This window comes from Brevibacterium sp. NPDC049920 (assembly GCF_040656435.1).
Taxonomy (GTDB): domain Bacteria; phylum Actinomycetota; class Actinomycetes; order Actinomycetales; family Brevibacteriaceae; genus Brevibacterium; species Brevibacterium pityocampae.
The window spans coordinates 1-55576 of record NZ_JBFAMF010000007.1; the positions used below are offsets into that span (position 1 = coordinate 1).

The window sequence follows — 55576 nt, forward strand, 5'->3', positions numbered from 1 at the left end:
CAATCCTGGAACACAACACCCGCAAGCGCTACCGACTCCACCCGCCAGTGCTACCGGACCGTCCCACGCACGCTACCGAACCCCGCGGCTAAACAAAGTCGAGATTTGCTCGTTTTCTGCACTCAATGGCGAAGGTTAGTCAAGATGCGTCGAGGCGCACCTACCGCTTCGTGCCGCAGGTGGACGTGTCCTCGGGCTCCAAGATCGACTGGTCGCGATCGTCGGACGAAGTCGACGAGCAGTTGTTTGATCTCTATGAATTGACTGCGGACGAGCGTGAACACATTAGATCCTCGATCAAGGAGATGTAACGCGATTCTGCGTTAGTGACGATGGCCGCATCGCCCAGTTTCGGCGCGGACCACTGTCTGCGGATATCCTCGTGCACGTGGACAACTCGACATCGGTTCCGCGACGAGCAGCCATCTACCTCCGGATCTCGCTGGACCGGGACAACAACCGGAGAGGCGTTACGCGGCATCGCGAGGATGCAGAGCAGCTGATCGAACACCGTGGCTGGACCCAGGTCGACGTCTACGAGGACAACGACACGACGGGCTCTGGGCGCAAGAGCCGCCCGGCATTCGAGCGGCTGCTCACGGACATCGATAAGGGCCTTGTCGATGTCGTCGTCGCGCAGGAATGGCCACGACTCGAGCGCAACCGGATAGACGGCGTGCGGATCATCGAGGCGGCGCAGCGCCACCACGTGCTGTTGACCTTCGCCAAGGGGAACGACATCGACTGCTCGACGTCGATGGGTCGACTTGCAGCTGATCTGTTCTCGGCGGTGGCCCGCAATGAGATCGAGGCCAAGGCCGAGCGGCAGTCTCGTGCTCAGCTCCAGCGGGCGCAACAGGGCCGAGCACCCAAGGGCGTCCGCCCTCTGGGTTATGCGACGAACGGCGACCTCATCGAAGACGAGGCCGCTGTCGTCCATGAGATGTTCCGGCTCTTCGCCATCGACGATGGGCCCTCGGTGGCGGCAATCGCCCGTGGCCTTTCCGGGGAGGTCTCCGACGTGGTCCCAAAGACGCTGCCTCACCTGCCGAAGCGCAGCCGCACATTGGCGATCGAGCGCAACGAGCGTCGGAAGGCAGAGGGCCTCCCATTGAGCCCTGTGCCCGCGGACGGGCCGTGGGACTCGTCGACGGTGCTTGGCATCCTTCGCAACCCGCGCTACGCCGGCTACTCGGTATATACCGACCGCACGGATCGGGAGAAGAACAAGCGTCGCACCTGGCACGCGCAGGTCCTCCGGGACGAGAACGGCGACCCGGTGATGGGGCAGTGGACGCCAATCGTCGAGCCTGACGTGTGGTGGCGCGTCCAGGACAGGCTCAACGAACCCCGACGCATCACCAACAAGACCGGATCCACGGCACGCAAGCACATCGGTTCAGGACTCTACCTCTGCGGCATCTGCGAGCAGCCGGTCCGGGCCCACAGCCTGCGCTACCGGTGCGAGGGGCATCTCATGCGCTCTCGGAAGCAGATCGATGACTGGGTGATCCGTGTGATCCGGGAGCGCCTGTCCCGACCGGATCTCGCCGACGCGCTGGTCCTCCCCGACGAACCGCGGCTCGATGCTATTCGCGAGCTGATTGCGAAGCACGAAGCCAAGATCAAGCGCGCACAGGCCGACTACGACGCCGAGATCGTCGAGGGCTTCGACCTCAAGCGCATCCGGGATGCCGAGAACGCGGAGATCGCCCAGCTGGAACAGGAGAAGCGTCAGCTCACGACAACGGAGGATCTCGGGGGAGTGCTCGATGCCGCGGACCCCGTTGCTGCTTTCGACGAGGCCGACCTGATGATCAAGCGGCGCGTCATCGAATTCTTCGCCACCGTACGACTCTACCCGCACCCGCGGGGCAAGAAAACGTTCGACCCCGAGACCGTGCAGATCACGCCGAAGTCGTGATCGCGTCGTGGACCTGGCACGCGAGGATCTTGCCGTGAGGACTCAGGCATATACATGGTTGCCCGACCGCCACCTCGGCGTCGCTGCGACGCTCGCGCACGCTGATGAGCTCATCGCCCAGGTCGCAGAGACCCTCTACGGCTACCAGACGCACCCGGACGGCATCCTTCAGCTTCAGGAAGAAATCGGCGCGACACACAGCCGTACCGTCGTCACCGGAGTCGAGCCGATACCGCGCAAGGTGCCGCTGCTGGTCGCTGACGCAGTGGTGGCGCTACGCAACGCCATCGAGCACACGCTGTTCGCGGAGATTGAGTTCTGCGACGGCGAGCTCGACGAGAAGGCGGCCAAGGTCGTCGAGATGCCCGCTTCGCGCACCTACGACGACTTCCAGAAGTGGGTCAAGAGCCGCGCGAAGAGCGGCCCGCCGTCTCTGCAGCGCGGCAGTGAGGTCCTGCGGCGCATCGAGGGCCTGCAGCCCTTTCATCGGTTGCGGGATCCGGAGAACCACCCGCTGGCACTGCTCGCGCTGCACACGAATCACTCGAAGCACCGAGCACCGGCGATTACCGCCGTCCGGCTCGCCGCCATCGACCGCGAAGACCGCACGCCGCCGTCCCTGGCCGACATCGAGCGTCGCCCTGAGGTGCCTCTGGAGGTCGGTGAGGTCATCGCGGAGACGCCTCTGGGGACGAGGGTCCCCGTCGCGCTGTTCCCGACGATCGGCATCAACCGACCGCGCACGAAGCGATGGCCGGTGCTCATGCGGGAGCTCGATGAGTTGGCCACATGGGTTCGGACGCAGGCGATCCCTCGCTTGGTCACCGGCACCGAGCCGCCCTCCCCGGCGCTGCCGTGCAGGTACGAGATCACCGTCGGCCACGACGACGAGCGCGAGGCGCTGACGTCGGGGGTGACGACCTCCGCGGCTCAGCTCCACAATGATCGCCTCGGCGCAGCGAGCGTGCGCATCGACCTAGTGGAGACGCTGTCCCGGATGGACGACGCTCCGAGCTCCGAGGAGATCGCCGCGTGGCTGCAAAGCCTGTCGGACCAGGAGGTGCTCGCTCGCATGCGGCAATTGACGATACCTCAGACCTATGAGCCCGAGATCGTGCTGAGCAACTACGCCAAGCTGGAAGCGATGCGCGACGACGCCCGTCGGTTCGCCGAGGAGTCGCAGCACTAGCGCTGCGACTGCCCCAGCGCCTCGACCACGGCCTCGTATTCGGCGCACGGGTGCTCGGCCGGCTGATTGTCCTCATCCGTGCACGTCGCGCACTCGCGGTGGACGACGACGCCGGCGTGGACGGAGGCTCCGTCCCCGAGGTCACGGTGCTCGAACCTGTCCGCGACTGAGCACGGGTCGCCGAACGTGGCGGGGCAAAACTCCTCGACGTCCTGCGGTCGGTGGAGGCGGGCGACGATCGTGAGGGCAGCGAGGAGGTGCCCTTCGCCGCCGAGTTCACGCCGCGGCACCCCGGAGCGCAGCAGCTCGTCCCGCACGTCGGCGAGGCGCGCGTCGAGTTCGTCCGTCATGCGTCCGCCTGAGCCTGCTCCGGCCACTCTTCACCGTCGTAGTAGTCGACCTCGACGATGTGCTCGGCGCGGTCGCGCAGCCATTGCGCGACCGCCTTGTCGCCGTCCCAGGCGTCGGCCGCGTGATCGAGAGCCGCGGCGGCCATCCGGGCTGACTGATGGCCGACGATCCTGTCCATCTCGGCCTTGTGGCGATGGCTGATGTGCTGCTGTCCCGTGCGGTGGTTGCGGAATGAAGGTGAGATCCAGTCGTCGGGGAGGCCCTTCCGCCCGCACTCGCAGGTCGGGATGAGATCGCCCTCGATCTCCTTGCGCTGCCGCTCCATGGACTGGTGCACCTCGAAGCCGAGGGGCCGGTCGTTCATCGCGTCCTCGAGGCGCTCGATCTTCTCCTGCTCGTGGGTCGTCAGCTCCTTGGCCGGGATCCATCCCGTGAACTCTTGGCCTTCAATCGTGAATCGTCCTCGTCGTCCTTTACCCATGGACCAATCCTCCAACGAGCACAGCGCGTTGTGAACAACCACGCAGAATAGGTGCTGGTCCCGTGCGAGAACAGCCGCATCGACTCGCCCGGCGATCGCGCTGATTCCGGCGTGCTGTCTTCGTACAGTTGGAGTGATCCGCGCCGCATCCGGCGGTGCCGACGTCTCCGAGAGAGGATTGCATCATGGCCGTGAACGATGAGGGCGCAACGTACTTCCTGATCGAGGTCCGGCGCGAGGCTGGAGAGAACTCTTGGACCGCCGAGGCGGTGGGTTCGCATCATGCGCACCATGACGGTGCGGGTATCGAGCTGTTCTACGGCTCGACGTTCGGATGCGACACGCCGGGGGAGGCGCTAGAACAGCTGGCAGCGGATGACCTGACCGAAGAGGCGATCGCGCAGATCGAGCGGACGGCCTGAGTCTCAGAGACACCTGTCACGCTTCAAGGAGGAAGCTTCCCGGCGAAGCAAAACCCCGGCGACGTCGCTCCGAGGAGTTGGGGGGTCATCCGGGGTGTTCACTTCTTAGTCTGCCACATCAGATCTCAGGCGTCGGCTTGAGTCTCATAGACATCACCTTGATGAGCCATGGCGTCGCCGTTGTACTTCCGGAGGCGTGCCGGTCTCATATCCCTGTCTCGAGAGACGCCGAAACGAGACGCCCCTTATGAGACGATTGAGGGTGCCCCTCACCGAACGTGCAGCCCCCTGACGTTTGCTGGACGAGCGTCTTGTTCGTCAAGCGCCTTGAGACCGTGCGCGCCGTGGCTCGAGCGAGGGCATGCGCCTGTAAGTGTCCGCTTCAATGATGAGGTAGCCCGATGATGCTCCGCCTGCTCCGGATAGAACACTTCCGCGGAATCGAGTCTGCGGAGTGGGCGATCAATCAACGATTGATTGGCCTTGTCGGAGCGGGCGACAGCACTAAGACCACCCTGCTGGACGCCATCGGCCTGGTGCTCAGCCCTAACTACAATCCGCAGTTCACGGACGCTGATTTCTACGGCCTCGATCTGTCGAGGGACATTGTCATCGAGGCCGCGGTGACCGATCTGCCGGACAACCTGGTCAAAGAAAGCCAGCTCGGCAAGGAACGCTCCGGTGTCATGCCCGATGGCACTCTGGTGCACGACCCCGTCGACGAAGCTGAAGAGTGCCTAGTGGTCAGGCTTACCGTGACGCCGGAGCTCGATCCGACCTGGGAAGTCGTGCGGCCGGGCTCTGACGACGCTCGTCCTATCTCCGCAAGCCAGCGTCGGCAGTTGGGCTTTTTTCGCCTCGGAGAGCGCCCCGACTACCACCTTCGCTGGGGGCGCGGATCGGCTCTCTCGGGACTGACTGAAGGCGTTGAAGGTGCTTCGTCCGTCATTCTCGATGCGCACCGAGGGGCGCGCCGAGCCGTATTCGACGCCGACCCGAATGCTCTGCATGATGCTGCGATGGCGGCGCAGAGATCGGCTCGGGATTTCGGCGCGGCGCAGTTTGGACAGTTGCGGCCGGGGCTGGCGCCGGGTTCGGTCACCTCCGCGCACACCCTCATGCTCCATGACGGGGACGTCCCGCTGTCGAGTCTCGGCTTGGGCACACGGCGGCTAACGAGCCTGTCGATCCAGGACCAGGCGATGGCAGACGGCTCGATCATCGCCATCGACGAAGTCGAGCACGGACTTGAGCCGCATCGTCTGGCGCAGGTCCTCTACCACCTCAAGAAGCGCGCGCTCGATGGCCAGCTGCAGGTGATCATGACGACGCATTCGCCCACGGCAGTCAAGACGCTTAACGCCGATGATCTCGTCGTCGTGAGGTCCGACGGGGCGGGTAGGACGGACTGCCAGAATGTGCCCGACGACCTGGATAACGTGCAAGGTACGTTCCGAAGTGCTCCTGACGCTTTACTTGGGCGTCGCGTTCTTGTCGGTGAAGGCGCTACGGAGGTCGGCTTCCTGCGAGGGCTGATTCGGCATTGGGATGCAGAGCGGATCTCCGATGGTCGTCCTCCGGCGGCATCGCTCGGGACCGTGCTGGTCAACGGACAGGGCAGCACACAGCCCTCCCAACGCGCTCAGAACTTTCAGCGACTCGGGTACCCGACCTGCATGCTGGTCGACAACGACGATCGCAGAATCGACAGATCGGTGGAGAGTTCCGAGCAAGCTGGCGTCGAGGTGCACCGCTGGCAAGTTGGGCATGCGCTCGAGGACGAGGTGATCCAGACCCTCTCACTCGAAGGGTTGCAGGCCCTCGTCGACTTGGCTCTGGAGATCAAGGGTGAGCAGGCCATTCTGTCGTCAGTTGTAGCGAAGCTCGGCAATGACAAGCTTTCGGGAACCGACGCATCCGCCTGGCAGGCGCAGGCCTCTGTGGACGAGCCCACGCTGCGCAGTGCAATTGCGGATGCCGCCACCGCCAAGGACAAAGAGTGGTTCAAGCGAGAGGACCGCGGCGAGGAACTCGCTGCTATCGTCATTGCTCACGGGGGAGGCCTGGAGAATACCCACCTGCTACAGGTCATTGGCGAGCTACGCGATTTCGTCTACCCGGCGGCGCTGGAGCCGGTGGATATTCCGGAGCAGTCTGCCAATGGCTGAGGAGCCTCGCATCGAGGAAGCAGTCGAGATTGTGCTCGCCGCGCTGCCGTGCTCCGTGACCCTCCCCGCGGGCGCTGGCAAGACGGAACTGATCGCAGCGGCGGTTGCGGAGGTGGCTCGGCGAGGCGGATCGTGCCTGGTCCTGACGCACACCCATGCTGGCGTTGATGCCCTTCGCCGACGGATGCAGAAGTTCGGGGTCCTCAGCGGCCCGGTGCTAGTCCGCACCCTGGACTCCTGGGCATATGACCTGATCGCCCATTTCCCGGACTTGTCGGGGCTCGTCGTGCCGCCTGCCCCTGACTGGGACATGTCCGATGAATATCACCGAGCAGCCGCATGCGCGGCACGTTCGCGAGCCGTGGGCCGGATGCTCAAGGTCAGCTACACCCATCTGTTTGTCGACGAGTATCAGGACTGCCTGGTCGATCAACATGAACTCGTGCTTGCTCTGGCAACGTCGATCCCCACCGCCGTGTTCGGCGACCCACTGCAGAGCCTGTTCAATTTTGGCGCGAACCAGCCGGTGGATTGGGATTCTGACGTGATCCCCAATTTCCCCGGCACGGAGGTCGCCTACAGGCCGCGCCGCTGGGATCCGAATCACCAGGCGCTGGGCGCGTGGCTTGTGAGCGTCCGGGAACAACTCGTCCACGGCATGCCGATAAATCTCGCATCGGCTCCGGTCAAATGGGTGGAACGACGTCACGCGCGGACGCACGTGCAGACGTGCTATTCAGCCTTGAAGCTCGAAGGCACGGTCGCTGTCCTCGGGCACCAGCGCTGGGACTGTGTCAACGCGGCTGGCACACTGGGCGGCAACTATTCAGTGATGGAGGCCCTCGATGAGAAGATTCCAGTTAAACTAGCCGAGAAGATCGACACCAAGGGCGGCGCGGAGATTGCGCAGGCACTCGTGAAGTTCGCGATCGACTGCAGCAGCGGTCTCGCGAAGCACATTACGTCAACCAAACGAAAGCAGCTCGGTGAAGGCAAGTCCTTCACAACCAGGAGCGCCGAACTGATGCCCGCGTATCAGGCTGTCCTGCAGGTGCGCAGCGATCCTCAGCCCAGGTTCGTGCGGATCGCGCTTGAGCGGCTCGGCGAGCTCCCTCAGGTCACCATTCACTGCCGCGAGGCATGGCGCGAGGTCCTCCGGGCGGTCACGGTGGCTGCGACCGAGGATTGCACGGTCGCTGATGCGCTCCAACGCACACGAAACCATACTCGCGCCGTCGGACGCAGACCGAGTGCACGTGTGGTTTCGCGGCCGCTGCTCGTCAAAGGCTTGGAGTATGACCATGTCATTATTCTGAGTCCTGAGAAGTACAGTGCCCAAGAACTCTACGTTGCTCTAACTCGGGGCTCGAAGTCGGTCGCAGTGATTAGTGACACCGTCGTACTTCCCGCGGCGAAAATGGCCACACGGATGGACATGCCTGCCGGTAATTGAAGCGAATGACTAAGTCGGAAGCGAACTATCGCTCACGTTCGGACATTGTTCATGTTTCAATATGCGTGAGCTTGGGTTTCCCGCCGCATCGTTCGATGTTTAGCCACGTATGCTCAATGACTTGTGCCTGTAGTAGGTTTGAAGCGCCCTGAGTTTGTTGGAGGCTCCTGACCTTGGAAACGAGGATGGAGTTATGCCGAAGGAACTGGCGAATGGGAAGCCGACGACGCGTCGCTACTCGGACGAGGAGAAGGCCGCCGCGGTGCGGATGGTGAGGACGCTGCGGGCCGAGCTCGGGGTCACGCAAGGAACCGTGCAGCGAGTCGCGACGCAGCTCGGGTACGGGGTCGAATCCGTGCGGATGTGGGTGAAGCAGGCCGACATCGACGAGGGTGTCACCTCCGGCGTGAGCTCGGCGGAGGCGCAGCGGGTGAACGAGCTCGAGCAAGAAGTCCGCGAGCTTCGCCGGGCCAACGAGGTGCTGAAGCGGGCTGCGTCTTTCTTCGGGGCGGAGCTCGACCGCCACTACCGGAAGTAGTCGCGTTCATCGACGCGAACAAGGACGACCTCGTCGACGGTCGCCGGCTCGGAGTCGAGCTCATCTGCAGACAGGTGGCTCCGAGCAGCTACTACGCCGCCAAGACCCGCACCCCGTCCGCCCGTGCCCAGCGGGACGAGGAGCTGATCCCGCGGCTCGTCGAGCTGTGGGAGGCGAACTACCGGGTCTACGGGGTCCGCAAGCTCTGGAAGGCGGCCCGGCGGGCGGGGATCGCGATCGGCCGCGACCAGACCGCGAGGTTGATGAAGGTGGCAGGGATCGAGGGCGCGAGGCGCTCGAAACGGGTGAAGACGACCAGGCCGGATCCGGCGTCCGCGCGACACCCGGATCTGGTGCAGCGGGAGTTCACCGCGACGCCATCGAGATGGCCCGCTGGTCCAGAGGTCACCGCCACGCGGACCTGCGGTGTCACAGCGACGCGGGGTCTCAATTCACGTCCATTCGCTTCGGCGAACGCCTCGCGGAGATCGGCGCGACGCCGTCGATCGGGACCGTCGGTGACAGCTATGACAATGCCCTGGCCGAGACGGTGAACGGGTACTACAAGGCCGAACTCGTCCGCGGGCCGGCCCGGTCCGGGCCGTGGAAGACGGTCGAGAATCTCGAGCTCGCCACCCTCGGTTGGGTGCACTGGCACAACACGCAGCGCCTCCACGGCTACCTCGGCGACGTCCCGCCCGCCGAGTTCGAGAACGCGTTCTATGCTGTCCAAGCCGACCGTGAACACCTGGTCGGAATCAAATAGCGCGAGTCTCCATCAGACCCAGGGCGCTTCAGCGATGACGGTCCGGGTGACAGCGGCTCGCTGATGGTGCACGCCCTTGGCGCCGCCGACGGTCACGACGACGGCATCCGCACCGGCGACGGCCGCTGCGACGAGTCCCGGATCGGTCGCACTCCCGATCGCCTTCGACGCTCCGGCCGGCGCCCTGCCGCTGCGCGAGACCACGGTGACCTCATGCCCGGCGGAGAGTGCGAGCTCGGCGAGCTGGGCGCCGGTGCCCTTCGAGCCGCCGACAACAGTGATCCTCATGAAGCCCCCGTTCCTTCGCGGTGGATGCGTGTGCCGTGCATGTGCGGTGCGTTCGGGGATCAATCCTAGTCGGAGCACTCGAGGGCAGATGACCGTCGGGATCGCCGGGACCGAGGCGCCCAGCCGGGTACGAGGCCGCGGTCCGTGTTCGCTGGTACCGGCGTTCCTCCTGGTGAGGACCCGTGTCTGTGGGTCGCGCTAGCGTGGATGGCATGAACCAGGAGCAGGGAGTCCGCACCACCGGCGATGTCGCCGCGGTGCGCGATGCGCTCGCGGTACTGGAGGCGGTGGAGTCCGAGTCCGAGGCGATCGACCGGGTCCGCGTGCTCGAGGAGCTCAAGGCCGCGGCGACCGCCGCGCAGGCTCGCGCCGTGATCGCTCTCGACCGACTGCGGAACGAGTCCGAGGCCGCCCGCGGGGCGGAATCGACCGCCCGGTGCCGCGGCCTGGACGCGGAGATCGGACTCGCTCGGAGGGAGTCCCCGGCCCGAGGCGCCCGCTTCCTCGGCCTCGCCCGATCCCTCGATCGGGACCTGCCACGGACGTTCGCGGCACTGACCGCTGGAGCCGTGTCGGAAGAGAAGGCCCACGTGCTCCACCGCGAGACGTCATGGCTGCGCGGGGAGAAGCGTCGCCAGGTCGATGAGCTCATGTCCGACCGGTTCGAGCAGACCGGAGTGCGCCGGCTCGGGGCAGAAGCCCGCGCCCACGCCCAGCGTCTCGACCAGGATGCCGCGGTGGAGCACCTCGAGCGCACGGTGAAGGAGCGTCGGGTGAGTGTGCGGCCGACCCCCGGTGGGATGGCGTACCTCACTGCGCTCTTGCCGATGCCGCAGGCGGTCGCGGTGTACGCCACCTTGCAGAAGTCCGCGGCCGCTCTCGTCGGCACCGGAGAGGCCGGGGGACGAACAGTGGCGCAGCGGGCGGCCGATCTCCTCGTCGAGCACGTCACCGGGCAGACGACAGCTGAGGCCGTGCCGGTCGAGGTGCATCTCGTCATGACCGACGCCGCGCTTGTCGGAGAAGGGGAGGAGCCGGCGTGGATCCCGGGCCACGGGCCGGTCCCTGCGGGGACCGCCCGCCGCATGCTGCGAGACAGCGAGGCCGGGGTGTTCCTCCGGCGGCTCTTCACCACGCCGGACAGTGGCCGCCTGGTGGGAATGGATTCGCGGCGACGGGAGTTCACCGGGCTGCTGCGGCGGATGGTGATGCTCCGGGACGACGTGTGCCGCAGCCCCTTCTGCGATGCGCCGATCCGACACGTCGATCACGCGCAGCCGCACCGGGACGGCGGGGTCACGGACTTCACGAACGCCTCCGGGCTTTGCGCGGCATGCAACTACGCGAAGGAGAACCCCGGCTGGACCCACGACGCGACACCGGATGTGCTCGCAGTGCGCACCCCGACCGGGCACGAGTACACGGTCGACACTCCGCCGGTGATGATCACCCACGCCGATGTCGTCGCTCCCTTGCAGTCCGCGGTAACGGGAGCCCGTGCGGACCCGTCACGAGCAGGTCCGTCACCTGCAGGTCCGGCCGGGGAGCGCCTCGACGATGATCGCTCTCCGCCCGGCAGGATCCTCAGCATGGCCGAGCACCTGCTGCGGTCCCGGCTCGTCGAGTTCCCTGTTGCGTCGTGATGCCGGTTGCAGGATGCAGCTGTCGTGACGTGCGCGGCGGAGGTCGGTCTGTCCCGGTGTTCGCATGGTTCAGAAGAGCACCCGAGGCTCAGCCGATGTAGTAGAGCGCTCCGAACCCCTCATCCGACCACCGGCGGGTCGTATCGCGCAGGTGGACGAAGTACTTCCGGCAATACTCGCCGTCACCCGCGCGATACTCTTCTCCACGCTCGAATAGATCGTTCTCATCGACGGTGGCGTAGTCGTCGGCGGCTATTCGCACATACGGTGCAGGAACGACGCCGAGGTAAGGGTCCCAGCCGTAGTCGGTTCCGACGAACGAAACGTCGCCGCTCAGCAGGAGCAGACCCGGCCGCGCGAGCGAATGAGCCGCGACGGGACCCCGCAGCTCATCCGGTATCGGCGGGCTCTCCGAGAAGTACCACTGCAGTTGCCTCCACGCCTTATCGAGGTACAGCTCACCGATTCGAGGAGTTCCCGGAGCGGTGTGCTCCCATTCATGTTCGCGGTGGTCCAGCGCGTGAGCGCATTCCAACGGGTTCGCTCGGGCGTACATCAGGTCGAGGTCAGTGCGGAGCGGAAAGGCGCGGTATCTGATTCCCATGAGCACAGTGTGACCGGGTTCGGATCGTCGTGCAGGCGTTTTCCACAGGCTGTGGATTCAACCTCCCGGTTCTTCGCACCGGCCAGATGTGCGTTAGACTCTCACTGCACGCGGGCGTAGCTCAATGGTAGAGCGCCAGCTTCCCAAGCTGGATACGCGGGTTCGATTCCCGTCGCCCGCTCTCTTCATGCCCTGAGGCGCCCGACATCGGCTGCACAGCCGCGGCCGGCGTGCTGATCTCCAGCCGCGGGCTCGTCGTCCTCGCCCAGTGGCATCTGCACACCCGCCGACTACTTATGCTCGTACCATGATCGAACCATCGCAGTATGCGGCGCCGCCGGCACCGCGCTCCTCGAGAACCGGCGGCCCGATCGGTCTCGTCGCTGTCATCCTCGCCGGTCTCGCGTGGGCATTCACGGTGGCGCGGTCAGTGGGACTGTACCTGTTCCCACTGCTGGCACCCGATTTCTCTGGGTCGTTCGAGCTGTACGGTCTGTTCGCGTTCGTGAGCGCGATCGTCATCCTCGTCACCGCTCTCGCCGCACTCGTCTGCGGGACCATCGGTCTGGTACGGGTGCGGCCCCGTCGCTCGCTGACCGTCATCGCCACGACGATCGCCGCACTCATCGTGTTCGACACCGTGTTCTTCGGCGTCCTCGGTTTGTCGACCGGTTTCCTTGCAGGGAGGTTCTGAGATGACTGACGCGACTCCGGAGTTCCGGCCCGCAGATCCGCATCCGCGCGCGTACTCGGGCCCTGCGTCGCACCATCCGCCGCTCGCTGTTCGGCGGTTCCCTGGGCATCAGCGCTGTGGTCCTCGCGGCGCTGGCGTGGCTCGTCGAGATCGGGTACAGCGCGGTGCTCCAGCTGCTCCCGGTGGTCATCGACGGGCCGATCGATTTCAACACCTACGTCCTCTTCGGTCGGACAGGGGTGATCGTCAGTGTGATCATCTCGTTGGTCGCCCTCGTCCTCGGGATCGTCCACCTTGCCCGCGTCCGACCTCGCAGGCCGCTCGTCGTGGTCGCGACAGCGGTCGCCGCCTACACGTTCGTGAGTGTTGTGGTGAATGGCGCCCTCACCATGATCGCCGGCACGCTCAACGGCGGCCCATGGAGCTTCTGACACCGCGGCGCTTCTGACACTGTTCGGATGAACCCCGAGCGCCGGGACTCGCCGAAACGCTGTTCAGAGCACCGGCGGGTCGTCCTCGGCGCCCGCCGGCGGGGTCGCGCGAGCAAGTGCATCCCAGTCCGCTTCGAGCAGCTCGGGCAGCCCGTCGACCACGAGGATCGCTCCGGCCGCCTCGAGCTCGGCCGGTCCGAAGCCCCCGGTGCGCACTGCGATGCACGGGGCACCCATCCGCGCGGCGGCGACGATGTCGTAGGGGGCGTCGCCGACGACGATCGCGCTCGTCCCGCCCGCCTGCTCGAGCGCGGCCCGGAGGATGTCCGGCGCCGGCTTGGAGGAGTCCGCGTCCCCGGATGAGGTCGCGGCGGCGATATCGTGCTCGCCGAGCCCCACCTTCTCCAGTGCCAGGGAGGTGTGCTCGGGACTGCCCGAGGACCCGAGCGCCACGATGAAGCGCTCGCCGAGGAACTGCACGAGTTCGCGCGCACCGGGCAACGGGCCCACATCCTCGGCGATCTCCTCGTACTTCTCCCCGTGCGCCGTGCGCAGCACGTCGCCGAGCCGCTCCTCGACCTCGGCCCCGGCAACGGCAGTGATGAGCCGGTCGCCGCCCATGCCGATCGCCCGGTGGATGCGCCACATCGGGAGGTCGATGCCGTAGTCGCCGAAGGCGCGGTGCCAGGCGATCGCGTGGTGGTACGTCGAATCGATGAGGGTGCCGTCGACGTCGAGGAGGACGGTGTCGTGTGTCATCGCGCGCTCCCTCAGCGGACCGTGAAACCGGCGTCAGGGGCCGACTCGTCGCTCGGCTCCACGTGCACGCCGGCCACCTCGGCCGCGGGCGGTCCGGTGCGGCACCAGTCGATCATCGCGTCGACCGCGGCTCCGGGACCTACGAACAGCGCCTCCACGGTCCCGGTTTCGGTGTTGCGCACCCAGCCGGCCACCCCTCGGGACTCCGCTGCGCGGCGGCACGATTCCCGGTACGACACGCCCTGCACCTCACCGGTGACCACGACCCGCGCCGCTCGGTTCTCCGCCTGGTCCGGGGTCTGCTCAGCGTTCGTCATGACCTCCACCCTAACGAGCGGATCCCCACCCGGGGAGGGGGCTCGGGCTGCCCACGTCGACCCGGCCGCCCCGTTAGACTGCACGCGTGACGGACTCAGACAGCATCGACCTCTTCACCCGGACCGTCGGCGACGGGGAGCGCCGCGTCGTGTTCCTCCACGGGCTGTTCGGCCGCGGCAAGAACTTCACCCGGATCGCCAAGGGCCTCGAGCCGGAGTGCACGAGCCTCCTCGTCGACCTCCCGAACCACGGCCGCTCGGACTGGACGGAGGAGTTCGACTACCGCGCCATGGCCGACCACGTCGCCGCGACGCTGCGTGCGGACTTCGCCGCGGCCGGCCCCGTCGACGTCATCGGCCATTCGATGGGCGGCAAGGTCGCCATGGTGCTCGCGCTGCGCCACCCCGAGCTCGTCGACCGGCTCGTCGTCGAGGACATCTCCCCGGTCGGGACCGAGGCCGCGAAATCCGGTGATGCAGTGTCCGATGACGCAGTGTCCGATGACGCAGTGTCCGATGACGCAGGTGACGCCGGGTCGGGCGGGTCCGAGTTCGACCATCTGCTCAGCAGTCTCCGCGCTCTCGACCTCGGCTCCGTGGCCGACCGTGCGGCTGCGGACGAGGCGCTCAGCGAGTCGATCCCCAACCGCACGGTCCGCGGTTTCCTCCTCCAGAACCTCCGCAGCGGCGACGACGGATTGTTCTGGGAGCCGAACCTCGAACTCCTCCACGAGTCGCTGGCGGTGATCGGTGGTTTCCCCGAACTCGGCGATGCCCGGTTCGATCACCCGGTGCTGTGGGTCGGCGGCGCGAAGTCGGACTACATCCGCCCCGAATACGGGGAGGCGATGCGCGCCCTGTTCCCGCGGACCACGCGGATGATGATCAAGGACGCCGGGCACTGGCTCCACTCGGAGAAGCCCGAGGAGTTCATCGCCGTGCTGCGCGGATTCCTCCTCGACGACAGGGACTGACCCCGGCCACCCCTGGTCGCCCCGGTCACCGCGTCCGGGCGAACTGCTCGTGCGCCCGGGTGAAGAGCTCCTGGAGCACCCGGCCGTGACCGTGGATGCCGTGGCGCAGGACGAACGAGCGCGGCCCGGAGATCGAGCGGTCGGCCGCGGAGAGGATGCGGGCCAGCTTGCCGCTGCCCGCGGTGTGCGCCGCGAACGCCTCCGGGGTGAGGACGATCGTCACGAGGTGGGTCGGCGGCATCGGCCACTTGTGGGCCGCGATGAAGGTCGCACCGATCCGCTCCACGTCGTCCCACGGCAGGAACGCGCGGACCTTCCGGCTGCTGCCGCGTCCGACGACCTCGGCGTAGCCGTCCCGGTTGAGCACGAGGGTGGGACGGTTGACCATGACGATGATGACGGCCGGGATCCCCAGGAAGCCGAAGAAGAACAGCCCGACGAACATGATCAGCGTCATCGGGTTGAACGCGACCCACCACGGCTCCTCCCCGCTGCCGACAGCGACCGCGGTGGTGAACAGCAGTATGCAGATGAGCAGGGTGAACACGACCGCCCCGATGAGCAAAAGCACGAGGCGCCCCGTGCGCGGCGGGATCTCGACGGAGCCCGTGTGCCACAGCCGGCCCCACAGCTCGTCGACCCGGCGGAGCTGTGCCGGCCTGAGTCGCTCACGATCCCTGCTCATGACTCAGGCTCCCTGGGGTCGATGCCCCTGCATGGCAGCGCGGAGGGCAGGGGATGCCATGATCATGAGGGTCTCCTCCTCCGGGGAGCGGTCCGCACGCTGCGGACCCGTCGGATCCGACGGCAGTCCCCGGCCCCGGCGCGGGCAATGCCGACCGGCCGCCACGGCGCGCGGAGCGCCCCGCGTAGCCTGGGCGCATGGGTTTCAGCCGTGCCGAGCTCGAGCGCTTCCGCGATGCCACCGTCCCCGACCTCCTGCCGGAGCCGCTGCGGCTGCTGTTCGTCGGGATCAACCCGAGCCTGTGGACGGCGGCGACCGGCGCCCACTTCGCCCGGCCCGGCAACCGGTTCCATCCCGCGCTGCACCGCGCCGGCATCACCGACACCCTCATCGACGCCGCGGACGGGTACACGGAATCCGACCGGGCGCAGCTCACCGGGCGGGGGATCGGGATCACCAATATCTGCCCGCGCGCTACCGCCCGCGCCGACGAGCTCACCCGGGAGGAACTGCGCGCCGGGGCCCGCCGGCTCGACCGGCTCGTGGTCGAGCACGCCCCGCGGGTCGTCGCGGTGCTCGGGATCACCGCGTACCGCACCGCGTTCGAGGCGCCCCGCGCCGTCACCGGCCGGCAGGAATCGCCGTGGCCGGGCGCCGCGCTGTTCGTCGCCCCGAATCCGAGCGGGCTCAATGCGCATGCGAGTCTCGACGACCTCGCCGAGGCCTATCGGGAGATCGCGACGGCCGCCGGGGTCGGCGGAAACTGACACGGTTCTGGCTGGTTCCGGCGCTCAGGGCCGGTCGGAGAACTGCTGGTGGGCGCGGGCGAACACCTCGAGCATGGTGCCCCGGTGCGGGCGTGTGCGCCTACGCGGATGCCGGTGCGGTCGTGCGGGATGCTCCTGTGGAGGTCAGTCATTGACCTGCTCGTTGATCTCCACGGAGTGCACCCCGGTGATGTCGTGGAGGATCTCGAACACCCCGCGGTCCACCCCGCTCTGCCGCGGCGTGAAGCGGAGGTCGGCCTCGATGAGCTTCCCGCTCTCGCCCCGGACCCGGCGGGTGTGATTGAGCGAGGACTCGTAGCCCTGCCGGGAGGTCTCGCTGAGGATGTCGCGCAGCACCCCGCGACCGTCCTCGTACTGGACGGTGAAGTGCTCGGCGAGCTCGGGGCGCTTGATCCGTTCGACGAGCGCATTCACCACCGTCACGGTGAACAGGTAGAACACCACGGCGAGCGCCCCGATGATCGGCATCCCTGCGCCGCACGCCATGCCGACCGAGGCGCTTACCCAGATCGAGGCGGCGGTGGTGAGACCGGACACGACGTTCTGCTTGACGAAGATCACCCCGGCACCGAGGAAGCCGATGCCGGTGACGATCTGCGCGGCGATGCGGCCCGGGTCGCGGACGGAATCGCCGTCGACCATGCCCGCGAAGCCGTACGCGGAGACGAGGGTGAACAGGGCCGCGCCGAGGCCGACGAGGATGTGGGTGCGGGCACCCGCGCTCTTGTGGCGGACCTCGCGCTCGATCCCGATGATCGCGGAGAGGACGAAGGCGCAGCCGAGCAGCACCGCCTGGGTCGCGAGGTCGTCCGGGATCACATCGAAGTCCATACCTGCCTCCTGTGGGGACATCCTATGTCCGGGAGCGCCTGGCCTTGCGGAATCCGCGCCGGGGTGGAAGATGGAACACTATGACAGCGAAGAAGCGATCAGAGACCGAGCAGGGGACCGCCCGCCGCCTGATCGAGGAGTTCGGCACGACGTTCTGCGACGAGGCGGGCATCACCCTGCGCGACACTCCGGCACCGCTGTGGCAACTGCTCGTCCTCAGCCTGCTGCTGTCGGCCCGGATCCGGTCGGAGATCGCCGTCGCCACCGCTGGAGAGCTCTTCGACGCCGGTTGGCGCACGCCGGAGCATTTGCGTGAGAGCACCTGGCAGGAGCGGGTCGATGCGCTCGGCCGGGGCGGCTACCGGCGCTACGACGAGAGCACTGCGACGCGCCTCGACGACGCCGCGGCGCTGCTCCTCGACCGGTGGACGGGTGACCTGCGGCGCCTGCGCGAAGAGGCGGAGGGGGACCCCGGCAGGATCGCGGACGGATTGCAGGAGTTCGATGGGATCGGACCTGCCGGGGCGAACATCTTCCTGCGCGAGGTGCAGGCGGTGTGGCCCTCGCTCCGGCCCCTGGCCGACGACCTCGTCCTGCAGGGCGCCGAGGCGGCCGGGCTGCCGACGGACCCCGAAGCTCTGGCCGAGCTGGTGAGCGGCGACGACTTCGCAGGACTCGCCGCCGCCTTGGTCAGGATCGCCCGCGACCCGGGGCTGCTCGACGAAGAATGACCCCGCCGGCTCACTTCGCCTCGGCGTAGGACTCGACCGAGGACACGGTGAGGGGGAACTCGACGGGAGCATTGCCGAACAGCAGCCGTCCGGCCTCCGCGGCCGCCTCGGCGAGGAGGGTCCGGACCTCCCCGGCCTCCTCCGCCGGGCCGTGGAGCACGACCTCGTCGTGGACGAAGAACACCAGCCGCGTGCGCAGCCCCGCGCCGTCCGCGCCTCCCGCATGCAGCCGCCGGCGCACGGCACCCATCCAGCACAGAGCCCACTCCGCCGCCGTGCCCTGGATGACGAAGTTCCGGGTGAACCGCCCGTGGGAGCGGGTCATCGACCGCGCCCGGGACTCGGCCTCCGCAGTCGACACATCGGCGACCTGCGCCTGCCAGTCCGCGCTCGGGGCCGGCGAGGTGCGGCCGAGCCACGTCGCGACGCGACCACCGCGCTCCCCGATCCGGGCAGCGGATTCCACGAACTCGAGGGCCGCCGGGAACAGCCGGCGCAGGTGCGGCACGAGCGCCCCGGAGTCCCCGGTCGTCGACCCGTACATCGCGCCGAGCAGCGCGATCTTCGCCCGCGAGCGCTCGCTCACCGCCGACCCGGCCCGCCGGCCGAGCTCTGCGACGCCCAGATACATGTCGCCGTCGCGGCCCGCCTGCGCGAGCGCCCGGTCCCCGGACATCGCGGCGAGGATGCGCGGCTCGACCTGGGAGGCGTCGGCCACGGTGAGCAGCCACCCCGGGTCGGCCCGCACCGCCCCGCGCACCGTCGCCGGCACCTGCATCGCCCCGCCGCCGTGAGCGGCCCAGCGGCCGGTCACCACCCCGCCGACCGCGTAGGACGGATGGAAGCGGCCGGCGCGCACCCATTCGTCGAGCCAGTGCCAGCCGTTCGCGGTCCACAGCCGCTGGAGCGTCTTGTACTCGAGGAGCTCGGCGATGAGCGCTCGCCGTTCCTCGACCCGCTCGCCGCCCTCCTCCGCCCACGCCATGAGGTCCCACTTGCTCGTCGTCCGCACCGGGATCCCGGCGGTGTGGAGCGCCTTGAGCAGCGAGGGCTGGCTGTCCGGGTTGACCCCGGCGACCTGGAGGGTGGCGGCGATCCGGTCGGCGAGCTCCTGCATCCGGGCCGGCCGGGCGCCGTCGGCCGGGCGCGGCCCGAGCGCGTCGGCGAGCAGCGCCTCGTGGAGGTCACGGCGCCACGGCAGGCCGGCGGCGTTCATCTCGACCGCGATCATCCCGCCCTGCGACTCCCCGGCCAGGAGGAGCGTGAGCCGCTGCGGGTACCGGCTCCCGGTGACGGCGCGCAGCTGTGCGGCGAGCTCCGCTGCGAGCTGATCGGCCGTGGGCTCGCCTGAGCGCTCGCCGGCCGCGGGGGAGTCGAACAGGGATCCCTGGGCGGGATCGACGCGCGGCAGCACCCGCTCCTCGGCGGGCTCCGGCGGGGTCGGATCGAGCTCGACGACTGGCGCGTACTCCACCCCGGTGTCGGGGAAGCCGGCCGCCTGGCTGAGGATCCGCTGGCACAGGCTCAGGTCCCAGCAGCGGGCCGGTTCGAATCCGGCGGCGAGGAGCGGCGGGTAGACCCGGGCGGTCTGCGACCACACCCAGCGGATCGCCTCGGGCCGGGGCGATTCCGCCGCGAGCGAGCGCACGAGGCCCGGCAGCTCGGACAGCGGGGCGTCGCGGGCGCCGACGGTCCGGCCGTCCTCGACGAGCAGGGCCCGCCAGGGGGACGGGCCCGGGTCCGCGGGCCCGGCTGCTCCGGGACCGGGATCTGCGGGGCCGAGGACGATGTGCATCTCCCCATTATCGCGCCGTGCGTTCGACAGAAGTTCGGATGCGGGGGCCCGGTGATTGTGACAGGCTCGAGGTGGCGCGTCTCACACCCGAGCGCGACCGCACGCACCCGCCGAATCACGGAGGATCCATGACCACCACCGACATGACCGGACACACGATCGTCGTCACCGGAGCCGGATCGGGGATCGGCCGCGCCACGACGCAGCTCCTCGCCTCCCGCGGCGCGCACGTCGTCGTCGCCGACATCGCCGAGTCCGCGCACGAGACCGTCGAGCTCGTCACCGGAGCCGGGGGCGAGGCGACCGCCGTCGTCGCAGACATCTCCGACGAGCAGGCCGCCGCCGATCTCATCGCACTCGCCGCCGAGCGCGGCGACCGCCTGGGCCTGGTCAACAACGCCGGCATCATGGACGCCTTCGCCGGGGCCGCCCACGTCGACACCGCGCAGTGGGACCGGATCCTCCGGGTCAACCTCACCGCTCCGATGTACCTCATCCGCGCTGCGATCCCGGTCATGCTCGAGCGCGGCGGCGGCGCGATCGTCAACGTCGGCAGCTCGGCCTCCCTGCGCGGGGGCGCCGCCGGTGCCGCCTACACCTCCTCCAAGCACGGGCTCATCGGCCTCACCCTCAACACCGCCTACACCTACGGCAAGCAGAGCATCCGCTGCAACGCGGCCTGCCCGGGCGGAGTGGAGACGAACATCATGTCCGGCACCGACATGTCCGCGATGAACCCCGAGCACGGGCTCGCTGCGATCACCCCGGTCCACCAGAGCGCGATCCGCAACGCCAAGCCCGAGGAGCTCGCCCAGGTCATCGCCTTCCTCGCCTCGGACGCCGCCTCCGACGTCAACGGCGCCGTGATCCCGGTCGACGCCGGCTGGTCCGCCGGCTGAGCGGCACCCCGATCACCGCGCACCCCGCACCGGCCGGGCCCCACCGGCACACCGCACCCGCACCCGGGGAATCCGCGGCGTTCCACTTCACCTCGACGTGGACGGCCCCGGTGCCGCCTCCGCGGGTGTGGGAGGAGCTCATCGCGGTCGAGCACTGGCCCCGGTGGTGGCCGGGGATCCGCAGCGCGCGGGTCATCGCCGACCCCGGTGAGGGCGCGCCCGGGCGGCGGGTGGCCCTCACCATCGGCAGCCCGCTCGGACACCGCATGCGCTTCGCCCTCGAGCTCACCGAGACCCGCCCGCCGGAGCGCGCCCTCGTCCGCGCCGCCGGCGACCTCCGCGGCACCGGGCGGCTCACCGCGGCCGAGGCGGGGGCCGGCAGCGCACTCACCATCACCTGGTGCGTGGTGAGCCGCCGCCGGCTCGTGCGCGCACTGCGACCGCTCGCACCCTGGGCGCACGGCCGGGTCATGGCCGCCGGGGAGCGGGGACTGCGGGAGCGGCTGGCCTCCGGCTGAGCATCCGCCGAGTCCTCGGGGCCGTTCCATCGACAAGGTGCCTTGTTCCTGGAAGAGTGGGGGCACACGACGATGGGAAGGAACCCGCCATGAATGACAGCACCCGCACCTCCGAGGCCGAGCTCCGCGAGAAGGTTCGCGAGCTCATGAACGACACCCGCATCGCGATGCTCACCTCGGTCGACACCGACGGCACGCTCGTATCCCGGCCGATGGGCACCCAGGAGGTCGTCGAAGACGGCGACGTCTGGTTCATCACCACCGCGGACTCCGACATCGTCGACGAGCTCGCCGTCGATTCCCAGGTCAACGTCGCCTACTCCGGCAAGTCGAGCTGGGTCTCCGTGTCCGGCACCGCGACGGTGGTCCGCGACGTCGCGAAGCAGAAGGAGCTGTGGAGCACCTTCACCTCCGCCTGGTTCGACGGCGGCGCCGACGACCCGGCCGTGCGCCTCATCCGCGTCACCCCGCACACCGCGCAGTACTGGGACTCGCCCGGCGGCGTGCGCACCATGCTCTCGATGCTCACCTCGGCGGCGACGAAGGGCACCCCGAAGACCGGGGAATCGCGCACCGTCGACATGTGAGCGAACGGCGCCGCCGGCCGCTGCTGCTCAGCGCTTCTTCTGCGCCTTCGCGGCGGCCTTGCGGGCCTGTTTCGTCGCACGCACCTCGGCGAGCGTGTGCTCGTCGACGACGTCGGCGATCGACAGCCGGGCCTCCGGGGCTCCGTACTCGCCGGCGGCGGCCTCCCAGCCGGCGGCTCGCAGGTCGAACTGCTTGCCGAGCAGCGCGAGGAAGATCTTCGCCTTCTGCTCCCCGAACCCCGGCAGCGCCCTGAGACGGCGGAGCACCTCGGAGCCGTCCGGGTCACCCGCGGTCCAGAGCGCCGCGGCGTCGCCGTCGTAATCACTGCAGATCGCGGCGGCGAGCTTCTGCACCCGCTCGGCCATGGACTTGGGGAACCGGTGCACCGCCGGCTTCTCCCGGAACGCCGCGAGGAACGCCTCGGGGTCCATGTCCGCGACGAGGGCGGGGGAGTAGCCGCCCAGGCGCTCGGCGAGCTTCGCGGGGCCGGCGAACGCGGACTCCATCGTCACCTGCTGGTCGAGCAGCATGCCGGTGAGCAGGGCGAAGGGGTTCTCCGCGAGCAGGGCGTCGGCGCGGGCATCCGTGGACAGGTAGAGATCGCTCATGCCCACCATTGTGCCCGGTGCGCCGGCGAGTGCGCCCGGTGCGCCCGCGTCCGTGCCTGCCGGTAGCGTGGACGCCATGCCAGCGAATCGAGCCGCACCCGCCGTGCCCACCGGTGACGTCCGGGTCCGCGACGCCCGTCTCCACAACCTCCAGCACGTCTCCACGTCGTTCCCGCGCGGCAGTCTCGTCGCGTTCACCGGCGTCTCCGGCTCCGGGAAGTCCTCGCTCGCCTTCGGCACCCTCCACGGGGAGGCGCAGCGGCGCTACCTCGAATCGATCGCCCCGTTCGCCCGGCGCCTCATCGGCTCCGCCGTGGACCCGCGCGTCGAATCCGTCACCGGGATGCCCCCGACCGTCGCCCTCGAGCAGCGGCACACCGCCGGCGGAACCCGCTCGACGGTCGGCACGATCACCACGCTGTCCAACGCGATCCGACTGCTGTACTCCCGGGCCGGCGACCACCCGGCAGACGTCCTCGCCCGCGGCTCCGCGCTCCACGGCGGGCGCCTGACCTCGGACGCGTTCAGCCCCAACACCCCGGAGGGCATGTGCCCGCGCTGCCACGGCGCCGGCGTCCTCCACGAACCCACCGAGTCCTCGATGGTCCCGGACCCGTCGCTCTCGATCGCCGAGGGCGCGATCGCCGCCTGGCCCGGAGCCTGGCTCGGCAAGAACTTCCGCGACATCCTCCGCACCCTCGGCATCGACCTCCGCGCTCCCTGGGACTCCCTGCCCGCCGACACGCGGGAATGGATCCTCTTCACCGAGGAGCAGCCGGTCGTCACCGTCTCACCGGAGCGCGAGGCCGGCCGCATCCAGCGCGACTACCAGGGCAAGTGGTCCTCCGTGCGCCGCTATCTGCTGCACACCTACCACGACACGAAATCGGAGAAGACCCGGACGCGCGCCCTGCGCTACTTCGACACCCGCACCTGCCCCGTCTGCGAGGGCCACCGGCTCGGTGCCGACGCCCTGCGCGTGACCTACCTCGGCGAGCCGATCCCCGCACTCGCCGCCCGCACCGCCGCCGAGGTCCGCACCCGGCTCGCGGACCGGCTCGCCGCGCTGCCTGCCGGGGAGGGCACCCCGGAGGAGGAGGCCGAACGCATCCTCCTGCCCTCGGCGCTGCCCGTGCTCGACACCATCGTGCGGCTCGGCCTCGGCCACCTGTCCCTCGACCGGCCGGCGGCCACCCTGTCGGCCGGCGAGCTCCAGCGCCTGCGCCTGGCCTCCCAGCTGCGCTCCGGCCTGTTCGGCGTCGCCTACGTCCTCGACGAGCCCTCCGCCGGCCTCCACCCGACGGAGAAGGGCGTGCTCACCGAGCTGTTCGAGCGATTCATCGCCGACGGCAACTCCGTCCTCCTCGTCGAGCACGACATGGGACTCGTCGCCGGCGCGGACTGGGTGATCGACGTCGGTCCCAGCGCCGGCACCGGAGGCGGCCGGATCCTCCACTCCGGCCCGGTCGCCGCGCTCGCGGGCGTCCCGGACTCCGTCACCGCGCGCTACCTCGGCGCCCCGCCTCCCGCGCCGCGCACCGCTGCTCAGGTCCGCACCCCCACCGGCCGCCTGTGCCTGGAGGGGGTGACCGCGCGCACGCTGAACGATCTCGACGTCGAGATCCCGCTCGGCGTGCTCACCGCGGTCACCGGGATCTCCGGCTCCGGCAAGTCCACGCTCGTCACCCATGTGCTCGCCCGGGTGCTCGCCGGACGGGTGCGCACCACCGTCGTCGGGGACGACGGGGACGACGGCGCCGGGGCGGATGCCGTGCACGTGCGCGCCGTCACCGGGGCGGAATCGGTCGACCGACTCGTCCACATCACCCAGAAGCCGATCGGCCGCAGCCCGCGCTCCTGCCTGGCGACCTACACCGGCCTGTTCGACCGGGTGCGCCGGCTGTTCGCCGACACCCCGGAAGCCGCGGCCCGCGGCTGGGGCGTGGGCCGCTTCTCCTTCAACGTCGTCGAGGGTCGCTGCCCGACCTGCGCGGGGGAGGGCCAGATCGAGGTCGAGCTCGTGTTCCTCCCCGGCAGCTACGCCCGCTGCCCGGACTGCCACGGCGCCCGCTACGCCCCGGACACCCTCGAGGTGACGTGGAACGGGCTCACCATCGCGCAGGTCCTCGACCTCACCGTCGAAGCCGCCCGCCCGGTGTTCGCCTCCGACGCCCGCATCACCCGCGCCCTCGATTCGCTCGCCGCCGTGGGGCTCGGCTACCTCACGCTCGGCCAGGCGGCCACGGAGCTCTCCGGCGGCGAGGCCCAGCGCATCAAGCTCGCCACCGAGCTCCAGCGCGCACCCCGCGGACACACCGTCTACCTCCTCGACGAACCGACCACCGGGCTCCACCCCGCCGACGTCGACCTCCTCCTCGCCGAGCTCTCCCGCCTCGTCGACCAGGGCGGCACCGTCGTCCTCGTCGAGCACGACATGCGCGTCGTCGCCGGAGCCGACCACGTCATCGACCTCGGTCCCGGAGCAGGCGAGCACGGCGGCCGGATCATCGCGGCCGGCACCCCGGCCGAGGTCGCCGCCGCCGGCACCGCGACCGGCCGCTGCCTGGCCCTGGGCGCGAGGACCGGAGACGCGCAGGCGGGAATATCCGGGGCCCGGCCCGCCGTTGCCCCTACCGACCCGACCGGCGCCGCGCCGGACGAGCACCCCGAACCCGACACCGTGGAGGCACCGTGAGAGCACCCGCCGACAGCACGAACCCCAAGTTCGCCGAATACGCGGCCCCCGAGCGGCTGGTGAGCACCCAGTGGGTCGCCGACCACCTCGACACCCCCGGCGTCGTCGTCGTTGAGAGCGACGAGGACGTCCTCCTCTACGAGACCGGGCACATCCCCGGCGCGGTGAAGATCGACTGGCACACCGAGCTCAACGACCCCATCACCCGCGACTACGTCGACGGTGCCGGATTCGCCGCCCTCATGGGGGCCAAGGGCATCGGCCGGGACCACACCGTGGTGATCTACGGGGACAAGTCCAACTGGTGGGCGGCCTACGCCCTCTGGGTGTTCACCCTGTTCGGCCACTCCGACGTCCGTCTGATGGACGGCGGCCGCGCCCTGTGGCAGGCCGAGGGCCGCGAGCTCACCACCGCCAAGCCCGAGCGCCCGGCGACCGACTACCCTGTCATCGACCGCGACGACTCGCGGATCCGCGCCTTCCTCCCCGAGGTGCTCGAGCGCATCGGCGGCGTCCCGCTCATCGACGTCCGCAGCCCCGACGAGTACACCGGTAAGCGCACCCACATGCCCGACTACCCGGAAGAGGGCGCGCTGCGCGGCGGGCACATCCCGACCGCCCGCTCCGTGCCGTGGGCCCGGGCCGCGAACGAGGACGGCACCTTCAAGTCCGCCGCGGAGCTCCGCAGCATCTACGTCGACGACCTCGGGCTCGACACGGACGAGGACGTCATCGCCTACTGCCGGATCGGTGAGCGCTCGAGCCACACGTGGTTCGTCCTCGAGCACCTGCTCGGCTTCCGCGGCGTGAAGAACTACGACGGCTCGTGGACCGAATGGGGCAACGTCGTTCGCGTGCCGATTGCGCGCGGCGAGGAGCCGGGGGAGGCCCGGACGTCGTGAGCGAGACCGCACCCCTGCCCGGCGGCCTGCAGGAGATCGCCGACGACTTCGCCGCGATGCCGGACCCGGACAAGCTCCAGCTGCTCCTCGAGTTCAGCCAGGAGCTGCCGGACCTGCCCGAGCGCTTCGCCGAGCACCCCGAGCTGCTCGAACCGGTACCCGAATGCCAGTCACCGATCTTCCTCGTCACCGAGATCGACGACGACTCCGAGCGCACCGTGCACCTCCACTTCAGCGCCCCGCCCGAAGCACCCACCACCCGCGGCTTCGCCGGCATCCTCCACGAGGGACTCGACGGCCGCCCGGCCGCCACCGTGCTCTCAGTCCCGGCGGAGCTGCCGCTGCGCCTGTCCCTCGAGGAGCAGGTGAGCCCGCTGCGGCTGCGCGGGATGAGCGGCATGCTCGCGCGCATCCAGCGCCAGGTGAGCGAGCGCACCGCTGCGGGGGCCGAATGAGCGCCCCGGCCCGACGCCCCCTGTGGGTGCTGCCCCTCGACCTCGTCCGCGGCTTCCTCATCGGCATGGCCGAGCTCGTCCCGGGCGTGTCCGGCGGCACCGTCGCACTCGTCACCGGGGTCTACGACCAGCTCATCGACTCCGCCTCGCACATGCTGTCCGCGATCAAGCGGCTCGTCGCCGGCCCCGACCGCTGGGCCGGGTTCCGGGCGGAGCTCGCGCGCACGCAGTGGCTGCTCATCATCCCGGTGCTCATCGGGATGGCCGCCGCGGTGCTCACCGCCGCCGGAGTGATGGCCCGCTTCGTCGCCGACCACCCCGAGGCCTCGCGCGGCCTGTTCTTCGGACTCGTCGCGATGAGCATCCTCGTCCCGGTCCTCATGCTCCCCTCCCGCGAATCGCCCTCGGCCGGCGCCCGGCTGCTCGATGCCGGGCTCGTCATCGGAGCCGCGATCATCGCCTTCGTGCTCATCGGATTCGCCGGCGGCGGAGCGCAGACCGACCCCTCGCTCCTCGTCGTGTTCCTCGCCGCCTCGATCGCGATCTGCGCGCTCGTCGTGCCCGGCGTCTCCGGCTCCTTCTTCCTCCTCGCCGTCGGCCTGTACTCGACGACGATGAGCGCGCTCGACGACCGGGACCTCGGCTACATCGCGGTGTTCGGTCTCGGCGCACTCGTCGGGCTCGCCTCGTTCGTGCGGCTCCTCAAGCACCTCCTCACCCGCCACCGCCGCCTCACCCTGCTCGTCATGACCGGGCTGATGATCGGTTCGCTCCGGGCCCTGTGGCCGTGGCAGTCGTCGGCCGGCGGTGACGAGAGCGCTCCGGGAGCCCTGCTCGCCCCCTACGATCCCGTGCTCGGGCCGGTGCTGCTCGCGCTCCTCGGCGCCGCAGCGGTGGCCGCCCTCGTCGTGTTCGAGCGGAGGTTCTCGCCCACGGTCCACGAGATCGAGGCCGAGGAGGACGAGCGGGAGGCCGTTCGCTGAGCCCGGACGGATGCCGCGGACGGTTGATCGCGGGCCGCGGGCAGGCGAGGATGGGGTCATGGCTGAAACCGCATTCAAATCGACACCCGTCCACACCTCCGGCGATCTCCCCGCCACCGGTGCCCAGGCCCCGGCGTTCGACCTCGTCGGCACCGACCTCGGCGCGGTGACGAGCGGATCGTTCTCCGGCAAGCGCCTCGTCCTCAACGTGTTCCCGAGCATCGACACCGGCGTCTGCGCCGCCTCGGTGCGCCGGTTCAACGAGCTCGCCGCCGGCCTCGAGAACACCGCTGTGCTCTGCGTCTCCCAGGACCTGCCGTTCGCGCAGGCGCGCTTCTGCGGGGCCGAGGGCATCGACAACGTCACCGCCGCCTCGGCGTTCCGCTCGAGCTTCGGCGAGGACTTCGGTCTCAGGCTCGCCGACGGGCCGATGGCCGGTCTGCTCGCCCGGGCCGTGCTCGTCCTCGACGAGTCCGGCACCGTGACGTACACCGAGCTCGTCCCCGAGATCACCACCGAACCGGACTACGACGCCGCCGTCGCAGCCCTGGGCTGAGATCCGCTCGCGATGCCCGCCGTGCCGGAGCCCCCGGGCACGGCGGGCATCGTCCATGTCCTGTACAATTGACCGGCGGCGTATCCTGCGTCGCTTGAGCCGCAGAGCCGAGGGTGCCGCATGACCGAACTCGATATCGAGCACGACCACAACCGGTACGAGGTCGACGAGCTCGTCGAACTCCATTCCAAGGTCAAGGTGCAGGCGGCGAAGGACGCCAAGGCCACCGCTCCCAGCGGTCCCGGCGGGATCCCGGCGTGGCAGGAGAACTACCCCTACGAGACCAAGCTGTCCCGGCGCAGCTACGAGCGCCAGAAGCGACAGCTCCAGGTCGAGCTCCTCAAGCTCCAGCTCTGGGTCAAGACCAACGACCAGAAGATCGCGATCCTCTTCGAGGGCCGCGACGCCGCCGGCAAGGGCGGGTCGATCAAGCGGTTCATGGAGCACCTCAACCCGCGCGGCGCCCGCATCGTCGCACTGAGCGTTCCCACCGAGCGCGAACAGTCCCAGTGGTACTTCCAACGCTACGTCGAGCACCTGCCCAGCGGCGGAGAGATCGTGTTCTTCGACCGCTCCTGGTACAACCGGGCCGGCGTCGAGCGCGTCATGGGCTACTGCGACCCCGCCCAGTACCTCGAGTTCATGCGGACCTGCCCCGAGTTCGAGCGGATGCTCGTCGACTCCGGCATCCACCTCATCAAGTTCTGGTTCTCCGTCTCCCAGGCGGAGCAGGCCGCCCGCTTCCAGGCCCGGTCCAACGACCCGGTCAAGCAGTGGAAGCTCTCGCCGACCGACCTCGCCAGCCGCGACAAGTGGAACGCCTACACCGAGGCGAAGGAGGCGATGTTCTTCTACACCGACTCCGCCCACGCCCCGTGGACCGTGGTGAAGTCGAACGACAAGAAGCGCGCCCGCCTCGAGGCGATGCGCTACGTGCTCTCGCAGTTCGACTACCCGGAGAAGGACCATCGGGTCGTCGGCAAGGTCGACAAGAAGATCGTCGGCCGCGGCAAGTCGCTCCTGGAAGCCGGTGAGGGCGAGTCGATCGGGAGCTTCCCCAACCTGTGACATCCGCGGTAAAGGGCCGCCGCCCGACACGGTGACGAGTCGATCGGGAACGGCCGTCGGAGGAATCCGGCGGCCGCTCCGCATGTCCGGTCGCGGGCAGCTGCGGTGCCCGATTCGTCACGCGATCGCCGCACAACCGCAACGCCGCCGCGGGAGTCCGCACGGATCCCGATGTTACCGTCGGGTCATTCCCCGTCCCGGGGTCCGTCACCAGAAGGGCGCCTCACCCGTGCAGCTGTTCCGCCGCGTCATCCTCCCCACCGGCTTCCTCGTCGTCCTCCTCGTCATCGCGATCGCCCTGGCGTGGATCGCATTCCGGCCCACCGGGCAGGCCGCCGGCGGGGGAGAGGAACCCAGCGGCACTCCGCTGAGCACCGAGGTCGTCGTCGAACGAGGGACCATCACCAACACGATGACGGTGTCGGGGACGATCCGGATCGACCCGGCGAAACCCGTCGAGGCGAGCCACGCGGGGACGATCAACCACCTGTTCGTCGCTGCCGGCGCCGAGGTCCGGGCCGGCGACCAGCTGTTCCAGATCCGGGCCGAGGAGACATCTGAGCCGGCACCGGAACCCGCCCCGGGCACCGACCCCGACGCGGCGGAGCCCGCGCCCGCCCCGCCCGCCGCGCCGCGCTACCGCTACCACACCGTCGTCGCCCCGGCCGACGGCACGCTCGGGGAGTTCACCCAGGAGATCGGCGACGAGGTGGCGAAGGGCACCCCTGTGACCTCCGTCGCGCAGCGGATCTTCCGCGCCGTCGGTGTGATCGAGCCGATCGATCTCTACCGGCTGACTGAGTTGCCCGACTCCGCGGAGATCACCATCACCAAGGGGCCCGAGCCCTTCGACTGCACCGGACTGCGCATCGACCAGGGATCGACGGGCGGCGACGACGGTGGCGACGGGGCCGGGTACACTGCCGGTCCCGAGAGCACCGGCGGCTCCGAGGGCACGGGCGAGGCGGATCCGGCCCCGGCCGAGGACGCGGGCGCGGCACCCGACCCGGGCGGCGGGGACACGGTGTCACTCACCTGTCTCGTGCCCGACGAGGTCACCGTCTACAACCGGCTGCCGATGACCATGGAGGTCGACGCCGGCTCCGTCGAGGATGCACTCATCGTGCCCGTCACCGCGGTGCGCGGCCTCACCGAGAAGGGCACCGTGTGGACGATCGGCGCCGACGGCACCGAGGAGGAGCGCGCGGTCGAGCTCGGGATGAGCGACGGCACCATGGTCGAGGTCGTCTCCGGGCTCGAGGAGGGCGAGGCGATCGCCGAGTTCGTCCCCGGCACCGCACCCGAGCAGGCCGCGGACGACCCTGGGGAGTTCGGCGGCGAGGGCGACTGGTGACCGAGGCCCCGCTCATCGAGCTTGCCGGGGTCGCCCGCGCCGCTCGGCTGCCCGATGACAGCGTGCTCACCATTCTGTCCCGTGTCGATCTCACGGTGCGTGCCGGGGACCACCTCGGGATCGTCGGCCGCTCGGGTTCGGGGAAGTCGACGCTACTCAACATCCTCGGCCTCCTCGACCGGCCGACCGCCGGCACCATGCGCTGGTGCGGGGAGCCGATCGAGCGGATCTCCGCCCGCAGAGCCGCACGGATCCGCGGGCGCGACATCGGCTTCGTGTTCCAGCAGTTCAACCTCCTGCCCGACCGCACGGCGCGCGAGAACGTCGCCGCGCCCCTGCTCTACGGGACGGCCGGGGAGTTCCGCCGGCGCAATGCGCTCGCCGCCGAGGTCCTCGAGCGGCTCGGGCTCGGCCACCGGATCGACGCCCAGCCGAAGAACCTCTCCGGGGGCGAACAGCAGCGCGTGGCGATCGCCCGCGCCCTCGTGCGCCGGCCCCGCGTCATCCTCGCCGACGAGCCGACCGGCGCCCTCGACATCGACACCGGGCGGGCGGTGATGGACCTGCTGCAGCAGGCCGCCCAGGAATTCGGCACCGCACTCGTCACGATCACCCACGACCCCGCGATCGCCGCCCGTGCCGACCACCGGTTCCGGCTCGACGCCGGACGTCTCGTGCCCGAGGCGCAGGGGAGCGCGGTCCGATGATCACGACCTTCTTCGCCGCCTGCGTCGAGGCCTGGCAGGAGCTGCGCATCCACAAGCTGCGCGTGCTGCTCTCCCTGTTCGGCGTCGGGGTCGCCGTGTGCTCGCTCACCGTCGTCGTCGCGCTCGGCGAGATGACCTCCCAGGGGATGCGCGAGACCTTCGAGCGCGAGGGCGGCCGGGCCGCCACCCTGCAGGTCGACCTCTACCCCGGCACCGGGGCGGCCCGCGACCTCGGGGAGGTCGCCGCGGAGGTCCACGGCGTCGCCGAGGAGTTCGGGATCGGGCACACCAGCCTCCTCGTCGACACCTCCCTGTCCACCGGCGCGGACTCCCAGAGATCCGTCTCCGTGCGGATCGTCGAGCCCGACTACGCGGTCATCCACCGCCAGCAGCCCGCGCTCGGCCGCTGGTTCGCCGAGGGCGACGGGGAGAACCGGTCCCCGCCGATCGTCATCGACTCGAACCTCGCCGAGCGCAGCGGCATCGACACGAGCGCGCTGCCGACGACCATGCGCCTGCCGGGAGCGGAGCACATCACCGCCACCGTCATCGGGGTGGTCGAGGTCCCGCGCCTCTCCGGCACGGAGTCGCTCTTCATGCTCCCGAGCACCGCGCAGTCGATCGACGCCCTCGACCTCAGCGGCACCGGGGTGGGCGCCAAGCTGTGGGTGCCCGACGCCGAGGCCGAGCTCCTCGCCGCGCAGCTCGAGGCGCGGCTGTCGAAAGAGCTGCCCGGCTACGAGGTGTCCGCCTACCGCATGGACTTCTTCGCCGGGGAGGAGCCGGACATCCTCGCCGGCCTGCGTAACGGGCTGCTCGGGGTGAGCGCCCTCATCCTGCTGCTCGGCGCACTCGGCCTCGTCAACATCTCCGTCGTCACCGTCCGCCAGCGGATCCGGGAGATCGGGGTGCGGCGCAGCTTCGGCGCCACCGGTGGGCGGATCTTCTTCTCCATCGTCATGGAGAGCGTGGTGGCGACCTTCGTCGCCGGGGTCGTCGGTGTCGTCGCCGCGGTGCTCCTCCTCAAGTCGCCGCTGGTGACAAACCTCATAGGGGAGATCGTCACCGACGTGCCGCCGTTCCCGGTGTCCGCCGCGCTCATCGGGATCGGCGTGTCGATCGCCGTCGGCGCGCTCGCCGGGGTGATCCCCGGGGCGATCGCGGCCCGGGTGACGATCATCGACGCGATCCGCCAGTAGCGGCGCGAACGCCTCACGGCGACGATATCCACCCGCCGGAGCACGTTGTGCTCCTCGTCACCGGGACCGAGGCGCCGGTGGCCCGCGCCTTCGTCGAGGACGTGCGGGCGCGGGGCTGAGGGCTTCGACTCAGGGCTCCTCGGCGACCGCGGTGAGCTCCTGGATCTTGGCCATGTCGCCGACGAGCACGAGCTTCGAGCGCGCCCGCGACATCCCGACGTAGAGCATCTCGCGGGCGCGCTCGGGGTCGCGGAAGCCGTTGATGCAGAACACGACGACGGCCCGCTCGAGCCCCTTGAAGCCGAGCACATGCCCGTAGAACACCTGGGAGGCGGAGAAGAACCCGTCCCAGTAGACCTCGTAGCCCTCGGTCTCGACGATCTGCCTCTGCTCGGGGTGGCGGCTGTACGTGGTGAGGAGCGCGATGTCCTCGGGCTGCCATTCGCCGCTCTCCAGCAGCCGCTCCACGGCGTCGTCGGCGGCATCCTGCGCTGCGTCAAAGGGCACGTCGATCTGCTCCACCGGCTCCCCACCGGGATTGCGGACGATCTGCGGCTCGTCGGACAGCCAGCCGAACGCCTCGGCCACGGTCTGCGCGTTCCTCAGGTTCTCGCCCAGGTGGAAGGGGTTCATCTCGATCGGGGCGTCGCCGTCGCGGTCGAAGATCCGCTGCCGCTCGTCGGTGAAGACGTAGAGCACGCCGGCGTCCGGGTCGCGCAGGCACGACAGCACCGCCTCCCACCACAGGTTGGAGAAGTCCTGGCCCTCGTCGACGACGATCGCGTCGAACAGCTCCGCCCGGTCGCGCTCGGCGGCGAGCGCGCGCATCCGGGTGGGGAGCTCGACCTCCCAGAAGTGTGGGTCGTCGTCCCCGGCGCGCTCGGCGCCCCAGCTCAGCGGCAGGTCGTGGAAGAGGCCGATGAAGGCCGGGCGCTCCGCTTGCGGCCACTGCGCGGTCATGAGCTCGAAGTAGCGTCCGAGCCCGCGGGAGTAGCACATGAGTGCCACCCGCTGCCCGTCCGCGGCGAGCTGCCGGGCCTTGATGAGCGCGAGGTGGGTCTTGCCGGAGCCGGGACCGCCGCTGAGCTCGGCGCGGGTCTGGTAGCGGAGCACGGAGAGGAGCTTCTCCTGCTCCTGTGTGAAGCGGTTCGCGCGGTCCTCGAGCTCGATCGCGGCCGAGCGCGCGTTCTCGATCGCGGCGTGCGTCTGCCGCAGCTGCTTGACCACGAGGGCGACGGCCGCCGGGCTCGGCGGGTCCTCGCGCTGCATGGACGTGCGCAGCACCGTGCTCATCGCCGCGGCGAGACCGTCGAGGTCCTGCTGGCCGACGATATGGGTGCGCGGCGCATCGGGCAGGTCGTCCCACCGCGAGGTGTTCGTGTAGGGCAGGCATGCCATGTGGACGGTGCGGCCGGGGCGCATACTCATCCGGGGCCGGATCCAGTCGAGGAACGCATACTTGCCGGCCATCGCCTGCTCGAGCGGCGAGCGGCGCAGCGGGCTGCCGCTCGTCGACCAGCGGCCGTCCTGCACCCGCACCTGACCGCCCTTGACCTCGAGCACGATGATCCCGATGCCCGGCCACAGGATGAGGAAGTCGATCTCGACGTCGGCGTCCGGGGTGGTGAGCCGCTGCCCGTGGATGATCACGGCGTTGTCGGGCAGCTGGGCGCGGAGGTGGTCGAGGACGACCTTCTCCGCGCCCTCGGGCTGGTCGTCACAGTGCACGGTCGGTCCCTGGGCCTGCTGATCCGCGGCGTCGCTGCTCATGGGCTCAGACTATCGGGGACGGTGGACCGGTGGGGCGCGATCACGGCGCGGGGTGGGCGACCCCCGGTGTCACGGAATCGGAACATTCCGGATCTCCGAACACTGGTGCGGCTGGGTACGATGAGACCATGGCATCCCTCACCGACACCTGGCGCGCCCGGTTCGACCGCTCGGGGCGCGTCGTCATCACGACGGGTAAGGTCGGACTCGGCTGCATGTTCGGTATCGCGCTCGGCTTCACCGCCGGCGGCCTGCTCATGATCCTCGAATCGCCCATGTGGTCCTGGTCGTGGATGATCGGGATCCTGTCCGTCGGCTTCTTCGGGGTGCTCGGCCTCCCGCTCTTCGCCAGCCAGTTCGTCAACCCCGACCGGCTCATCGTCACCACCGGCGGAGTCGAGCTCAAGCGCGGCTGGCCGAACTCTAAGCGCAACCTCGGGCGGCTCGCCTGGTCCGGCATCACTGGGATCGACACGGCAGAGGTGCCCAGCGGCAGCGGACGCACCACGCAGATGACCGTCATCCGCCTCACCCCGGCCGCCGCCGAGCACATTGCGAAGTCGGACTCGGAGATCCTGGCATCCCTGCGCGCCACTGAGGAGAAGCTCATCGGCGGGCCCGGCCTGTCCCTGCCGAGCACCCTGCGCGGAGGGGCCGAACCGCTCACCGCATTCCTCACCGAGGTGTGGCGGCGCTTCCGCTGAGCCCGGGCCGCCTCAGGTGGAGTCGCCCGGGCGGTGCCCGGGGGCGCGCGAATCGACCGGCCCGTCACCGTCAGGGAATGGCTCCCCGGTCTGTGCGGGAGCGCCGGGGTGCGCCTCGACGGCGGTTCCCGGGGCATCTTCGGTGCTCGTGTGCACGTCGCCGTGCTTGCGGCCGATCGGCAGCACGTGGACGATCCCGACGATGACGAGTCCCCAGAGCAGACCGAGGACGAGTGAGAAGAACGTGTTGATGAGCCAGGCGAGGATCGGACCGGCGACCGCGATGCCGGCGACGAGGCGCTCGATCCCGTGGACGAATGCGTACGGCGCGTGGAACCCGAGCTCGTCCATGCCGACGAGGATGATGTGGCCGCCCACCCAGAGCATCGCGAAGGTGCCGACGATCGAGATGAAGTCGAGCACGTGCGGCATCCCGCTGACGAGCAGACGACCGAACTTCTGGGAGCCGGCCGAGTCCTTCTTCGCCATGTGGAGGCCGATGTCGTCCATCTTGACGATGAGGCCGACCACGCCGTAGACGAGCAGGGTGATGCCGATCGCGACGACGACGAGGATGATCGCGCGGCTCAGCAGCGTCTCGTCGGTGACCTCGTTGAGGGAGATCACCATGATCTCGCAGCTGAGGATGAAGTCCGTGGTGATCGCGCTCTTGACGATCTTGTCCTCGGCATCCCTGCCCTGCTCGACCGCGGGCTCGCCCTTCTCCGCATGGTGCCCGCGGATCTTCGCCCACACCTTCTCCGCGCCCTCGAAGCACAGGTAGGTGCCGCCGAGCATGAGGATCGGGGTGAGGATCCACGGCACGAACTGGCTGAGGACGAGGAGCACCGGGACGATGATGAGGAGCTTGTTGCGCAGCGAACCCTTGGCGATCCGCCAGATGATCGGCAACTCGCGCGAGGGCTCAGCGCCGGTGACGTACTGCGGGGTGACCGCGGCGTCGTCGATGACCACGCCGGCGGCCTTCGCGCTCGCCTTCGCGGTTCCGGCGGCGACGTCGTCGACGCTCGCCGCAGCGATCCGTGCGAGTGCGGCGACGTCGTCGAGGAGGGCGACGAGACCGCCGCTCATCGGGTGCTCCGGCCGACGCGGCGGGGAGGCTGGGCGGGGGCGGTCGTGCAGTGCTGCGGATTCGGCATAGGGTCATGCTAGACGAAGGAGGACAGATGTCTGCTGTGATCCCGTGCCCGTGCGGCGGAGTGCCTGCGGGCAGCTCCCTGATCGAGTGCTGCGGGCCGGCGCTCGCCGGCGAGGTGTGGCCGGAGACCGCCGAGGCGCTCATGCGCTCGCGCTACACGGCCTTCGCGCTGCGCGACGACGACCACCTGTTCCGCACCTGGCACCCGCGCACCCGGCCGGTGGATTCGACGGCCGATCGGACGACGCAGTGGCTCGGTCTCGAGATCGAGGACGTCACCGGCGGCGGACCGGAGGACGAGGAGGGCACGGTGACCTTCACCGCCCGGTTCCGCGACCTCATGGCGCAGGGCCGGATGCACGAGAAGTCGCGGTTCGTCCGCCGGGCCGGCCGCTGGATGTACCTCGACCCCATCGAGTGAGGCACCGACCGAGCCCGGCAGTGAACTGAGGTGCTGACCTGAGGCACTGACGCGCTGCGTACTGCGCGGTATCCGAAAGGCGACGCGCAATTGCGCGCCGCTCTTCGGATACTCCGCAGTTGGGCGGGGAGGGCAGCGCGGGGACCGGCCACCGCACGCGAATGCCTCAGAGCGCGGGCGCGCGAGCGCCTCAGTCCGCACGCGAATGCCTCAGCTCGCACGCAGCTCGATCGCACGCACCTCAGGCGCGGCCGAGGAACTCCTGCCAGGCGGGCAGCTCGCGGCGGGCCTGCGACAGGCCGCGGCGGTGGCTCGCGGCGAGCTTCGCGAGGTCGCGCTCGCCGTTGCCCACCGGCATGACCTCGGGCGCGAACAGGTAGGCCTGCCCGGCCCGCTCGAGCTCGAGCAGCCGATCCCGGGTGTCGTTGTAGCGCTGCCAGCGGGTGAGGAGGGCCTCGGCGATCGCCGGGTGCCGGCGGAAGTACTGTCGGTAGAACCACGGGAAGCGCTGCGGGGCCTTGCGATACGCGCGCTCCTGGCTGAGCACGACGAAGAACTTCTCGTACCCGTCCGCCTGGGCGCGGGACAGGGCGATGCCGCCGTCGGCCCCGAGCGCCCCGTCGACGTAGGTGCGCTCGTCGATCGTCACCGGCGGCATGATCACCGGCATCGTCGAGGAGGCGCGCACCCGCACCATGAGGTCGGTCATCTCCGTGACATCCGCGCGGGAGAAGAACACCTCGTCCCCGGTCTCCGCCTCGAAGGCGCCGATCCGGAAGTCGGCGGGATTGTCGGCGAAGGTCCGCCAGTCGAAGGGCAGCGCCTGGTCGGGCAGGCCGGTCTCCTCGTAGATGTACTTCGCGTTGAACAGGCCCTCGCCGCGGAGCATCGTGCGCACGTCGCCGAACCTCGGGTCCGCGGCGAAGTCGACGAAGGAGCGGCGGGCCCGCCGGGAATCCTGCGACAGGTAGTTGGCGAGATTGCTCGCCCCGGCGGAGATCCCGGCGACGTAGTCGAACCGGATCCCTGCATCGAGGAGCACGACGACGACGGCGGAGGTGAGCGAGGCACGCATCCCGCCGCCTTCGAAGATCAGCGCGGTGTCGGTGACGTTCGGGGCCAGCGGGCCGCCCGGCGCATGGTGCTCGGTGGTCGGCACCGGGGACGCCTGCGGCACGGATGCCGGTTCCCCGGAGTCCGGGTGTGCGGAGCCCGGTGCGTGATCGTCGGGGCCGTCGGTCACCGGCGGCGCCTGCGCCCGGTGCCGAAGATGCCGCGGGCGATCTCCCGGGCGGCGGTGCGGGTGAACTGCTTGAAGGCCTGCGATTCGACGACCTTCTCGAACATCGATTCCTGCGGAGCGGACGCCGTCTCCGCGCGCTGCCGGGGCGCGCGGCGGGGCGTCGGGATGCGGGTCGGGGTCTCCTGGCGGGTGGGTGCCGGCGGCGTGTCCGCAGGCCCCGGGTCCGTGGTCGAGGCGTCGGGGGTGCGCGGGGCGTTCGCCGGGCTGTCGGCCGGTTCCGGCTGCGCCTCGGCCTCGGAGTAGCGCCGGGTGAGGAGCTCGTGAGCGGACTCCCGGTCGATCGCCTCCCCGTACTTCGCCTGGAGCGGGGAGCCGGCGACCATCTGCTCCATCACCGGGGCGTCGGTGGGTCCCATGCGGGAGGCCGGGGCGAAGACCCGGGTCGGGGCCACCGGGGTGGGGGAGCCGTCGGGATCCATGACCGTGACGACGGCCTCGCCGGTGCCGAGCCCGGTGAGGAGCGCCCCGAGGTCGAAGTCGGTGATCGGGAAGGTCTCCACCGTGGCCTTGAGAGCCTTGGCGTCCTTGGGGGTGTGGGCGCGCAGCGCGTGCTGGATGCTCGAGCCGAGCTGGGCGAGCACCTCGTCGGGGACGTCCGTGGGGGACTGGGTGACGAACACGATGCCCACACCCTTCGAGCGGATGAGGCGCACGGTCTGCGCGACCGAGTCGAGGAACGCCTTCGAGGCATCGCGGAACAGGAGGTGCGCCTCGTCGAAGAAGAACACGAGCGCCGGCTTCTCCGGATCGCCGACCTCCGGCAGGGTCTCGAACAGCTCCGCGAGCAGCCACATGAGGAATGTCGAGAACAGGGCCGGGCGGTTCTGCACCGCCGGCAGCTCGAGCATCGAGACGATGCCGCGGCCGTCCTCTGCGGTGCGCAGGAGGTCCGCGATGTCGAACTCCGGCTCCCCGAAGAACACGTCGGCACCCTGCGCCTCGAGGTTGGCGATCGACCGGAGGATGACGCCCACCGAGGCGCTGCTCACCCCGCCGATCGACTTGAGCTCGGCCTTGCCCTCGTCCGAGGTCAGGTGGGTGAGCACGGCCTTGAGGTCCTTGAGGTCGAGGAGTGCGAGACCCTGCGCGTCCGCGTAGTGGAAGAGCAGGCCGAGCACGGACTCCTGGGTGTCGTTGAGCTCGAGGACCTTCGACAGGAGAAGCGGGCCGAACGAGGTGACCGAGGCGCGCAGCGGCACCCCGGTGCCCTCCCCGCCGAGGGCGAGGAACTCCACCGGGCTCGCCGCGGGCGCCCAGTCCTGGCCGTTCGCCGAGGTGCGGGCCAGCAGCTTCTCGGAGCCCTCGCCGGGCGTCGCCATGCCGGACAGATCGCCCTTCATGTCCGCTGCGAACACCGGCACCCCGGCATCGGAGATCGCCTGGGCGAGCACCTGGAGCGTCACCGTCTTGCCGGTGCCCGTGGCACCTGCGACGAGCCCGTGCCGGTTGAGCATGCCCAGCGGCAGGCGGACGCGGGCTTCGGTGACCACGGTGTCGCCGTCGATGGCGGAGCCGAGGTCGAGTGCGGGGACGTCGAAGGTGTAGCCGGTGCGGATGGCCTCGAGGGCCGCCTGGGAATCGCTCATGCGGTCATTCTGGCACAGGGCGCGGACACGGCCGAAGCACCGGACGCACCGCGGAACCGCGTCAGAACACGGCGGCGAAGGCGTCGGCGACCGCGTCGCCGAAGAGCACGAACTCGACCGACCCGACCCCCGGCCAGCGTTCGGCCGCACCGGCATCGGTGAGCACCCGGAGGGCGGCGCGGGCCACCTCGGCGGCGTCCCAGCCGTAGACCCCGGCGCCGATCGCGGGGAAGGCGAGCGTGCGCGCCCCGATCCGCTCGGCCTCGTCGAGCGCGGTGGCGAAGCACGATTCGAGGACGGCGACATCGGTCTGGCCGGCGTGCCGGTTCGGGCCGACGGTGTGGATGACCCAGCGGGCCGGCAGCGCGCCCGCTCCGGTCGCTATGGCCCGACCGGGCGGCAGCCCGTCCGGGTGCGTGGTGGCGCGCAGCTCCTGGCACTCGGCGAGCAGCTCCGGGCCCGCGGCGCGGTGGATCGCGCCGTCCACCCCGCCCCCGCCGAGCAGCGAGGAGTTCGCCGCATTGACGATCGCGTCCGCGGTCGAGGTGGTGATGTCTCCGGTGCGCAGGGTGATGTCCATGGAGCCAGCCTAGCGAGGGGCACGGGCCCGGGGGAGGGGGTGCCGGGCTCGGGGAGATGGTGCGAGGACTCAGCGGGGTTCGGCCATGAGGGTGAGGGTGCGCACGGTGCGGGAGTCGTCGTAGTCGGCGTGGATCACCCCGTCCGCGAGGTCGAACACTTCCCACAGCGTGCCGGGACGGGTGCGCTGCGAGACCTCGCCGAGCGCCTCCCATTCCGGCAGCCGCACCTCTTCACGAGCGGTCTCCCCGGCTGCGACGGGCTCGCCGAACGCCCGGCGCATGTCCGCCGGGCCCGGGCGGCGGTGCCAATCGGCGACGAGCCACGAGGGGACCGCGATGCCGTTGAAGCCGCCGCTGCGGTCGTAGACGAGGCGGATGCCGATCGCGGACAGGGTGCTGTCGGAGAACACGAAGTCCACCCCGGAATTGATGAACTCCCAGCTCAGCTCACCCGCACAGGAGCGGGTGACGGGATTCTCCTCCATGACGAGCATCGCCTCGAGCACGGAGACCTCGTCGCTGCCGCACCCGAGGGCCGCGCTCAGCGCCGCGATGCTGCCTGCCGGGACCATGGACCCATTGTCCCACCGCGGGCGTGCGGATCGTGGGATCTCGCGGGGTACGGATCGCGCGGCGGGGACTCGGGCTCCTCCGGTAGGGGAGTCGCGCGGCAGAGTCACGATTCCGTGACGATGGCCCGCACCAGTGCGATTCCCGGTGGGGAGCCGCGGATCGGCATGTCTACACTGTCGGCAGCTGTCCCACTTCCCACTCCTTAGGACGCACCCATGCCTGCACCCCTGCCTGCTGTCCGTCAGAGCGCTGCTGCTCGGACCTCCGCTGCTCAGTCCTCCCGCAGTGCTCCCCGTCGCCGGGTGGGCCGCGGTCTCAGCGCCGCCGTCCTCGGGATCGGCCTCCTCGCCGGCGTCGCAGTGCCGGCCGGTGCCGCCCCGGGCCTGTCCGCCGGCGCGATCGACCGGACCCCCGTCGCCGGCCCCACCGCGACCCCGGGCGCCGGTCTCGAGGCCGGGGACACCGCTTTCGTCGACGTCACCGTCGCCACCCTGTGGACGAAGCCCTCCTCACCGCGCCGCATCGATGCACCGGCGCTCGCGAACCCCGTGCGGACCGGGGAATGGAGCACGAACCTGTCGACGACCGAGGTGCGGCGTGCGCTCACCGGGCGGACGCAGACCCAAGCGGTCTACGGCGACGAGGTGCGGATCCTCGAGATCTCCGACGACTGGGCGAAGGTCGCCGTCGCCCGCCAGCAGAGCCCGGGGGACGAGCACGGCTACCCCGGCTGGGTGCCGACCCGCCAGCTCGTGGAGAACCGCGACTTCGACCGGGCGCTCGACGCCCACAGCACCGCGATCGTCACCAGCAGCACCACCGAGGTCACCGCTCGGCCCACCGGCGGCGCGGTCGAGCACGTGCCGTTCAACGCCGAGCTGCCCGTGCTCGCCCGAGCCGGGGACCGGGTGCGGGTGGCGCTGCCCGACGGAGCGAAGGGCTGGGCGCCCACCCGCGACGTCGACCTCCACCCGGCCGGCAGCGGGCCGGAGGAGCCCAAGCCCTCCGAGCTCGTGTCCACCGCGAAGGACTTCCTCGGGGTGCGCTACCTGTGGGGCGGCACCTCCTCCTCCGGGTTCGACTGCTCGGGCTTCACCTATGCGGTGCACCGCGCCCACGGCATCGAGATCCCGCGCGACTCCGGCCCCCAGTCGCGCGCGGAGAAGTCGGTGAAGGTGAAGGACCTCGCAGTCGGCGACCTGATCTTCTTCGCCGGCAACGGCGGCCGCGGGGCCGTCCACCACGTCGGCATCTACCTCGGGCACGGGAAGATGATCCACGCCCCCAACGCCTCGAAGAGCGTCGAGATCGTCGACTGGCGGGCCTGGGACCGCGGCAAGCAGTTCTCCGGGATCAAGCGGTACCTCTGACCCGAGCAGAGCACGTGGGCCCCTGGGCGATCGTCCTCAACCCGATCCACGCGAGCGGCCGCCGGCGGTGCGCGGAGCTCACCGCGCTCCTCGCCGACCGCGGCATCCCGTGGACCCTGCACCGCACCACCCCGGTGCACGAAGGGGCGGAGCAGGCCGCTGCCGCGGTCTGTGCGGGTGCTGCCCGGATCGTCGTCGTCGGCGGCGACGGCACGGTGCGCTCCGCGGTGCGCGGCATGATGGCCGTCGAGGGGGAGGGCGCGGACCTCCCGCCGCTCGCCCTCGTGCCGACGGGCACCGCGAATCTCTTCGCCCGGAACCTCGGCATCACCCCGGGCCCGGCGAGCGTCTCGCGGCAGTTCGCCCCCGAGGTGCGACGCGCCGATGTCGGCATCGCCGTCATCCGTACCCGAACCGGCGCCGAGGTGCGCGAGGTGTTCCTCGCCGCAGTCGGCCTCGGCCGCGACGCCGCCACGATCATGGGGCTCACCGACCGGGCCAAACGGGTCCTCGGCTGGCCGGCCTACCTGGTCGCCGGACTCCGGCACCTCGGTGATGCCGGCACCCGGGTGCACGTGCGGTGGCACGACGGGGAGTTCCGCGGCCCGGCGTGGAGCGTGCTCGCCGGGAACGTCGCCGGCCTGCCGGGGCTGATCCGCGTGTTCCCGCGCGCCGCTCCGGACGCCGGGGACCTCGAGCTGCTCGTGTGCACGCCGCGGAGCGTGCGGGACTGGGCGCGGATCGCCTGCTTCGGGCTGCTCGGACAGGACGAGGCGCCTGCTGTGCTCGCCTACCACCGGTGCGCCTGGGTGGAGATCGTCCCCGCGGCACCGGCACCGATCCACCTCGACGGCGAACCGTTCCCGAACGTCGCCCGGCTGCGCATCTCCGTGCTCCCGGGCGCCCTGTCCGTGGCAGTCTGAACGCTCCGACCCCGCACGCACCGGCGCGCCGGCACAGCCCCGCGAGTGCGCGCTGCGGACTGTGGTGGTTCCGTGCTGGAATGGTGGCATCGATGCCACCACTGTCCGCCGTTTCCACCACGGTCCGGGCAGGTGCCCCGCGCTCGAGGTGCGCGCCGGGTCAGCAGAGCGCGCACCGGGTCAGGAGCCTCGGCTCAGACCGCTGCCGCGGCGGCGCGGCCGGCGACCCGGCCGGAGAACAGGCAGCCGCCGAGGAACGTCCCCTCGAGCGAGTTGAACCCGTGCATGCCGCCGCCCCCGAATCCGGCGGCCTCACCGGCGGCGTAGAGGCCGTCGATCGGCGTCCCGGTCGCATCGAGCACGCGTGCCTGCAGATCGGTGTGGAGGCCGCCGAGGGTCTTGCGGGTGAGGATGTGGAGCCGCACTGCGATGAGCGGTCCGGCCTCCGGGTCGAGGATCCGGTGCACCGGGGCGACCCGGATGAGCCGGTCGCCGAGGAACCCGCGCGCCTGCCGGATCGCGGCGAGCTGGGCGTCCTTGCCGAAATCGTTCTCCACCTGGGCATCGCGCGCCTCGACGATGCGCCGGATCTCCACCGGGTCGAGCACGTGCCGGGCACCCGTGCCGGCCCCGGCCCCCGCGCCGGCCCCCGCCTCGGCCCCGGTGAGCGCGTTCATCCCCGCGACGAGCTCCTCGAGGGAATCTGCGACGACGAAGTCCTCGCCGTGGCGCTTGAACGCCTCCACCGGCGCGGTCGCCCCCGCGCGCGCCCGCCCGAGCGTGGCCCGGACCGACTTCCCGGTCAGATCCGGGTTCTGCTCCGAGCCCGAGAGTGCGAACTCCTTCTCGATGGTCCGCTGGTTGAGGACGAACCACGAGTGCTCCGCGTCGATCTCCCGCAGGTGCTTGAGCGTGGCCCGGGTGTCGGAGCCGGGGAACAGCGGGACGGGCAGCCGCCGTCCGCGGTCGTCGAGCCACAGGGACGAGGGGCCGGGTAGGATCCGGATCCCGTGGCCGGCCCACACCGGGTCCCAGTTGCGGATGCCCTCGGTGTAGTGCCACATCCGGGTGGGGTTGAGCAGGTGCGCGCCGGCGGCCTGGGCGATCGGGATCATCCGCCCGTCGACGTACTCCGGCACCCCGGAGATCATGGTGCGCGGGGGAGTGCCGAGGTCGGTCGGCCAGTTCTGCCGCACGAGCGCGTGGTTCGCGCCGATCCCGCCCGAGGCGATGACCGTCGCGCCGGCCCGCAGCTCGAACTCCCCGGTGACCTCCCGGTTCGAGGCGACGCCGCGCGGGCTGTCATCGGGGGCGAGCAGCGAGCCGCGCACGCCGGTGACGGAACCGGGCCCGGTGAGGAGTGCGTCGACCCGGTGGCGGAAGCGGACCTGCAGCCGGCCGGCGCTGATGAGCTCCTTGGTGCGGGCGAGGAACGGCGCGACGACGCCGGGGCCGGTGCCCCAGGTGATGTGGAATCGGGGCACGGAGTTCCCGTGGCCGTCGGCGGTGCCGTCCCCGCGCTCGGCCCAGCCGACGACGGGGAAGAACCGGTGGCCCATCGCGTGGAGCCACGCCCGCTTCTCCCCGTGCGCGAAGTCGAGGTACGCCTCCGCCCATCGGCGCGGCCACACATCGTGCTCCTCGAAGCCGGCCGAGCCCATCCAGTCGGCCCGGGCGAGCTCGAAGGAGTCGCGGATCCCCATCCGTCGCTGCTCGGGGGAGTCGATGAGGAACAGGCCGCCGAACGACCAGTACGCCTGCCCGCCGAGGTCCTGCTCACCCTCCTGGTCGAGGAGGACGACGCGTGCTCCCGCACGGGCCGCCTGGGTCGCGGCGACGAGCCCGGAGAGTCCGGTGCCGATGACGAGGACGTCGGTGTCCATGGTGCCTCCCGGGGCAGCGCGGTCGGTGGGGTCCCAGCGTACCGGCCGCGCCCGCCTCACATCGTCCGCCTCACATCATGAGGAGCAGGCTGGCCGCCATCACCGCCATGCCCGCGATGAGCCCGTACACCGCGTGGTGATGGTGTCCGGAGCGCTGCGCGGTGGGGAGCAGCTCGTCGAAGGAGATGAACACCATGATCCCGGCGACCGCGGCGAACACGAGGCCGAACAGGGTGGGGGTGATGAAGGGTGCGAGGAGCACGAACCCGATGAGCGCGCCGGCCGGCTCGGCGAGCCCGGCGAGCGTCGCGAGGGTCAGCGCCCGGCCCCGCGACCCGGTGGCGTGATGGACCGGGGCGGCGACCGCGATGCCCTCGGGCACGTTGTGGATGGCGATCGCGACGGCGATGGGGACCGCGATCTGCGGGTCCTGCAGGCCGGACACGAAGGTCGCGAAGCCCTCAGGGAAGTTGTGGACGGCGATCGCGACCGCGGTGAAGGTGCCCATCCGCAGCAGCGCGCGCTCCCGGGGCCGCTCCTCGTGGATGTCGCCGGGGACTTCGTGCGGGTTCACGGTGTCGGGCACGAGCCGGTCGATGATCGCGACGACGGCGATGCCGGCGAAGAAGGCGCCGGCCGCCATCCAGGACGCAGCCTGCGAGGAGTGCTCCTCGGCGAGCGAGTCCGCGGCCTTCGGCAGGATCTCGACGAGCGAGATGTAGATCATCACCCCGCCGGAGAATCCGAGCGCGGCGGCGAGGAAGCGCTTCGACCGACCGCCGCCGCCGAGGATCGCGATGAGACCGCCGAGGCTCGTCGCGACGCCGGCGGCGAGCGTGAGCGCGAAGGCGAAGAGCACGTTCTCCACTCGATCCCTCCTCGATCCGTCCGCTCGGCGATCCTCAATTTCTAGCGATTCGGATCGCTCCTGCACAAGTCGTGATGTGCGCAGGTGAGCAAATGTGGACCGGCTCACACGCCGGGACGGGATGCGGGACAGCGGCGGCGCGGATCCGGCGCCCGGTGACGGGAGGATGAATTCTGCCCGACCCCGGCAGACCGCTGGGAGGGTGCGGTCGCGGACGCTCATAGGATGAGGTGGCGCCGCCCGGCTCGGGCGGGGCGGGCCGAGCGAGGAAGGGATACGGGCGTGGACGACGACAGCTCACCGGACGACTACGGGAAGTTCTCCTTGAACGAGGACTGGACCGCGACGATCATCGGCCTCCTGCTCCTCGGCGCGTGCCTGCTCGGCCTCATCAGCGCGGACCTCATCCCGTGAGCCGCACCGACGCATCAGGGCCCGCACCCGCCACCACCTCCGCCGAGGCGCCCGCAGCGCCGGCATCCCCGCGTGCCCGCACCGGGTGGACGATCGCCGGTGCGGTCGTGGTGCTCGGCCTCGCCGCCCTCGTGCAGCTCCTCACCGACACCGTCCCCGAGGCGACCGCCGGGACGTGGTTCGGCGATGTCGCGCAGTCGATCGAGTACCCGATCTACGCGATCGCCCTCGGGTTCCTCGGCAACGCGGTGCTCTCGCTGTGCGGGGTGCGCGATCGGATGAACGCCGCGTTCCGGACGGAGCTGTTCATCAAGATCGGGCTCGTGCTGCTCGGCGCGACGATCAATTTCGCGATCTTCGTCAAGGCCTTCGGTCCGGCGGTCATGCAGGCGATCTGCCTCATCGCGATCGTCTTCGCCTTCACCTGGTGGTTCGCCGGGGTGCTCGGACTCGACGACCGCCTGCGCGCTCTGCTCGCCTCGGCGCTGTCGATCTGCGGCGTGAGCGCCGCGGTCGCGGCCGCCGGTGCGGTGCGGGCGAAGAAGGAGCAGCTCGCCTACACCGCGACGCTCGTCATCGTGTTCGCCGTGCCCTCGATCTTCCTGCTCCCGTGGCTCGCCTCCCTCATGGGGCTGCCACCGGCGGTGACCGGCGCGTGGATCGGCGGCAACATCGACACCACCGCGGCGGTCACCGCCGCCGGTGCGGTCGCCGGCGAGCAGCCGCTGCAGATCGCCTCGATCGTCAAGGTCACGCAGAACGCGCTGCTCGGCTTCGTCGCCGTCCTCCTCACCCTGTTCTTCGCGCTGCGCGTCGACCGGGTGGCTGCTGCTGCCGGTGACGGTGCAGCTGCCGGTGACGGTGCGGGTACCGCGAGTGCGTCCGGGCACAAGCCGCGCGCCTGGGCGATGGTGTGGGATCGCTTCCCCAAGTTCGTCCTCGGCTTCCTCCTCGCCTCGATCGTCGCCACGGTGCTCGGTGTGACGGTCGACCCGGCGGTGCTCGAACCGCGCCTCGATGCGGCCAAGGAGCTCCAGGTGTGGGCGCTCAGCCTCGCCTTCGTGTCGATCGGACTCGAATTCACAGTGTCCTCGGTGCGCGAGGCCGGCTGGAAGCCGATCCTCGTGTTCGCCGCCGCCACCCTCGTCAACCTCGTCGCCGGCCTCGGCCTCGCGGTGCTGCTCTTCAGCTCCTTCCAGTTCTGAGGGCCACTGGCCCGGTCGGCCCGGTCGGCCCAGTCGGCCCGGCGGCCCGGCGGCCCGGGAGTGCGAGGTTCCGCAGTCGTTCCAGTGCGCTGACCGGACGGTATCCGCACTGGAACGACCGCGGAGACCGGTGACCGCACTGGGGTGACCCGGGAATCGCGTCAGTGCACCGGCTGGGCCGCGGCGGCGGTGAGGAACAGCCGGTGGACCGCCGGGTCTGCGGTGAGCTCGGGGTGGAAGGCCGCCGCCATGACCGCCCCCTGCCGCACGAGCACCGGACATCCGGCATGCGCGGCGAGCACCTCGACCCCGGGACCCACCCGGGTGACCTGCGGTGCCCGGATGAACACCGCGTCGATCTCCCGATCCGGGGCGTCCGGCCCGTCGTCCGGGTCCGTCCCGGGGGCGCTGCGGCTGCGCAGCGCGACCCGCGCGGTGAACGATTCGCGCTGCGCGCCGTAGGCGTTGCGGCGGGCCGTGATGTCGAGCACGGGGACGCGTGCGAAGCCCTCGAGCGCCGCACCGTCCTCGACCTCCCGGGCGAGCAGGATGAGGCCCGCGCAGGTGCCGAGGACCGGCAGACCGGCGCGTGCCGCGTCGGTGAGCGCCGGGAACAGCCCGGTCCCAGCGGCGAGGCGCACCATCGCGGTGCTCTCCCCACCGGGCAGCACGAGCCCGGTGAGCCCGGCGAGGTGCTCCGGCCTGGTGACCCGGCGGACCTCGGCGCCGAGCCCGGTGAGCGTCCGCATGTGCTCGGACACCGCGCCCTGGAGCGCGACGACGCCGATCACGGGAGCCGGGATCACCACCCGCGCTCGGCCAGCCGGTGCGGGGCGGGCAGCTCCCCGACGGTGATCCCGACCATCGCCTCGCCGAGGCCGCGGGAGACCCGGGCGATCGTGTCCGGGTCGTCGTAGTGGGTGGTCGCCTCGACGATCGCCCGCGCCCGCTTCTCCGGGTCCCCGGACTTGAAGATCCCCGAGCCGACGAACACGCCGTCGGCCCCGAGCTGCATCATCATCGCCGCGTCCGCCGGGGTCGCGATACCGCCGGCGACGAACATCACCACCGGCAGCGCGCCCTCGCGCGCCACCCGGGAGACGAGCTCGTAGGGTGCCTGCAGCTCCTTCGCCGCGACGAAGAGCTCGTCCTCGCTGCGTGCGGCGAGCGCCCGGATCTCGCCGGTGATCGTGCGGATGTGGCGCATCGCCTCGGACACGTCCCCGGTTCCGGCCTCGCCCTTCGAACGGATCATCGAGGCGCCCTCGGTGATCCGGCGCAGCGCTTCGCCGAGGTTCGTCGCCCCGCACACGAACGGCACCTCGAAGCCGGACTTGTCGATGTGGTTGACGAAGTCCGCCGGCGAGAGCACCTCGGACTCGTCGATGTAGTCGACACCGAGCGTCTGGAGCACCTGGGCCTCGACGAAGTGGCCGATCCGCGCCTTCGCCATGACCGGGATCGACACCGCGTCGATGATTCCGGCGATGAGGTCGGGATCGCTCATCCGGGCCACCCCGCCCTGCGCGCGGATATCGGCGGGCACCCGCTCGAGCGCCATCACCGCGACCGCGCCGGCTGCCTCGGCGATCCGGGCCTGCTCGGGAGTGACGACGTCCATGATCACCCCTCCCTTGAGCATCTGGGCGAGTCCGGTGTTGAGCAGGGGCTGGGCGACGGTCGTCATGGTTCTCCTCGGTGGGTGGGGTGCTCGCGCCGGGTGCGGGTGCGTGGATGGAGCGTCACTCGTCACGCTAGATCCGGATGTGGACCAGGAGAAGTGCCAGAATCATCTCACTCCATTGGGCCAGATGTGATGGACTGGGCCTGTGGCACGCAACGACCTCCGCATCGACCTCGACCGCTCCTTGGGCATCGCGCTGCCGGTGCAGATCATCCGCGGCATCCGCGCCGCCGTCGCCGCCGGCCGGCTCGCCCCCGGCGACCGGCTCCCCTCGGCGCGCGCCTGCGCCGAGGCGCTCGGTGTCTCCCGGGGCACCGTCGACACCGCCTACGCCCAGCTCGCCGCCGAGGGTTACGTCGTCCAGCGTCCGCGCAGCGGCACCGTCATCGACCCCGAGCTGCCCGCCGCCGCGCTCGCCGCTCCCAGCGCGCCGCGCAGCTCCCCGGTGCCCCGCGTCCCCGCCGTCCGGGTGGATCTGCGGCCGGGCCGCGGCGGGGAGTCGCCGCTGGGGGAGGCGGCGTTCCGCACGGCTTGGCGCCGGGCCCTCGACGTCAGGCCGGCCCCTCCCGACCCGCTCGGCGAGGAACCGCTGCGCCGTGCGATCGCCGAGCACCTGCGGGTCATGCGCGGAATGGTCGTCGAGGCCGAGGACATCCTCGTCACCGCCGGCTCGCGGGACGGGGTGGCACTCGTGCTCTCGGCGATCGGTGCCGACAGGCTCGTGGTCGAGGACCCCGGATTCCCCGGCCTGCGCCGCGCACTGCACGGAGTCGAGCTCGTCCCGGTGGCCGTCGACGCCGAAGGGCTGCCCCCGGAGGGGCTCGCCGGCGCGGTGCCCGCCGGCAGGACTCCCGGCCGCCCGCCCGAGGCCGCGCTCGTCACCCCGAACCACCAGTTCCCCTACGGCACCGCGATGCCCGCCGGCCGCCGCGCCGCGCTGTGCCGGTGGGCCGCCGATGCCGGGATGCTCCTCATCGAGGACGACTACGACAGCGAGGCGCGCTACCTGGGACCTGCGGTGCCGCCGCTGTTCGACTCCGCGCCCGGCGGCGGGGTCGTGCACATCGGGACCTTCTCCACGGTCCTCACCGCCGCGGTCGGCACGGGCTACATCGTGGCGCGCGGGCCGGAGGGCACGCGCATCCGTGCGGCCCGGGAGCGCCTCGGCCCGGCGGTGCCGCCCGTCATGCAGCACGCGCTCGCGGAGTACCTGGCCGCCGGGGGACTGCGCCGGCGGATCGCTCGCGGGCGCCGACGCCTGCGGGCCGCGGAAACGGTCGTCGCCGAGTTCTCGCACCTGCCCGGACTCGTGCACCGCGGCCGCGGACTCGTCGTGGAGATGCCGGCCGAGGCCACCCGCGAAGCTCACCGTGCGCTCGCCGTCCGCGGGATCCGGGTGGGCGATCTCGCCGCCGGCTGGTCCGGCGCACCGCGCCGCCACGGACTCGTCATCGCCCATGCGAACGCCGCGCCCGTCCAGCTCCGGGAAGTCTTCGCGGTGATCGCCGGGTGCGGCTGAGCCGCGGGATGGGGTGGTGCGGTCTGCGACTGTGCGGTCTGCTGCAGTGCCGGCGGCGGAGGTGGTGGCGGCGGAGGTGGTGGCGGGTGCGCCCTGGTGGCGTGTGCCACCATGGGCGCATGAATGATCCCCGCACCGGTGCCGGAGCACCCCAGGACCCCACGCCCGTCGATTCCTCCCGGGCTGCTGCGCCCACGCACTCCGTCGAGCTCACCCGGGTGGCGGAGAACCACTACCGGGCCGTCGGCGCGAACGGTGCTGCGGTGGAGTTCGGGCGCGGGGAAGGGCTCCTCACCCCGGTCGAGCTGCTGCTCGCGGCGATCGCAGGATGCTCGGCGATCGACGTCGACACCGTGACGACGCGGCGCACCGAACCGCAGCGATTCGGGGCGACCGCGAGCGGGCGGAAGATCGAGGAGGACGGCGCCTCCCGGCTCACCGACATCGGCATCGACTTCGATCTCGCCTTCCCCGACGACGAGGCCGGCCGGACGGCGGCCGGCATGGTCGAGCGCCTCGTGCGCCTGTCCCACGACAAGCACTGCACGGTGTCGCGCACCGTCGAGCACCCGACCGCGGTGCGGATCGCGTCCCGGGCCGAAGTCACGGACTGAGCCGGGTCGTCGACCGGGCGAGCGGTCACTCGCCGGGCCGAGGCCATCGCCCGGGCCGAGCGGTCAGTCGACCTGGAGCTCGCCCATCGCGTCCCAGCCCTCGCCCTCGATCTTGCGGGAGATGATCCGCGGAGTCGACTGCAGGTGCTGGGGGAACTCCTCGCGCATCGTCGCGAAGTGCGCACTGCCCACGTGAGCGGCGGCCGCGTCGTCGTCGGCGAAGGCCTCGACGAGCACGTACTCGTGCGGGTCCTCGAGGCTGCGTGACCAGTCGAACCACAGATTCCCGGGCTCGGCGCGGGTGGCCTCGGTGAAGTCGCGCACGATCTCCGGCCACGCCTCGGCGGCCTCGGGCTTCACACGGAACTTGACGACGATGAAGTACATGATTCCTCCTGTGGTGTCCGGTCGATCGCGGTGCTGGTGCGGATCGTACCGGGTGTCGGGACGGACGAGGGTGCGGGGTGGCGCGGGTCGGTCGGGAGTCGTCTCCAGGGGACGGCCCTGGGCCACCCACTCCGTCATCGACCCGTCGTAGACGGCGACGTCGGGGCGGCCCAGGCGGGCGGCGCTGAAGGCGACGAGGGTCGCGGCGATGCCGCCGCCGCAGTAGGCGATCGGGGCGGCCGCGGAGTCGAGGATCCCGGTCGGGGCGAGCACTGCGCGCGCCTGCTCGGCCGGGACGAGGCGATGGTCGCGGTCCTCGTCGTAGAGCTCGCGGAAGAACGCGTTCGTGCTGCCCGGGATGTGGCCGGGGCGGCCGTAGGGGCGGGTGCGCCCGGAGTAGGCGTCCGGGTCGAGCGCATTGACCACCGGGACTCCCGCGCCTGTCGCGGACTCGACGGCGGCGGCGTCGGCGAGCAGTTCCGGGCGGCGCCGCGCGGTGAAGGTGCGTGGCACCGGCTGCGCATCTCCGGTGCCCAGCGGATGGCCGGCCGCCCGCCAGGCGGGCAGGCCGCCGTCGAGCAGCGCGACCCGATCGTGGCCCTCGAGCCGGAGGTTCCACCACAGGCGGGTCGCCCATTCGCTCTCCCCGTGGTCGTAGACGACCACGTCGACGTCCGCGTCGATCCCCAGGCCGCCGGCGGCGCGGGCGAACGCGGGGCTCGACAGCGCGGTGAAGCGGACCGGCTCGGAGGTCGTGAAGGTGTCGACGAGGTCGGCGAACACCGCGCCGGGGATGTGTCCGGCCCGGAAGGCGCCCGCCCCGGATTCTGCGCGCACCCCGGTGTCGGTGCGGAGGAGGAAGGCCGTGACGTCGACGACGAGCACCTGCGGGTCGTCGAGGTGGTCGGCGAGCCAGTCGACGTCGACGAGCATGCCCGGCAGCGCGGACTCCGGCGGCAGCGGTGCGGCACCCATCAGCGGTCCAGGATGCGCTCGACCTCGGCCAGCGAGCGGTCGGCCTTCTTGAGTCGGCGGGACAGGATCGCGATCCGCACGGAGCCGGCGAGCCCGGCGACGAGGATCCCGGCGATTGCGGCGAGGAGCATCGCGACGCCGAGCGGCAGACTGAACTCCCAGCCGAAGTACTGGAACTGCGCGGTGACGTTGTTCTGGATGATGAAGATCAGCAGCAGGACGAGGATCACCGCGCCGAGGATGAGCGCGATCCACACCCCGGCGGACACACCGGCCGAGCGGCGCGGCTCGGTGGCCGGGCGGCGGTGCCGGGAGTCGTCGCGGCGCTCGTCGTGCTCCGGCGGGACGTCCCGGCGCGCGGGCGGGTGAGTGCCGGCGGGCGCCTCGGGTGCGGGATCGGAGGCGCGGGTGTCGTCGAACAGCCGGTCGCCGGCCGGGTCGGGGGAGCGGTACGGATCGGTCACTGCACTCATGTCCTTCGTCGATGGGGGCGGCAGGTCGGTGAGCCCGGGAGGAGCGCGCCGACAGGGGCCGTTGCCCTCCATTGTCGCACGTCACCGCGGCCCTGAAAGTGCAATATCCTGCGGTTCCGTTCTCAGGAACCGCAGGATATTGCCGTCTCGCCGGGAGGGTGGGACGGACGGTCAGACGTCCTTCTTCTCCAGTCCCCGCATGATGTCGTTGAAGGTCTGCGAGGGCCGCATCACCGCGGCGACCTTCTCCTCATCCGGGTGGTAGTAGCCGCCGAGGTCCACCGGCGAGCCCTGCACCGCGAGGAGCTCCTCGGTGATCGCCTGCTCGCTGCTCCGCAGCTGCTCGGCGATCTGGGTGAACGCCTCGGCGAGCTCCCGGTCCTCCGTCTGCTGCGCGAGCTCCTCGGCCCAGTAGAGAGCGAGGTAGAAGTGGCTGCCGCGGTTGTCGATCTCCCCGGCTTTGCGCGAGGGCGAGCGGTTCTCGTTGAGGAACGTCTCCGTCGCGTCGTCGAGGGTGTCGGCGAGCACGCCGGCGCGCGCGTTGTTTTCCGAGGTGAACAGGTGGCGGAAGCTCTCCGCGATCGCGAAGAACTCGCCGAGCGAATCCCAGCGGAGGTGGTTCTCCTCCGTGAGCTGCTGGACGTGCTTGGGCGCGGTGCCGCCCGCTCCGGTCTCGAACAGGCCGCCGCCGTTGATGAGCGGGACGACGGAGAGCATCTTCGCCGAGGTGCCGAGCTCGAGGATCGGGAACAGGTCGGTGTTGTAGTCGCGCAGCACGTTGCCGGTGACCGAGATCGTGTCCTCGCCCTTCCGGATCCGGTCGAGGGAGAACTGGGTCGCCTCCACCGGGCTCATGATCCGGATGTCGAGGCCATCGGTGTCGTGCTCCCCGAGGTACTCCTCGACCTTGGCCTTGATGTTGCGGTCGTGGGCCCGGGTCTCGTCGAGCCAGAACACGGCCGGGGTGTCGGACAGGCGGGCGCGGGTGACGGCGAGCTTGACCCAGTCGCGGACGGGGACGTCCTTGGTCTGGCAGGCGCGCCAGATGTCACCGGGCTCGACCTCGTGGCTGAAGAGCACCGTGCCCGCGGAGTCGACGACCTCGACGGTGCCGGCCTCGGTGATCTCGAAGGTCTTGTCGTGGCTGCCGTACTCCTCGGCCTTCTGCGCCATGAGGCCGACGTTGGGCACAGAGCCCATGGTCGTCGGGTCGTAGGCGCCGTGGGCGCGGCAGTCGTCGATGACGGTCTGGTAGATCCCGGCGTAGGAGGAGTCCGGGATGACGGCGAGGGTGTCCGCCTCGCCGCCGTCGGGGCCCCACATCTTGCCGCCGATCCGGATCATCGCCGGCATCGAGGCGTCGACGATGACGTCGCTGGGCACATGGAGGTTGGTGATGCCCTTGTCGGAGTTGACCTGGGCGAGCGCGGGGCCGCTGCTCATGCCCTGCTCGATGCCGGTGCGCACGCCCTCGGCGACGTCCTGGGGCAGCGCGTCGAGTCCGCTGAGGATCGCGCCGAGCCCGTTGTCGGAGGTGAGGCCGGCGGCGGCGAGCTGCTCGCCGTACTGCTCGAAGACCTCGGGGAAGAACGCCTCGATGACGTGGCCGAAGATGATCGGGTCGGAGACCTTCATCATCGTCGCCTTGAGGTGGACGGAGAACAGGACGTCCTGCTCCTTCGCCGCCCGGACCTGCTCGCGGAGGAACGCGTCGAGGGCGGAGGCCTTCATGAAGGTGCCGTCGACGATCTCCCCGGCGAGCACGTCGAAGGTCTTGAGGTCGGTGGTGCCGGCGGCGGTGCGCAGGCGGATGGTGACGGTGTCGGCGGAGTCGAACACGTGCGACTTCTCGTTCGCGCGGAAGTCGTCGGCCGCCATCGTCGCGACGTTCGTCTTCGAATCTTTCGACCACTCGGCCATCGAGTGGGGGTGGGACTTCGCGAAGTTCTTCACGGCCTTCGGCGCACGGCGATCCGAGTTGCCCTCGCGCAGCACCGGGTTGACGGCCGAGCCCTTGACGGTGTCGTAGCGGGCACGGGCGTCCTTCTCCTCGTCCGTCGACGGCTCCTCCGGGTAGTCCGGGATGTCGTAGCCCTGCGACTGGAGCTCGGCGATCGCGGCCTTGAGCTGCGGCACCGAGGCGGAGATGTTGGGGAGCTTGATGATGTTGGCCTCAGGCGACTGGGTGAGCTCGCCGAGCTCGGCGAGCGCATCGTCCATCGCCTGGTCGGCGCTGAGTCGGTCGCCGAACAGGGCGATGATCCGGCCGGCCAGCGAGATGTCGCGGGTCTCGACCTCGACGCCGGCGGTGGTCGCGAAGGCCTCGACGATCGGCTTGAGCGAATAGGTCGCGAGCAGCGGCGCCTCGTCGGTGCGGGTGTAGATGATCTTTGCCATGTGGTGGACAACCTCAGATCGTGTAGGGGGTTTACGCACCGATTCTACTGTGAGGGCGGATCGGTACCATGCTGGAGGGCGTCGGTTCGGGATGCCGCGACAGGGCAGAGGGGAGTGCGCACGGTCATGGCCAAGCTCTATTTCCGCTACGGCGCGATGAATTCCGGCAAATCGACCGCGTTGCTCCAGGCCGCGTTCAACTACGAGGAGCGCGATCAGCGGGTGCTCATCGCCAAGCCCGCCCTCGACACCAAGGGCGACGACGAGGTCGTGTCCCGGCTCGGGGTGCGCAGGCGCGTCGACTTCCTCATCCGCGCCGGGGAGGACGTCGAGCGGCGCTTCCTCGACACCGCCGGGCTCGAGGACCCGTCGGCCCTCCTCACGCACCTCGACATGCCGCTCG

55 protein-coding genes, 1 tRNA gene and 2 pseudogenes (1 of these 58 cut by a window edge) are annotated in these 55576 nt (G+C 70.4%); 34 read left to right on the forward strand and 24 right to left on the reverse strand.

Translation table 11 applies throughout. From position 1 onward, the window contains the following. Positions 1–388: 388 nt before the first annotated feature. Positions 389–1924, forward strand: a complete 1536-nt coding sequence (locus tag AB0I45_RS08415) for a recombinase family protein (protein WP_295688608.1) — start codon at positions 389–391, stop codon at positions 1922–1924. Positions 1925–1958: 34 nt separating this feature from the next. Next, on the forward strand, positions 1959–3113 hold the full coding sequence (locus tag AB0I45_RS08420; protein WP_345032620.1) for a hypothetical protein: 1155 nt from the start codon (positions 1959–1961) through the stop codon (positions 3111–3113). Here the strand turns inward: AB0I45_RS08420 and AB0I45_RS08425 are convergent. Then, positions 3110–3463: a hypothetical protein gene (locus tag AB0I45_RS08425; RefSeq protein WP_295688605.1), complete on the reverse strand. Its 354-nt coding sequence runs from the start codon at positions 3461–3463 to the stop codon at positions 3110–3112. The two genes, AB0I45_RS08420 and AB0I45_RS08425, sit on opposite strands and share 4 nt — an antisense overlap. Next, positions 3460–3987, reverse strand: a complete 528-nt coding sequence (locus AB0I45_RS08430; protein WP_295688604.1) for a hypothetical protein — start codon at positions 3985–3987, stop codon at positions 3460–3462. Before AB0I45_RS08430 ends, AB0I45_RS08425 begins: the two co-directional genes overlap by 4 nt. Before the next feature lie 143 nt (positions 3988–4130). Here AB0I45_RS08430 and AB0I45_RS08435 point away from each other — a divergent pair, with 143 nt between their 5' ends. The 4 genes and pseudogenes from AB0I45_RS08435 (at position 4131) to AB0I45_RS08450 (ending at position 9292) form a co-directional block, all read left to right on the forward strand. Next, entirely contained in the window at positions 4131–4367 is a 237-nt protein-coding gene (locus tag AB0I45_RS08435; RefSeq protein ID WP_295688603.1) for a hypothetical protein, read from the forward strand. A gap of 401 nt (positions 4368–4768) precedes the next feature. After that, positions 4769–6535: an ATP-binding protein gene (locus AB0I45_RS08440; protein ID WP_295688601.1), complete on the forward strand. Its 1767-nt coding sequence runs from the start codon at positions 4769–4771 to the stop codon at positions 6533–6535. Further along, positions 6528–7988: a UvrD-helicase domain-containing protein gene (locus AB0I45_RS08445; RefSeq protein WP_295688599.1), complete on the forward strand. Its 1461-nt coding sequence runs from the start codon at positions 6528–6530 to the stop codon at positions 7986–7988. Before AB0I45_RS08440 ends, AB0I45_RS08445 begins: the two co-directional genes overlap by 8 nt. Positions 7989–8181: 193 nt before the next feature. Further along, positions 8182–9292 (forward strand): annotated as a pseudogene (locus AB0I45_RS08450) (IS3 family transposase). Positions 9293–9304: 12 nt separating this feature from the next. Here AB0I45_RS08450 and AB0I45_RS08455 read toward each other — a convergent pair. Then, positions 9305–9580: an NAD(P)H-binding protein gene (locus AB0I45_RS08455; protein WP_295688597.1), complete on the reverse strand. Its 276-nt coding sequence runs from the start codon at positions 9578–9580 to the stop codon at positions 9305–9307. A gap of 212 nt (positions 9581–9792) precedes the next feature. Between AB0I45_RS08455 and AB0I45_RS08460 the strand changes: the two genes are divergently transcribed. After that, positions 9793–11223: a DUF222 domain-containing protein gene (locus tag AB0I45_RS08460; RefSeq protein WP_295688595.1), complete on the forward strand. Its 1431-nt coding sequence runs from the start codon at positions 9793–9795 to the stop codon at positions 11221–11223. Positions 11224–11311: 88 nt separating this feature from the next. On the opposite strand, the gene AB0I45_RS08465 is transcribed toward AB0I45_RS08460, so the two are convergent. Beyond that, on the reverse strand, positions 11312–11827 hold the full coding sequence (locus AB0I45_RS08465; protein WP_345031538.1) for a hypothetical protein: 516 nt from the start codon (positions 11825–11827) through the stop codon (positions 11312–11314). Between the two features lie 110 nt (positions 11828–11937). On the opposite strand from AB0I45_RS08465, the gene AB0I45_RS08470 reads away from it, so the two are divergent. From AB0I45_RS08470 to AB0I45_RS08480, 3 genes are all read left to right on the forward strand, one after another. Then, a tRNA-Gly gene (locus AB0I45_RS08470) sits at positions 11938–12008 on the forward strand. A 126-nt stretch (positions 12009–12134) separates the two neighbouring features. After that, entirely contained in the window at positions 12135–12521 is a 387-nt protein-coding gene (locus AB0I45_RS08475) for a hypothetical protein (RefSeq protein WP_295688591.1), read from the forward strand. 116 nt (positions 12522–12637) lie between these two features. Next, positions 12638–12952, forward strand: a complete 315-nt coding sequence (locus AB0I45_RS08480) for a hypothetical protein (protein WP_295688589.1) — start codon at positions 12638–12640, stop codon at positions 12950–12952. Positions 12953–13015: 63 nt separating this feature from the next. Here the strand turns inward: AB0I45_RS08480 and AB0I45_RS08485 are convergent, their stop codons facing one another. Continuing rightward, the gene (locus tag AB0I45_RS08485; RefSeq protein ID WP_295688588.1) at positions 13016–13711 is read right to left on the reverse strand and encodes an HAD family hydrolase; all 696 of its coding nucleotides are present in this window, start codon (positions 13709–13711) and stop codon (positions 13016–13018) included. Positions 13712–13722: 11 nt separating this feature from the next. Then, positions 13723–14028, reverse strand: a complete 306-nt coding sequence (locus AB0I45_RS08490; RefSeq protein ID WP_247425176.1) for an acylphosphatase — start codon at positions 14026–14028, stop codon at positions 13723–13725. Between the two features lie 86 nt (positions 14029–14114). Between AB0I45_RS08490 and AB0I45_RS08495 the strand changes: the two genes are divergently transcribed. Further along, positions 14115–15002, forward strand: coding sequence for an alpha/beta fold hydrolase (locus AB0I45_RS08495; RefSeq protein ID WP_295688584.1), 888 nt, complete (start codon positions 14115–14117; stop codon positions 15000–15002). Between the two features lie 25 nt (positions 15003–15027). Here AB0I45_RS08495 and AB0I45_RS08500 read toward each other — a convergent pair whose 3' ends face one another. Beyond that, a complete protein-coding gene (locus AB0I45_RS08500) occupies positions 15028–15687 on the reverse strand; it encodes a hypothetical protein (protein ID WP_247425181.1) in 660 nt (219 codons plus the stop codon). Positions 15688–15884: 197 nt separating this feature from the next. Between AB0I45_RS08500 and AB0I45_RS08505 the strand changes: the two genes are divergently transcribed. Beyond that, complete coding sequence (locus AB0I45_RS08505) at positions 15885–16454, forward strand: mismatch-specific DNA-glycosylase (RefSeq protein WP_295688582.1); 570 nt, start codon at positions 15885–15887, stop codon at positions 16452–16454. Between the two features lie 144 nt (positions 16455–16598). Here AB0I45_RS08505 and AB0I45_RS08510 read toward each other — a convergent pair whose 3' ends face one another. Beyond that, a complete protein-coding gene (locus AB0I45_RS08510) occupies positions 16599–17306 on the reverse strand; it encodes an MgtC/SapB family protein (RefSeq protein WP_295688580.1) in 708 nt (235 codons plus the stop codon). 80 nt (positions 17307–17386) lie between these two features. Here AB0I45_RS08510 and AB0I45_RS08515 point away from each other — a divergent pair, with 80 nt between their 5' ends. Beyond that, complete coding sequence (locus AB0I45_RS08515; protein ID WP_295688578.1) at positions 17387–18037, forward strand: endonuclease; 651 nt, start codon at positions 17387–17389, stop codon at positions 18035–18037. Between the two features lie 10 nt (positions 18038–18047). On the opposite strand, the gene AB0I45_RS08520 is transcribed toward AB0I45_RS08515, so the two are convergent. Continuing rightward, complete coding sequence (locus AB0I45_RS08520) at positions 18048–19832, reverse strand: bifunctional 3'-5' exonuclease/DNA polymerase (protein WP_295688577.1); 1785 nt, start codon at positions 19830–19832, stop codon at positions 18048–18050. Positions 19833–19960: 128 nt separating this feature from the next. On the opposite strand from AB0I45_RS08520, the gene AB0I45_RS08525 reads away from it, so the two are divergent. The 3 genes from AB0I45_RS08525 to AB0I45_RS08535 all read left to right on the forward strand — a co-directional run bounded on the left by AB0I45_RS08525 (position 19961) and on the right by AB0I45_RS08535 (position 21836). Next, the gene (locus AB0I45_RS08525; protein WP_295688575.1) at positions 19961–20731 is read left to right on the forward strand and encodes an SDR family oxidoreductase; all 771 of its coding nucleotides are present in this window, start codon (positions 19961–19963) and stop codon (positions 20729–20731) included. A gap of 11 nt (positions 20732–20742) precedes the next feature. Next, positions 20743–21249, forward strand: coding sequence for an SRPBCC family protein (locus AB0I45_RS08530; RefSeq protein ID WP_345031659.1), 507 nt, complete (start codon positions 20743–20745; stop codon positions 21247–21249). A gap of 89 nt (positions 21250–21338) precedes the next feature. Next, the gene (locus tag AB0I45_RS08535; protein ID WP_295688573.1) at positions 21339–21836 is read left to right on the forward strand and encodes a pyridoxamine 5'-phosphate oxidase family protein; all 498 of its coding nucleotides are present in this window, start codon (positions 21339–21341) and stop codon (positions 21834–21836) included. Between the two features lie 27 nt (positions 21837–21863). Here the strand turns inward: AB0I45_RS08535 and AB0I45_RS08540 are convergent, their stop codons facing one another. After that, entirely contained in the window at positions 21864–22445 is a 582-nt protein-coding gene (locus AB0I45_RS08540) for an HhH-GPD-type base excision DNA repair protein (protein ID WP_295688572.1), read from the reverse strand. Between the two features lie 76 nt (positions 22446–22521). Here AB0I45_RS08540 and AB0I45_RS08545 point away from each other — a divergent pair, with 76 nt between their 5' ends. The 9 genes from AB0I45_RS08545 (at position 22522) to AB0I45_RS08585 (ending at position 32364) form a co-directional block, all read left to right on the forward strand. Further along, entirely contained in the window at positions 22522–25140 is a 2619-nt protein-coding gene (locus AB0I45_RS08545; RefSeq protein WP_295688571.1) for an excinuclease ABC subunit UvrA, read from the forward strand. Continuing rightward, positions 25137–26042 (forward strand): sulfurtransferase, encoded by a 906-nt coding sequence (locus AB0I45_RS08550; protein WP_247425202.1) that lies wholly within the window; start codon positions 25137–25139, stop codon positions 26040–26042. The genes AB0I45_RS08545 and AB0I45_RS08550 overlap by 4 nt, the downstream gene beginning before the upstream one ends. Then, positions 26039–26497 carry a SufE family protein gene (locus AB0I45_RS08555; RefSeq protein ID WP_295688569.1) on the forward strand — a complete coding sequence of 153 codons (459 nt, stop codon included), beginning with the start codon at positions 26039–26041 and terminating at the stop codon, positions 26495–26497. The genes AB0I45_RS08550 and AB0I45_RS08555 overlap by 4 nt, the downstream gene beginning before the upstream one ends. Next, on the forward strand, positions 26494–27480 hold the full coding sequence (locus AB0I45_RS08560) for a DUF368 domain-containing protein (protein ID WP_295688567.1): 987 nt from the start codon (positions 26494–26496) through the stop codon (positions 27478–27480). Before AB0I45_RS08555 ends, AB0I45_RS08560 begins: the two co-directional genes overlap by 4 nt. 58 nt (positions 27481–27538) lie before the next feature. Continuing rightward, positions 27539–28036 (forward strand): thiol peroxidase, encoded by a 498-nt coding sequence (gene tpx / locus AB0I45_RS08565; RefSeq protein ID WP_137319315.1) that lies wholly within the window; start codon positions 27539–27541, stop codon positions 28034–28036. A 120-nt stretch (positions 28037–28156) separates the two neighbouring features. Further along, positions 28157–29104, forward strand: coding sequence for a polyphosphate kinase 2 (gene ppk2 / locus AB0I45_RS08570; RefSeq protein ID WP_137319316.1), 948 nt, complete (start codon positions 28157–28159; stop codon positions 29102–29104). A 229-nt stretch (positions 29105–29333) separates the two neighbouring features. After that, the gene (locus AB0I45_RS08575; RefSeq protein ID WP_345031557.1) at positions 29334–30458 is read left to right on the forward strand and encodes a hypothetical protein; all 1125 of its coding nucleotides are present in this window, start codon (positions 29334–29336) and stop codon (positions 30456–30458) included. After that, positions 30455–31165: an ABC transporter ATP-binding protein gene (locus AB0I45_RS08580; protein ID WP_295690347.1), complete on the forward strand. Its 711-nt coding sequence runs from the start codon at positions 30455–30457 to the stop codon at positions 31163–31165. Before AB0I45_RS08575 ends, AB0I45_RS08580 begins: the two co-directional genes overlap by 4 nt. Continuing rightward, entirely contained in the window at positions 31162–32364 is a 1203-nt protein-coding gene (locus AB0I45_RS08585; protein WP_137319320.1) for an ABC transporter permease, read from the forward strand. Before AB0I45_RS08580 ends, AB0I45_RS08585 begins: the two co-directional genes overlap by 4 nt. 129 nt (positions 32365–32493) lie before the next feature. Here the strand turns inward: AB0I45_RS08585 and AB0I45_RS08590 are convergent, their stop codons facing one another. Beyond that, the gene (locus tag AB0I45_RS08590) at positions 32494–34134 is read right to left on the reverse strand and encodes an NERD domain-containing protein (protein ID WP_295690345.1); all 1641 of its coding nucleotides are present in this window, start codon (positions 34132–34134) and stop codon (positions 32494–32496) included. A 128-nt stretch (positions 34135–34262) separates the two neighbouring features. Here AB0I45_RS08590 and AB0I45_RS08595 point away from each other — a divergent pair, with 128 nt between their 5' ends. Beyond that, a complete protein-coding gene (locus tag AB0I45_RS08595; RefSeq protein WP_295690343.1) occupies positions 34263–34838 on the forward strand; it encodes a hypothetical protein in 576 nt (191 codons plus the stop codon). Between the two features lie 12 nt (positions 34839–34850). Here AB0I45_RS08595 and AB0I45_RS08600 read toward each other — a convergent pair whose 3' ends face one another. Continuing rightward, positions 34851–35930 carry a DUF808 domain-containing protein gene (locus tag AB0I45_RS08600; RefSeq protein ID WP_295690341.1) on the reverse strand — a complete coding sequence of 360 codons (1080 nt, stop codon included), beginning with the start codon at positions 35928–35930 and terminating at the stop codon, positions 34851–34853. Between the two features lie 95 nt (positions 35931–36025). Between AB0I45_RS08600 and AB0I45_RS08605 the strand changes: the two genes are divergently transcribed. Further along, the gene (locus tag AB0I45_RS08605) at positions 36026–36418 is read left to right on the forward strand and encodes a YchJ family metal-binding protein (RefSeq protein ID WP_217494840.1); all 393 of its coding nucleotides are present in this window, start codon (positions 36026–36028) and stop codon (positions 36416–36418) included. 241 nt (positions 36419–36659) lie between these two features. Here the strand turns inward: AB0I45_RS08605 and AB0I45_RS08610 are convergent, their stop codons facing one another. The 4 genes from AB0I45_RS08610 to AB0I45_RS08625 all read right to left on the reverse strand — a co-directional run bounded on the left by AB0I45_RS08610 (position 36660) and on the right by AB0I45_RS08625 (position 40460). Continuing rightward, complete coding sequence (locus AB0I45_RS08610) at positions 36660–37577, reverse strand: patatin family protein (protein ID WP_295690350.1); 918 nt, start codon at positions 37575–37577, stop codon at positions 36660–36662. An 80-nt stretch (positions 37578–37657) separates the two neighbouring features. Beyond that, positions 37658–39307, reverse strand: a complete 1650-nt coding sequence (locus tag AB0I45_RS08615) for a helicase HerA-like domain-containing protein (protein WP_295690337.1) — start codon at positions 39305–39307, stop codon at positions 37658–37660. 61 nt (positions 39308–39368) lie between these two features. Then, the gene (locus tag AB0I45_RS08620) at positions 39369–39887 is read right to left on the reverse strand and encodes an O-acetyl-ADP-ribose deacetylase (protein WP_345031565.1); all 519 of its coding nucleotides are present in this window, start codon (positions 39885–39887) and stop codon (positions 39369–39371) included. A 69-nt stretch (positions 39888–39956) separates the two neighbouring features. Then, entirely contained in the window at positions 39957–40460 is a 504-nt protein-coding gene (locus AB0I45_RS08625) for a hypothetical protein (protein ID WP_137319327.1), read from the reverse strand. 216 nt (positions 40461–40676) lie between these two features. On the opposite strand from AB0I45_RS08625, the gene AB0I45_RS08630 reads away from it, so the two are divergent. Together AB0I45_RS08630 and AB0I45_RS08635 are read left to right on the forward strand one after the other, a co-directional pair. Continuing rightward, the gene (locus AB0I45_RS08630) at positions 40677–41831 is read left to right on the forward strand and encodes a C40 family peptidase (RefSeq protein ID WP_295691116.1); all 1155 of its coding nucleotides are present in this window, start codon (positions 40677–40679) and stop codon (positions 41829–41831) included. Positions 41832–41845: 14 nt separating this feature from the next. Then, positions 41846–42754 carry a diacylglycerol kinase family protein gene (locus AB0I45_RS08635; protein ID WP_295691115.1) on the forward strand — a complete coding sequence of 303 codons (909 nt, stop codon included), beginning with the start codon at positions 41846–41848 and terminating at the stop codon, positions 42752–42754. A 194-nt stretch (positions 42755–42948) separates the two neighbouring features. On the opposite strand, the gene AB0I45_RS08640 is transcribed toward AB0I45_RS08635, so the two are convergent. Together AB0I45_RS08640 and zupT are read right to left on the reverse strand one after the other, a co-directional pair. Next, the gene (locus tag AB0I45_RS08640; RefSeq protein WP_345031570.1) at positions 42949–44637 is read right to left on the reverse strand and encodes an FAD-binding dehydrogenase; all 1689 of its coding nucleotides are present in this window, start codon (positions 44635–44637) and stop codon (positions 42949–42951) included. Between the two features lie 70 nt (positions 44638–44707). Further along, positions 44708–45505, reverse strand: coding sequence for a zinc transporter ZupT (gene zupT / locus AB0I45_RS08645; protein ID WP_254668756.1), 798 nt, complete (start codon positions 45503–45505; stop codon positions 44708–44710). Positions 45506–45787: 282 nt separating this feature from the next. On the opposite strand from zupT, the gene AB0I45_RS08650 reads away from it, so the two are divergent. After that, entirely contained in the window at positions 45788–45919 is a 132-nt protein-coding gene (locus AB0I45_RS08650; RefSeq protein WP_295687480.1) for a hypothetical protein, read from the forward strand. Then, positions 45916–47124, forward strand: coding sequence for a putative sulfate exporter family transporter (locus tag AB0I45_RS08655; protein WP_137319333.1), 1209 nt, complete (start codon positions 45916–45918; stop codon positions 47122–47124). The genes AB0I45_RS08650 and AB0I45_RS08655 overlap by 4 nt, the downstream gene beginning before the upstream one ends. Before the next feature lie 161 nt (positions 47125–47285). On the opposite strand, the gene pdxT is transcribed toward AB0I45_RS08655, so the two are convergent. Both pdxT and pdxS read right to left on the reverse strand, forming a co-directional pair. Next, a complete protein-coding gene (gene pdxT / locus AB0I45_RS08660; protein ID WP_295687485.1) occupies positions 47286–47915 on the reverse strand; it encodes a pyridoxal 5'-phosphate synthase glutaminase subunit PdxT in 630 nt (209 codons plus the stop codon). An 11-nt stretch (positions 47916–47926) separates the two neighbouring features. Next, the gene (gene pdxS, locus AB0I45_RS08665; RefSeq protein WP_295687488.1) at positions 47927–48811 is read right to left on the reverse strand and encodes a pyridoxal 5'-phosphate synthase lyase subunit PdxS; all 885 of its coding nucleotides are present in this window, start codon (positions 48809–48811) and stop codon (positions 47927–47929) included. A gap of 142 nt (positions 48812–48953) precedes the next feature. Here pdxS and AB0I45_RS08670 point away from each other — a divergent pair, with 142 nt between their 5' ends. Both AB0I45_RS08670 and AB0I45_RS08675 read left to right on the forward strand, forming a co-directional pair. Further along, a complete protein-coding gene (locus AB0I45_RS08670; RefSeq protein ID WP_295687490.1) occupies positions 48954–50327 on the forward strand; it encodes a PLP-dependent aminotransferase family protein in 1374 nt (457 codons plus the stop codon). Between the two features lie 119 nt (positions 50328–50446). Then, the gene (locus AB0I45_RS08675) at positions 50447–50941 is read left to right on the forward strand and encodes an OsmC family protein (RefSeq protein WP_295687492.1); all 495 of its coding nucleotides are present in this window, start codon (positions 50447–50449) and stop codon (positions 50939–50941) included. Between the two features lie 63 nt (positions 50942–51004). Here AB0I45_RS08675 and AB0I45_RS08680 read toward each other — a convergent pair whose 3' ends face one another. The 4 genes and pseudogenes from AB0I45_RS08680 to AB0I45_RS08695 all read right to left on the reverse strand — a co-directional run bounded on the left by AB0I45_RS08680 (position 51005) and on the right by AB0I45_RS08695 (position 55173). Continuing rightward, positions 51005–51328, reverse strand: coding sequence for a putative quinol monooxygenase (locus tag AB0I45_RS08680; RefSeq protein WP_295687589.1), 324 nt, complete (start codon positions 51326–51328; stop codon positions 51005–51007). Positions 51329–51460: 132 nt separating this feature from the next. Next, positions 51461–52303, reverse strand: a pseudogene (locus tag AB0I45_RS08685) (rhodanese-like domain-containing protein); the annotation flags it as partial. Beyond that, on the reverse strand, positions 52303–52776 hold the full coding sequence (locus tag AB0I45_RS08690; RefSeq protein WP_295687495.1) for a LapA family protein: 474 nt from the start codon (positions 52774–52776) through the stop codon (positions 52303–52305). The gene AB0I45_RS08690 and the pseudogene AB0I45_RS08685, both read right to left, overlap by 1 nt. A 171-nt stretch (positions 52777–52947) precedes the next feature. Next, entirely contained in the window at positions 52948–55173 is a 2226-nt protein-coding gene (locus tag AB0I45_RS08695; protein WP_295687497.1) for an NADP-dependent isocitrate dehydrogenase, read from the reverse strand. A gap of 126 nt (positions 55174–55299) precedes the next feature. Between AB0I45_RS08695 and AB0I45_RS08700 the strand changes: the two genes are divergently transcribed. Next, positions 55300–55576, forward strand: the start of a protein-coding gene (locus AB0I45_RS08700) for a thymidine kinase (protein WP_137319341.1). It continues 362 nt past the right edge of the window; only the first 277 of its 639 coding nucleotides appear in the window; the start codon lies at positions 55300–55302; the stop codon falls past the right edge of the window.

Excerpts from the sequence above, each read along its gene's own strand:
- AB0I45_RS08425 (WP_295688605.1), bottom strand. The coding sequence starts at position 3,463 with ATGACGGACGAACTCGACGCGCGCCTCGCCGACGTGCGGGACGAGCTG.
- AB0I45_RS08435 (WP_295688603.1), top strand. The coding sequence starts at position 4,131 with ATGGCCGTGAACGATGAGGGCGCAACGTACTTCCTGATCGAGGTCCGG.
- AB0I45_RS08440 (WP_295688601.1), top strand. The coding sequence starts at position 4,769 with ATGATGCTCCGCCTGCTCCGGATAGAACACTTCCGCGGAATCGAGTCT.
- AB0I45_RS08445 (WP_295688599.1), top strand. The coding sequence starts at position 6,528 with ATGGCTGAGGAGCCTCGCATCGAGGAAGCAGTCGAGATTGTGCTCGCC.
- AB0I45_RS08455 (WP_295688597.1), bottom strand. The coding sequence starts at position 9,580 with ATGAGGATCACTGTTGTCGGCGGCTCGAAGGGCACCGGCGCCCAGCTC.
- AB0I45_RS08460 (WP_295688595.1), top strand. The coding sequence starts at position 9,793 with ATGAACCAGGAGCAGGGAGTCCGCACCACCGGCGATGTCGCCGCGGTG.
- AB0I45_RS08465 (WP_345031538.1), bottom strand. The coding sequence starts at position 11,827 with ATGGGAATCAGATACCGCGCCTTTCCGCTCCGCACTGACCTCGACCTG.
- AB0I45_RS08475 (WP_295688591.1), top strand. The coding sequence starts at position 12,135 with ATGATCGAACCATCGCAGTATGCGGCGCCGCCGGCACCGCGCTCCTCG.
- AB0I45_RS08485 (WP_295688588.1), bottom strand. The coding sequence starts at position 13,711 with ATGACACACGACACCGTCCTCCTCGACGTCGACGGCACCCTCATCGAT.
- AB0I45_RS08490 (WP_247425176.1), bottom strand. The coding sequence starts at position 14,028 with ATGACGAACGCTGAGCAGACCCCGGACCAGGCGGAGAACCGAGCGGCG.
- AB0I45_RS08500 (WP_247425181.1), bottom strand. The coding sequence starts at position 15,687 with ATGAGCAGGGATCGTGAGCGACTCAGGCCGGCACAGCTCCGCCGGGTC.
- AB0I45_RS08505 (WP_295688582.1), top strand. The coding sequence starts at position 15,885 with ATGGGTTTCAGCCGTGCCGAGCTCGAGCGCTTCCGCGATGCCACCGTC.
- AB0I45_RS08510 (WP_295688580.1), bottom strand. The coding sequence starts at position 17,306 with ATGGACTTCGATGTGATCCCGGACGACCTCGCGACCCAGGCGGTGCTG.
- AB0I45_RS08515 (WP_295688578.1), top strand. The coding sequence starts at position 17,387 with ATGACAGCGAAGAAGCGATCAGAGACCGAGCAGGGGACCGCCCGCCGC.
- AB0I45_RS08520 (WP_295688577.1), bottom strand. The coding sequence starts at position 19,832 with ATGCACATCGTCCTCGGCCCCGCAGATCCCGGTCCCGGAGCAGCCGGG.
- AB0I45_RS08525 (WP_295688575.1), top strand. The coding sequence starts at position 19,961 with ATGACCACCACCGACATGACCGGACACACGATCGTCGTCACCGGAGCC.
- AB0I45_RS08535 (WP_295688573.1), top strand. The coding sequence starts at position 21,339 with ATGAATGACAGCACCCGCACCTCCGAGGCCGAGCTCCGCGAGAAGGTT.
- AB0I45_RS08540 (WP_295688572.1), bottom strand. The coding sequence starts at position 22,445 with ATGAGCGATCTCTACCTGTCCACGGATGCCCGCGCCGACGCCCTGCTC.
- AB0I45_RS08545 (WP_295688571.1), top strand. The coding sequence starts at position 22,522 with ATGCCAGCGAATCGAGCCGCACCCGCCGTGCCCACCGGTGACGTCCGG.
- AB0I45_RS08560 (WP_295688567.1), top strand. The coding sequence starts at position 26,494 with ATGAGCGCCCCGGCCCGACGCCCCCTGTGGGTGCTGCCCCTCGACCTC.
- tpx (WP_137319315.1), top strand. The coding sequence starts at position 27,539 with ATGGCTGAAACCGCATTCAAATCGACACCCGTCCACACCTCCGGCGAT.
- ppk2 (WP_137319316.1), top strand. The coding sequence starts at position 28,157 with ATGACCGAACTCGATATCGAGCACGACCACAACCGGTACGAGGTCGAC.
- AB0I45_RS08585 (WP_137319320.1), top strand. The coding sequence starts at position 31,162 with ATGATCACGACCTTCTTCGCCGCCTGCGTCGAGGCCTGGCAGGAGCTG.
- AB0I45_RS08590 (WP_295690345.1), bottom strand. The coding sequence starts at position 34,134 with ATGAGCAGCGACGCCGCGGATCAGCAGGCCCAGGGACCGACCGTGCAC.
- AB0I45_RS08595 (WP_295690343.1), top strand. The coding sequence starts at position 34,263 with ATGGCATCCCTCACCGACACCTGGCGCGCCCGGTTCGACCGCTCGGGG.
- AB0I45_RS08600 (WP_295690341.1), bottom strand. The coding sequence starts at position 35,930 with ATGAGCGGCGGTCTCGTCGCCCTCCTCGACGACGTCGCCGCACTCGCA.
- AB0I45_RS08605 (WP_217494840.1), top strand. The coding sequence starts at position 36,026 with ATGTCTGCTGTGATCCCGTGCCCGTGCGGCGGAGTGCCTGCGGGCAGC.
- AB0I45_RS08615 (WP_295690337.1), bottom strand. The coding sequence starts at position 39,307 with ATGAGCGATTCCCAGGCGGCCCTCGAGGCCATCCGCACCGGCTACACC.
- AB0I45_RS08620 (WP_345031565.1), bottom strand. The coding sequence starts at position 39,887 with ATGGACATCACCCTGCGCACCGGAGACATCACCACCTCGACCGCGGAC.
- AB0I45_RS08625 (WP_137319327.1), bottom strand. The coding sequence starts at position 40,460 with ATGGTCCCGGCAGGCAGCATCGCGGCGCTGAGCGCGGCCCTCGGGTGC.
- AB0I45_RS08630 (WP_295691116.1), top strand. The coding sequence starts at position 40,677 with ATGCCTGCACCCCTGCCTGCTGTCCGTCAGAGCGCTGCTGCTCGGACC.
- AB0I45_RS08640 (WP_345031570.1), bottom strand. The coding sequence starts at position 44,637 with ATGGACACCGACGTCCTCGTCATCGGCACCGGACTCTCCGGGCTCGTC.
- pdxS (WP_295687488.1), bottom strand. The coding sequence starts at position 48,811 with ATGACGACCGTCGCCCAGCCCCTGCTCAACACCGGACTCGCCCAGATG.
- AB0I45_RS08675 (WP_295687492.1), top strand. The coding sequence starts at position 50,447 with ATGAATGATCCCCGCACCGGTGCCGGAGCACCCCAGGACCCCACGCCC.
- AB0I45_RS08680 (WP_295687589.1), bottom strand. The coding sequence starts at position 51,328 with ATGTACTTCATCGTCGTCAAGTTCCGTGTGAAGCCCGAGGCCGCCGAG.
- AB0I45_RS08690 (WP_295687495.1), bottom strand. The coding sequence starts at position 52,776 with ATGAGTGCAGTGACCGATCCGTACCGCTCCCCCGACCCGGCCGGCGAC.
- AB0I45_RS08695 (WP_295687497.1), bottom strand. The coding sequence starts at position 55,173 with ATGGCAAAGATCATCTACACCCGCACCGACGAGGCGCCGCTGCTCGCG.